The sequence below is a fragment of the Sphingomonas sp. 3-13AW genome, assembly GCF_049311085.1.
Lineage (GTDB): Bacteria > Pseudomonadota > Alphaproteobacteria > Sphingomonadales > Sphingomonadaceae > Sphingomonas.
Genome location: NZ_JASNVZ010000013.1, coordinates 54,637 through 96,484 on the forward strand (window position 1 = coordinate 54,637; position 41,848 = coordinate 96,484).

48 protein-coding genes and 1 tRNA gene (1 of these 49 cut by a window edge) are annotated in these 41,848 nt (G+C 67.3%); 20 read left to right on the plus strand and 29 right to left on the minus strand.

Annotated features, from left to right (window positions below):
• Both QP045_RS14070 and QP045_RS14075 read right to left on the minus strand, forming a co-directional pair.
• Positions 1–238 carry the 5' portion of a YcgN family cysteine cluster protein gene (locus QP045_RS14070; protein ID WP_422515625.1) on the minus strand. The gene continues 197 nt to the left of window position 1, outside the view, so the window shows 238 of its 435 coding nt (coding positions 1–238); it begins with the start codon at positions 236–238; its stop codon lies beyond the left edge, outside the window.
• The gene (locus tag QP045_RS14075) at positions 235–855 is read right to left on the minus strand and encodes an SCO family protein (protein ID WP_422515626.1); all 621 of its coding nucleotides are present in this window, start codon (positions 853–855) and stop codon (positions 235–237) included. The genes QP045_RS14070 and QP045_RS14075 overlap by 4 nt, the downstream gene beginning before the upstream one ends.
• Before the next feature lie 55 nt (positions 856–910).
• Here QP045_RS14075 and QP045_RS14080 point away from each other — a divergent pair, with 55 nt between their 5' ends.
• Positions 911–1,510 carry an ankyrin repeat domain-containing protein gene (locus QP045_RS14080; RefSeq protein WP_422515627.1) on the plus strand — a complete coding sequence of 200 codons (600 nt, stop codon included), beginning with the start codon at positions 911–913 and terminating at the stop codon, positions 1,508–1,510.
• Between the two features lie 24 nt (positions 1,511–1,534).
• Here the strand turns inward: QP045_RS14080 and QP045_RS14085 are convergent, their stop codons facing one another.
• From QP045_RS14085 to QP045_RS14135, 11 genes are all read right to left on the minus strand, one after another.
• The gene (locus QP045_RS14085) at positions 1,535–2,032 is read right to left on the minus strand and encodes an MmcB family DNA repair protein (RefSeq protein WP_422515671.1); all 498 of its coding nucleotides are present in this window, start codon (positions 2,030–2,032) and stop codon (positions 1,535–1,537) included.
• A gap of 62 nt (positions 2,033–2,094) precedes the next feature.
• The gene (locus QP045_RS14090) at positions 2,095–2,793 is read right to left on the minus strand and encodes a cell wall hydrolase (protein WP_422515628.1); all 699 of its coding nucleotides are present in this window, start codon (positions 2,791–2,793) and stop codon (positions 2,095–2,097) included.
• A gap of 152 nt (positions 2,794–2,945) precedes the next feature.
• Entirely contained in the window at positions 2,946–3,284 is a 339-nt protein-coding gene (locus tag QP045_RS14095) for a DUF1491 family protein (protein WP_422515629.1), read from the minus strand.
• Complete coding sequence (locus QP045_RS14100) at positions 3,281–3,742, minus strand: PaaI family thioesterase (RefSeq protein ID WP_422515630.1); 462 nt, start codon at positions 3,740–3,742, stop codon at positions 3,281–3,283. The genes QP045_RS14095 and QP045_RS14100 overlap by 4 nt, the downstream gene beginning before the upstream one ends.
• Positions 3,729–4,193, minus strand: coding sequence for a PTS sugar transporter subunit IIA (locus tag QP045_RS14105; RefSeq protein WP_422515631.1), 465 nt, complete (start codon positions 4,191–4,193; stop codon positions 3,729–3,731). The genes QP045_RS14100 and QP045_RS14105 overlap by 14 nt, the downstream gene beginning before the upstream one ends.
• A 21-nt stretch (positions 4,194–4,214) precedes the next feature.
• A complete protein-coding gene (gene hpf, locus QP045_RS14110) occupies positions 4,215–4,811 on the minus strand; it encodes a ribosome hibernation-promoting factor, HPF/YfiA family (RefSeq protein WP_422515632.1) in 597 nt (198 codons plus the stop codon).
• Positions 4,812–4,860: 49 nt separating this feature from the next.
• Positions 4,861–5,547, minus strand: coding sequence for a DNA polymerase III subunit epsilon (dnaQ, locus tag QP045_RS14115; RefSeq protein ID WP_422515633.1), 687 nt, complete (start codon positions 5,545–5,547; stop codon positions 4,861–4,863).
• Between the two features lie 7 nt (positions 5,548–5,554).
• Positions 5,555–6,148 (minus strand): dephospho-CoA kinase, encoded by a 594-nt coding sequence (coaE, locus tag QP045_RS14120; protein WP_422515634.1) that lies wholly within the window; start codon positions 6,146–6,148, stop codon positions 5,555–5,557.
• The gene (locus tag QP045_RS14125) at positions 6,145–6,951 is read right to left on the minus strand and encodes a shikimate dehydrogenase family protein (RefSeq protein ID WP_422515672.1); all 807 of its coding nucleotides are present in this window, start codon (positions 6,949–6,951) and stop codon (positions 6,145–6,147) included. The genes coaE and QP045_RS14125 overlap by 4 nt, the downstream gene beginning before the upstream one ends.
• A gap of 2 nt (positions 6,952–6,953) precedes the next feature.
• On the minus strand, positions 6,954–7,562 hold the full coding sequence (locus QP045_RS14130; RefSeq protein WP_422515635.1) for a Maf family protein: 609 nt from the start codon (positions 7,560–7,562) through the stop codon (positions 6,954–6,956).
• A complete protein-coding gene (locus QP045_RS14135; RefSeq protein WP_422515636.1) occupies positions 7,559–8,374 on the minus strand; it encodes a pyruvate, water dikinase regulatory protein in 816 nt (271 codons plus the stop codon). The genes QP045_RS14130 and QP045_RS14135 overlap by 4 nt, the downstream gene beginning before the upstream one ends.
• A 299-nt stretch (positions 8,375–8,673) precedes the next feature.
• Between QP045_RS14135 and hemE the strand changes: the two genes are divergently transcribed.
• The 4 genes from hemE to QP045_RS14155 all read left to right on the plus strand — a co-directional run bounded on the left by hemE (position 8,674) and on the right by QP045_RS14155 (position 12,566).
• Positions 8,674–9,720: a uroporphyrinogen decarboxylase gene (gene hemE / locus QP045_RS14140; protein ID WP_422515637.1), complete on the plus strand. Its 1,047-nt coding sequence runs from the start codon at positions 8,674–8,676 to the stop codon at positions 9,718–9,720.
• Complete coding sequence (locus QP045_RS14145) at positions 9,717–10,172, plus strand: CopD family protein (protein WP_422515638.1); 456 nt, start codon at positions 9,717–9,719, stop codon at positions 10,170–10,172. Before hemE ends, QP045_RS14145 begins: the two co-directional genes overlap by 4 nt.
• 213 nt (positions 10,173–10,385) lie before the next feature.
• Positions 10,386–11,642 carry a transcription termination factor Rho gene (gene rho / locus QP045_RS14150; RefSeq protein WP_422515639.1) on the plus strand — a complete coding sequence of 419 codons (1,257 nt, stop codon included), beginning with the start codon at positions 10,386–10,388 and terminating at the stop codon, positions 11,640–11,642.
• Positions 11,643–11,834: 192 nt separating this feature from the next.
• On the plus strand, positions 11,835–12,566 hold the full coding sequence (locus QP045_RS14155; protein WP_422515640.1) for a TerC family protein: 732 nt from the start codon (positions 11,835–11,837) through the stop codon (positions 12,564–12,566).
• Positions 12,567–12,626: 60 nt separating this feature from the next.
• Here QP045_RS14155 and QP045_RS14160 read toward each other — a convergent pair whose 3' ends face one another.
• Positions 12,627–13,322, minus strand: a complete 696-nt coding sequence (locus tag QP045_RS14160; protein WP_422515641.1) for a dienelactone hydrolase family protein — start codon at positions 13,320–13,322, stop codon at positions 12,627–12,629.
• Between the two features lie 109 nt (positions 13,323–13,431).
• On the opposite strand from QP045_RS14160, the gene QP045_RS14165 reads away from it, so the two are divergent.
• The 6 genes from QP045_RS14165 to QP045_RS14190 are packed head-to-tail and all read left to right on the plus strand — an operon-like array spanning position 13,432 to position 19,169.
• Entirely contained in the window at positions 13,432–13,662 is a 231-nt protein-coding gene (locus QP045_RS14165; protein ID WP_422515642.1) for a DUF6489 family protein, read from the plus strand.
• Between the two features lie 5 nt (positions 13,663–13,667).
• Positions 13,668–14,963: a tRNA uridine-5-carboxymethylaminomethyl(34) synthesis GTPase MnmE gene (gene mnmE, locus QP045_RS14170; protein WP_422515643.1), complete on the plus strand. Its 1,296-nt coding sequence runs from the start codon at positions 13,668–13,670 to the stop codon at positions 14,961–14,963.
• A gap of 54 nt (positions 14,964–15,017) precedes the next feature.
• Positions 15,018–16,862 carry a tRNA uridine-5-carboxymethylaminomethyl(34) synthesis enzyme MnmG gene (mnmG, locus tag QP045_RS14175; RefSeq protein WP_422515644.1) on the plus strand — a complete coding sequence of 615 codons (1,845 nt, stop codon included), beginning with the start codon at positions 15,018–15,020 and terminating at the stop codon, positions 16,860–16,862.
• Positions 16,859–17,476 carry a 16S rRNA (guanine(527)-N(7))-methyltransferase RsmG gene (gene rsmG / locus QP045_RS14180; RefSeq protein ID WP_422515645.1) on the plus strand — a complete coding sequence of 206 codons (618 nt, stop codon included), beginning with the start codon at positions 16,859–16,861 and terminating at the stop codon, positions 17,474–17,476. The genes mnmG and rsmG overlap by 4 nt, the downstream gene beginning before the upstream one ends.
• Entirely contained in the window at positions 17,473–18,252 is a 780-nt protein-coding gene (locus QP045_RS14185; RefSeq protein ID WP_422515646.1) for a ParA family protein, read from the plus strand. The genes rsmG and QP045_RS14185 overlap by 4 nt, the downstream gene beginning before the upstream one ends.
• The gene (locus QP045_RS14190) at positions 18,249–19,169 is read left to right on the plus strand and encodes a ParB/RepB/Spo0J family partition protein (RefSeq protein ID WP_422515647.1); all 921 of its coding nucleotides are present in this window, start codon (positions 18,249–18,251) and stop codon (positions 19,167–19,169) included. Before QP045_RS14185 ends, QP045_RS14190 begins: the two co-directional genes overlap by 4 nt.
• A gap of 21 nt (positions 19,170–19,190) precedes the next feature.
• On the opposite strand, the gene ribA is transcribed toward QP045_RS14190, so the two are convergent.
• The 4 genes from ribA to QP045_RS14210 all read right to left on the minus strand — a co-directional run bounded on the left by ribA (position 19,191) and on the right by QP045_RS14210 (position 24,351).
• Positions 19,191–20,255: a GTP cyclohydrolase II gene (gene ribA / locus QP045_RS14195; RefSeq protein ID WP_422515648.1), complete on the minus strand. Its 1,065-nt coding sequence runs from the start codon at positions 20,253–20,255 to the stop codon at positions 19,191–19,193.
• A complete protein-coding gene (locus tag QP045_RS14200; protein WP_422515649.1) occupies positions 20,252–21,049 on the minus strand; it encodes an exodeoxyribonuclease III in 798 nt (265 codons plus the stop codon). Before QP045_RS14200 ends, ribA begins: the two co-directional genes overlap by 4 nt.
• A gap of 234 nt (positions 21,050–21,283) precedes the next feature.
• On the minus strand, positions 21,284–21,913 hold the full coding sequence (locus tag QP045_RS14205; protein ID WP_422515650.1) for a LolA family protein: 630 nt from the start codon (positions 21,911–21,913) through the stop codon (positions 21,284–21,286).
• A gap of 86 nt (positions 21,914–21,999) precedes the next feature.
• On the minus strand, positions 22,000–24,351 hold the full coding sequence (locus tag QP045_RS14210; RefSeq protein WP_422515651.1) for a DNA translocase FtsK 4TM domain-containing protein: 2,352 nt from the start codon (positions 24,349–24,351) through the stop codon (positions 22,000–22,002).
• A 125-nt stretch (positions 24,352–24,476) separates the two neighbouring features.
• Between QP045_RS14210 and QP045_RS14215 the strand changes: the two genes are divergently transcribed.
• A complete protein-coding gene (locus QP045_RS14215; RefSeq protein WP_422515652.1) occupies positions 24,477–25,694 on the plus strand; it encodes a UbiH/UbiF/VisC/COQ6 family ubiquinone biosynthesis hydroxylase in 1,218 nt (405 codons plus the stop codon).
• 29 nt (positions 25,695–25,723) lie between these two features.
• On the opposite strand, the gene QP045_RS14220 is transcribed toward QP045_RS14215, so the two are convergent.
• The 4 genes from QP045_RS14220 to QP045_RS14235 are packed head-to-tail and all read right to left on the minus strand — an operon-like array spanning position 25,724 to position 27,799.
• Positions 25,724–26,113, minus strand: coding sequence for a hypothetical protein (locus tag QP045_RS14220; RefSeq protein WP_422515653.1), 390 nt, complete (start codon positions 26,111–26,113; stop codon positions 25,724–25,726).
• A complete protein-coding gene (locus QP045_RS14225; RefSeq protein WP_422515654.1) occupies positions 26,110–26,289 on the minus strand; it encodes a Trm112 family protein in 180 nt (59 codons plus the stop codon). The genes QP045_RS14220 and QP045_RS14225 overlap by 4 nt, the downstream gene beginning before the upstream one ends.
• Positions 26,286–26,897: an LON peptidase substrate-binding domain-containing protein gene (locus tag QP045_RS14230; protein WP_422515673.1), complete on the minus strand. Its 612-nt coding sequence runs from the start codon at positions 26,895–26,897 to the stop codon at positions 26,286–26,288. The genes QP045_RS14225 and QP045_RS14230 overlap by 4 nt, the downstream gene beginning before the upstream one ends.
• Positions 26,897–27,799 carry a tetratricopeptide repeat protein gene (locus tag QP045_RS14235; protein WP_422515674.1) on the minus strand — a complete coding sequence of 301 codons (903 nt, stop codon included), beginning with the start codon at positions 27,797–27,799 and terminating at the stop codon, positions 26,897–26,899. The genes QP045_RS14230 and QP045_RS14235 overlap by 1 nt, the downstream gene beginning before the upstream one ends.
• Positions 27,800–27,978: 179 nt before the next feature.
• Here QP045_RS14235 and QP045_RS14240 point away from each other — a divergent pair.
• The 4 genes from QP045_RS14240 (at position 27,979) to QP045_RS14255 (ending at position 31,613) form a co-directional block, all read left to right on the plus strand.
• A tRNA-Gly gene (locus QP045_RS14240) sits at positions 27,979–28,053 on the plus strand.
• Positions 28,054–28,177: 124 nt separating this feature from the next.
• Complete coding sequence (locus tag QP045_RS14245) at positions 28,178–28,981, plus strand: DUF72 domain-containing protein (RefSeq protein WP_422515655.1); 804 nt, start codon at positions 28,178–28,180, stop codon at positions 28,979–28,981.
• 5 nt (positions 28,982–28,986) lie between these two features.
• On the plus strand, positions 28,987–31,083 hold the full coding sequence (locus QP045_RS14250) for a malate synthase G (RefSeq protein ID WP_422515656.1): 2,097 nt from the start codon (positions 28,987–28,989) through the stop codon (positions 31,081–31,083).
• Complete coding sequence (locus QP045_RS14255) at positions 31,083–31,613, plus strand: gamma carbonic anhydrase family protein (protein WP_422515657.1); 531 nt, start codon at positions 31,083–31,085, stop codon at positions 31,611–31,613. The genes QP045_RS14250 and QP045_RS14255 overlap by 1 nt, the downstream gene beginning before the upstream one ends.
• A gap of 108 nt (positions 31,614–31,721) precedes the next feature.
• Here QP045_RS14255 and QP045_RS14260 read toward each other — a convergent pair whose 3' ends face one another.
• Genes QP045_RS14260 through hemC form a run of 4 tightly spaced genes read right to left on the minus strand, consistent with a single transcriptional unit; the run spans position 31,722 to position 35,525 of the window.
• A complete protein-coding gene (locus tag QP045_RS14260) occupies positions 31,722–32,906 on the minus strand; it encodes an acyl-CoA dehydrogenase (protein WP_422515658.1) in 1,185 nt (394 codons plus the stop codon).
• Positions 32,907–32,915: 9 nt separating this feature from the next.
• The gene (locus QP045_RS14265) at positions 32,916–33,896 is read right to left on the minus strand and encodes a hypothetical protein (RefSeq protein WP_422515659.1); all 981 of its coding nucleotides are present in this window, start codon (positions 33,894–33,896) and stop codon (positions 32,916–32,918) included.
• 31 nt (positions 33,897–33,927) lie between these two features.
• Positions 33,928–34,602 (minus strand): uroporphyrinogen-III synthase, encoded by a 675-nt coding sequence (locus tag QP045_RS14270; protein WP_422515660.1) that lies wholly within the window; start codon positions 34,600–34,602, stop codon positions 33,928–33,930.
• Entirely contained in the window at positions 34,599–35,525 is a 927-nt protein-coding gene (gene hemC / locus QP045_RS14275; RefSeq protein WP_422515661.1) for a hydroxymethylbilane synthase, read from the minus strand. The genes QP045_RS14270 and hemC overlap by 4 nt, the downstream gene beginning before the upstream one ends.
• Positions 35,526–35,605: 80 nt before the next feature.
• On the opposite strand from hemC, the gene tsaD reads away from it, so the two are divergent.
• Genes tsaD through QP045_RS14290 form a run of 3 tightly spaced genes read left to right on the plus strand, consistent with a single transcriptional unit; the run spans position 35,606 to position 38,059 of the window.
• The gene (tsaD, locus tag QP045_RS14280) at positions 35,606–36,646 is read left to right on the plus strand and encodes a tRNA (adenosine(37)-N6)-threonylcarbamoyltransferase complex transferase subunit TsaD (protein ID WP_422515662.1); all 1,041 of its coding nucleotides are present in this window, start codon (positions 35,606–35,608) and stop codon (positions 36,644–36,646) included.
• The gene (locus QP045_RS14285) at positions 36,643–37,623 is read left to right on the plus strand and encodes an NAD(P)H-dependent glycerol-3-phosphate dehydrogenase (RefSeq protein WP_422515663.1); all 981 of its coding nucleotides are present in this window, start codon (positions 36,643–36,645) and stop codon (positions 37,621–37,623) included. Before tsaD ends, QP045_RS14285 begins: the two co-directional genes overlap by 4 nt.
• A gap of 13 nt (positions 37,624–37,636) precedes the next feature.
• On the plus strand, positions 37,637–38,059 hold the full coding sequence (locus tag QP045_RS14290; RefSeq protein WP_422515664.1) for a VOC family protein: 423 nt from the start codon (positions 37,637–37,639) through the stop codon (positions 38,057–38,059).
• Positions 38,060–38,091: 32 nt separating this feature from the next.
• On the opposite strand, the gene QP045_RS14295 is transcribed toward QP045_RS14290, so the two are convergent.
• On the minus strand, positions 38,092–38,766 hold the full coding sequence (locus QP045_RS14295; protein ID WP_422515665.1) for a c-type cytochrome: 675 nt from the start codon (positions 38,764–38,766) through the stop codon (positions 38,092–38,094).
• 115 nt (positions 38,767–38,881) lie between these two features.
• On the opposite strand from QP045_RS14295, the gene QP045_RS14300 reads away from it, so the two are divergent.
• A complete protein-coding gene (locus QP045_RS14300) occupies positions 38,882–39,772 on the plus strand; it encodes a prephenate dehydratase (protein ID WP_422515666.1) in 891 nt (296 codons plus the stop codon).
• A 4-nt stretch (positions 39,773–39,776) separates the two neighbouring features.
• Here the strand turns inward: QP045_RS14300 and nudC are convergent, their stop codons facing one another.
• On the minus strand, positions 39,777–40,646 hold the full coding sequence (nudC, locus tag QP045_RS14305; protein WP_422515667.1) for an NAD(+) diphosphatase: 870 nt from the start codon (positions 40,644–40,646) through the stop codon (positions 39,777–39,779).
• On the minus strand, positions 40,643–41,848 hold a 1,206-nt coding region (locus QP045_RS14310; RefSeq protein WP_422515668.1), incomplete at its 5' end, for a serine hydrolase domain-containing protein. The genes QP045_RS14310 and nudC, both read right to left, overlap by 4 nt.

A 41,848-nucleotide genomic window follows, 5' to 3' on the forward strand; every position in this document is an offset into this window, starting at 1 on the left:
CCGAGCGCGCGGTCAGTCGGACACATTCGGAGACATAGGCGTGCCGATGGCGATAATCGCTGCACTGGCCGGAGCGACGGTCGAGGAGCTTGCACGCGACGTTCGTCGCGATCAGCTCGCCCGTGTCTTCATCCTCCAGCTTGTGAATGCAGCATTTGCCGCAGCCGTCGCACAGCGCCTCCCACTGCGCCCGGTCCAGCTTGGAAAGCGGTGTATCCTCCCAGAAGCGTTCGCTCATCGCACCCACCGTTCAAGTTCATGGGCGATCGCTTGCGGATCCTGGTCGGTCGGCAGCAGCGCGATCGGCTTGCCATCGGGACCCATCAGATAGGCCTGGGTCCCGTGGTCCATGAGATATTCGGTCGAGCCCGGATCCTGACGCTTGGCAAAGGGCACCGCATAGGCGCGCGCCACTTCCGCAATTGCCTGCGGGGTTCCGGTGAGGCCCACCATGCGCGGGTGAAAGGCGGTGACGTAGCGGCCGACAACCTCGGGCGTGTCCCGCTCGGGATCGACGGTCACGAAAATCGGCACCACCTTGGCAGCGAGCTCCGGATGAGTCCCCTCGAACGCCTTCAGCCCGGCAGCGATCTTCTGCAGGTCGACCGGGCAGACATCGGGACAATAGGTGTAGCCGAAATAGACCACCCGGTATTTGCCGGCGAAGTCGGTGTCGCGCACCGTGCGGCCCGCGCCATCGGTGAGCGCGAAGGCGCCGCCGATCCGCGCACCCGCCAGCGGCGGTTCCTTCCCGGCATCCTGCTGCGCGCCTCCGCATGCGGCGAGGAGGAGGGCGAGCGAGAGCATCGGGGCGGCGGCGAGACGAGCGAAGCTATGCATGGTGCGGTTAGCCATGATCCGATAGCCTTGCGCTTGCAAGCAGCCCCAGCGGACGAGTACATCCACACCCATGTCCCGCGTCCTTCATTTCTGCCTCGCCACCGCTCTGGCGGTATCCTCCACGAGCGTCGTCGCGCAGCAGCGCACGCAGAGCTATGAATTCCTGGAGGCGGTGCGCAAGGGGGACGGCGACAAGGTCACCGGCTTTCTCAACCAGCCGGGCCAGTTGCTGATCAACAGCAAGGATCGCACGACCGGCGACGGTGCGTTGCACATCGTCGCGGGGCGCAACGACGGCGTGTACCTGCGCTTCCTGCTCTCCAAGGGCGCCGACCCCAACATCCAGGACGCAAGCGGCAACACGCCGGCCATGTTGGCGGTGGAGAAGGGGTTCACCGAGGGGCTGGATTCGCTGATCCGCTACAAGGCGAACCTGAACCTGGCGAATTCGCGGGGTGAGACGCCGCTGATCCGCGCGGTCCAGCTGCGACGCGTCGACCTCGTCCGTACGCTGCTGGAGGGCGGGGCCAACCCCGATCAGACGGACGTGATCGCGGGCATGTCGGCACGGGACTATGCCCGCCGCGACACGCGCACGCCCGCGCTGCTCAAACTGATGGACGACGCACCCAAGACGAAGAAGCCGGTCGTTTCCGGCCCGCGCCTCTAGGCACATCAGCACCCTCCGCGTTTTTCACCAGCCCTGGATCGCGTCCGGGTCGGTCACCCCGATCAGGCGCCGGGCCGCGCGACGAGCAAAGGCCAGCGTACAGCGCTTGCGGGTAGCCGCGGCCAGCGGAACGGTCGACGCCTCCCGCAGCACGGCAGCATCGTATCGATCGGCCACGATTACGCCGCAGCGTTCGGGAAGAAACCCTTCACCATCGAGCACCGAGGTATCGAACCCGGCGGGGACGGCCCAGAAATAGCGATCGCAATGGCCGAGATAGTCGGTCCACTTGCCGTCGCCGAGCAGATCCGCACGCGAGACCTTGATCTCGACAATCACGATCCGCCCCCGGGCATCGAGCGCCATCAGGTCGGCGCGGCGACCGCCATCGAGCGGTACCTCGGGCATCGCGGTACAATCGTGGCGGAGCAACAGCCGTGTCACGCCACGCGCTACGTCCGCGGCAACCAGCGGATCAGAATTGATCGCCGGAAGCGCGGACGCAGCGTTTGGAACAAGCATGGAACCCATGGCCCTGCTTGTAGAACAATCCACGAACGCGGGGAAGCCCCGTGCTCGGGTGATCAGCGATAGAAGATGTGATTGCCGACCGACGCGACGCGGGCCTTGCCCCAGCGGGGCGACACGCGGCGCGCGTGGAAGAACAGCGCGCCGTCGGCCGGGCTGTCCCACAGCTCGCGCTTGGCGACATGCGCGACGGCGACGGCGGTGCGCCATGCGGTGCTGCCTTCGTTCGGCTCCGGCAGCTTGCCGCCGCGCACGAAGGAGAACTGGCCGGGCTGCTTGAGCACGCCGCAGGCCGTCGACGGGAAGCGGCCGGACTGGGTGCGGTTGAGGATCACCTCGGCAACAGCAAGCTGGCCGGATAGCGGCTCACCCTTGGCCTCGTAATAGATGCCGGTGGCGAGGCAGTTGATCTGCTCGTCCTCACCCACGTTCGAAGGCTGGGCAGCCACTGCTGCGGCGAGCGAACCGAAGCTGGTCGCGACGGCGGCCGTACCTGCGGTCTGAACCATCGGAACAGAGGCAAGGGCGGCGGTCTGCGGCTTCAGGGCGGTGGCAGTGACTGCGGTCGCGGTCGTTGCGACAGGGGCAATCTGGCTAACGGGGGCCGCGGGAACCTTCGCCGCGCTTTCCACGTTATTGGACTCGACGGATGCGCGCTCAGCTTCGAACGCGAAACCCGGAGTGGTGACCGCGCCGAGAAGCGCGACACAAAGGTAGAGGGCCGCGGTGCAGGCGGTCCGCTTCTTGGACGACATGAAACATCATTGATATGCGGTTGGTGCGCGCGCGATCGGCATGCCGATCACCCGGGCTTCCCCCCCGACTGCGTCACCGACCGGTATCGCACCCCGGCGCGGCACAACGCCACGAAACAGTGGAACTCCCATCGCTGCGATGCGGAATAGAGTCAATCTGCGAAGATTGTCTCAGCGGCGAGCCGTTGTGCATCTGCGACGTTCACCTCTACCACCCATAGGTCCGGATCGCTTCGGCGGCGTCGCTGCCAATAGTCGACGAGTTCATGGGGATCGCCGCTTTCCGGCCCGACTCGCACGACGCAACGACGACCTTCGCGGTCATAGCCGCGCTCGAACAGCAGCGAAGGCTCGCCGTGCGCTTCGACCAACAGCAGCACGATTCCGGAGTCGCGGTCGCCGCGCGCCAGCACCATCACGCTCCCGCCCGCCTGATCAATCAGCCGCACCAGCGCGTTCACCGCGACGCCGGTCGGCAGACGATCGTTCATTCCGCGCGGTAGCCGGGAAGACCGGCGAGGGCGATCCGGGAGCGCATGAAGGTTCCCGTTCCCCGTGCGGCTTCCTCGCCATCGGGGCCGATCAAGCGGGCGTCGGCAACGAACACGCGCCGCTGGCCGCTGATCCAGCGCCCCTCGGCGACCACCGGTCCCGCGCGGAGGGGGCGGGTGAGGAGCAGGTTGAAGGCTGTGGTGAGGAGGAAGCGATCCGTTACCAGGCTGTTGCAGGCATAAAAGGCCGCGTCATCGAGCATCTTGAAGTAGCTCGTCCCGTGGGCGGCGCCGGCGGCGTGGTAATGAGTCTCGGCAATCTCAAAATGGATGCGCGCGAAGCCGCTCTCCGCGATTTCGAGGCGAGATTCGAACAGGCGGTTGATCGGCGCGGCCGCATACAGCGACTCCAGCGCACGAAAATGGGCATCGGCACCGCTGGGATCAGGCAGCGTCACGTGCCTCCACGTCGGTCAGGAGCGCGAAGAGGGCATCGGACGATCCCGCGCCGCGCAGCTTTGCGCGGAAGTCGGCATCCCGCAGCGCCCTTGAAACGCGAGCCAGTGCCTTCAGATGCTCGGAGCCCTCGCTCGGAGAGAACAGCGCAAAAATGAGGTCTACGGGGAGGTCGTCGACGGCGGCGAAATCGATCGGCTTAGCCATCCGGACAAACACGCCGACGACCGACGAAAGGCCCTCAATCCGTGCATGCGGGGTCGCGGTACCGTTTCCGAATCCCGTAGAACCCAGCCGCTCACGCTGGACAAGCAGTTCGCAGGCGACGCGCGGATCCACGCCGGGCACGGTCGCGATGACCGTGCCCAGTTGCTGGAACAACGCCTTGCGGTTCGCGGCTGGCACTTCGGCCAGCACGCGATCCGGCGTCAATAGATCGCTGAAATCGATCATCAGGCGGTTGGAAATCCCACCTCAGGCCGCACGGTTGGGTTCGACCCAGCCGATCGTGCCGTCGTGGCGCCGATAGACCATGTTGAACGCGCCCGTGCCGCTGTTCTTGAATAGCAGCGCGTTGGTGTTGCGCAGATCCAGCATCATCACCGCGTCGGATACGCTTGCATCCGGCACATCGACCCGGGTCTCTGCGATGATCAGCGGTGCGTCCGCCTCGATTTCCTCTTCCGCCTCGCTGCCGCCGAAGACGGTGTACCCCGCGTTATCGAAGGCGTCATAGGCGCCGGCGTTCGCGAGCGCCGCGGCCTCGGCCGGGTTACGGTCCTTCAGACGGCGGGTGTAGCGGCGCAGCTGCTTTTCGATCTTGTCGGCCGCGCCAACAAAGGCGCCCTGTGCGTCCTGGCCGGAATTGTGCCCCTTGAGCACCAGGCCCTGGGTCACATGCGCGACGATGTCGCAGGTGAAACCGTAATCGCGCGGCCCCTTGCCGAACGTCGCGGTCGCGGAGATCGCGCGCGCGAAATATTTATCGGCAATGCCCTGAAGGCGCTCCTGGACCAGCTGCTTCAGCGCGTCGCCCGTGTCGACCTGGTGCCCTGAAACCCGGATGTCCATACTTCTCTCCACTCACATTGATGCGGCCTAGGCACAGTGCCCAGACCCGTCAACCAGCCGCTCCGGCAAGCCACAACGGCTGCTTGACCGTCTCTAGAAACGCAGCATGGGCCGCCAGTTCCTCATCACTGGCAGCGAAAACCCGCGGCGGACGCACCTTTGGCGTCGCAACGAGGATCGTCGTCTCGACCTGCGGCGCGCTTGTGGCCAACCCCAGACCTATCTGACGGCCGCCCATCAGCTCGACATAGACCTGGGACAAAAGCTGCGCGTCGAGCAGCGCGCCGTGCAACACCCGCCGGCTGCGATCGACGCCGAAGCGCGCGCACAGCGCGTCGAGCGAGTGCTTGGCACCGGGATGCCGGCTTCGGGCGATCAGGAGCGTGTCGACCATGCGGCCTATCGCGATCTTCGGCCGCTTGCAGAGCCCGAGCTCGCCATTGAGAAAGCCGAAGTCGAACGATGCGTTGTGGGCGATCAGCGGGCTGTCGCCGAGAAACTCGAGCAGTTCATCGACACCGGTGTGGAAGTCCGGCTTGTCGGCAAGAAACGCGTCCGAGAGGCCATGCACCGCTTGCGCCTCCGCCGGCATCGGCCGTCGCGGATTGAAATAGGCGTGGAAGACCCGGCCGGTCTCAACCCGGTTGAACAACTCCACGCAGCCGATCTCCACCATCCGGTCGCCCCCGGGGAAGCTGAGGCCAGTGGTTTCGGTATCGAAGACAATCTCACGCATCGCGTCGCTATCCGCGCTCGCAAGGCGACAAGCAAGCGATGACGCGCCCAACCGCAGCGCGTGTTTCGGCGAGCGGAACGTCGGTCGGAATCACGAAATCGGCGCGAGCACGCTTTTCCGCGTCCGGCAGCTGGCGGGCCAGGATCGCGTCGAGGCGTGCCGGGGTCATTCCCGGCCGCGCCAGTACACGCTCACGTTGCACCTCCGGAGTCGCGCTCACCACTGCCACCTTGTCGACATAGGACTCGCCTCCGGTCTCATACAGGAGGGGAACGTCGAACAGAAGCAGCGGCGCGCCATCATGCGCGCGAACAAAGGCTGCGCGCTCTTCCGCCACTGCAGGATGGACGATCGCCTCCAGCCGTCGGAGCGCAGCGGGATCGGCGAGTACCGCCTCTGCCAATGCGGTGCGATTGACTCCCTCGGCGCCGGTCGTGTCCGGAAACGCGGCTTCGATCTCGGCGACCAGCCGTCCGGTCGGCCCCTGCAGCCGGTGCACCGTGGCATCGGCGTCGAACACGGGCACCCCGGCCTCCGCAAACATCGCGGCCACGGTCGACTTTCCCATGCCGATCGACCCTGTGAGGCCGAGGCGAATCATCCGAGCAGCAGCGCGCGCAGTTCCTCGTCACGATCTCGCGGAGGTTGCGCGTCGAATAGGATCTCGAATGCAAGCGCGGCCTGGCCCACCAGCATCTCCAGCCCGTCCACCGTCTCCAGCCCGCGCGCATGCGCGGCGGTGAGCAGCGGCGTCTCAAGCGGCGCATAGACGATGTCGTACACCACCGCGTCCTCGGGCAGCGGCGCAAGGTCGAGATCGAGCAGCGGCTGGCCCGTCATGCCGAGCGGGCTGCAATTCACCAGCAGCCGCGCAGCGGGCACGGGAGCGGACAGGGGAAGCGCATCTCCCTTCAACCCGAAGCCGGCGAGCAGCGCGGCCCCCTTCAGCGGATTGCGGTTGAGCAGCGTCACCCGGCCGACGTTCAGCTTCGAGAGCGCGAACAGCACCGCCCGGGCGGCACCCCCCGCACCGATGACGCAGACGGTCTCGCGCTCCAGATCCAGGCCGGCGATCGGCGCATAAAAACCACCCGCGTCCGTATTGGTGCCCACCAGAGTCCCGTCGCCATCGCGGAACACCGTGTTGATTGCGCCGATTGACTGACGGACGCCGCCGCGGTCCTCGACATGATCCAGGGCGGCGGTCTTGTGCGGGATCGTGATGTTGCACCCGCGCCAGGCCAAATCGGCGCGCCGCTCTGAAAAATACGCCTCCAGCCCATCCGGTGCGACACGGGTCGCGCGATAATCCCCCTCCATGCCCAGTGCTTCGAGCCAGAAGCGATGAATCATCGGCGACTTGGAGTGGGCGATCGGATCGCCGATTACCTCGGCATAGGGCACGGTCACGACAACAAAACTCCCCGGTCACGCAGATAGGCGGCAAGTGGCAGCAGTGGGAGGCCGAGGATCGTCCAATGATCCCCCTCGATGCGATGGAACAGCTGCGCGCCCATAGCCTCGACACGGTAGCAGCCCACGCAACCCGAAATGGCGGGCCATTCGGCATCGAGATAGGCCTCGATAAAGGCTTCGGACAAAGGCCGGACGTGCAGGCGGGCATGGCCGATGTGGCGCCAGACCGGGCGACCGCCCTCGACGATCACCGCCGCACTATAGAGATCATGGCGTGCCCCCGACAGGCGCCGCAGCTGCGCAGCCGCGTCGGCGCGGTCCGCGGGCTTGTCGAGCAGGGCACCGTCGGGCGCAGCGACGACCGAGTCCGCACCGAGCACCAGACCGCCCGCCACCCGGGTCGCCGCACGCACGGCCTTTAGTTCCGCAAGGGCATCCGCAAAATCCCGCGCACCCAGGCCCTCGGCCGCAAGTGCTGCCTTCGCGGCTTCCTCGTCGAGGCCATTGGCGACCGCATCGTGGGCGATGCCGGCGGCGGTGAGCATGGCGCGCCGCGAACTGCTTTGCGAGGCCAGCACCAGCCGCAGATTGCCCGTCATTGTCGATCCGCCTTGCGTTCCTGATAGAGCGTAATGATCGCCGCAGCGGTCTCCTCGATCGATCGCCGGGTAACGTCGATCACGGGCCAGCCGTTATCGGCGAACATTCGGCGGGCGAATGCGATCTCGCGCGCGACTGAATCCTGCTCGACATAATCGGTGTCCGGCGCCTGGTTGAGCGACAGCAGCCGGTTGCGCCGAATCTGAATCAACCGATCCGCACTGGTGGTCAGCCCCACGATCATCGGATTCTTGAGGTTATACAGCAGCGGCGGCGGCGGGGATTCGACGACGATGGGAATGTTCGCGGTCTTGTAACCGCGGTTCGCTAGATAGATGGACGTCGGCGTCTTCGAGGATCGCGAGACTCCAGCCAGCAGGATTTCCGCCTCTTCCCATTCTTCCCACAACACGCCGTCGTCGTGGGCGATGGTGAACTGAATCGCGTCCACACGTGCGAAATAGGCCGCATCCAGCATGTGCTGACGCCCCGGCCGCGCTTTCGCCTCTTGGCCGAGCAGGCTGGAGAGCGCGTGGCTCACCCCATCGAGGGGCGCCACCGCCGGCAACCCCATCGCGCGACAGCGTGCCTCCAGAGTCTTGCGGATTTCCGCGTTCACCAGGGTGAACAGCACGATTCCGGGGTTGTGGGCGATCTCTTGCAGGATCCGCTCGAGATGCGTCTGGCTGCGCACCATCGGCCAGAAGTGCCGTAGCGTTTCCACCCCGTCGAACTGCGCCAGAGCCGCCTTGGCGATGTTCTCCAGCGTTTCCCCGGTCGAGTCCGAGAGGAGGTGCAGGTGCAGCCGCATGGCCTAGCGGAACAAGTCTGTGGAAAACATGGGGACAACCGCTAGCGCAACCTGCACACGCGGCCAAGCGGGGCGATTCGTCCACATTCCCCCAGTTTCGTCCACAGACGCATCGACAGCGGCCGGTTCCGTCCCCAGCCTGTGGATAACGTGGATAGGTGAATCCGAATCTGAGGGCCTGCGTGAGTCTGCCCACGTCAAGCTGTTGGCAATTTGGGGATGGAGGCATAAACCCCGGCATCCCCACGCCAACAACCTCATCATCCATTAGATTCCTGAATCTTCTTTTCTGTAGAGGCATGACGCTGAATCACGCTCCGCCCGCCAAACCGCTGCTCGAGACCCTTCGCGGCACCCGTCAGGACATCCCCCCGCTGTGGCTCATGCGCCAGGCCGGGCGGTACCTGCCGGAGTACCGCGCGCTGCGGGCCGAGAAGGGCGGATTCCTCGATCTGGTGAACGACAGCGAGGCAGCAGCGGAGGTGACTCTGCAGCCGCTGCGGCGGTTCGGATTCGATGGGTCGATCCTGTTCTCCGACATCCTGGTCGTCCCCAATGCGCTGGGGCAGGATCTGTGGTTCGAGACGGGCGAAGGCCCGCGGCTGGCGCCCAAGGTCAATCGGGATACCATCGACACGCTGGTACCTGCCCTGGAGCGGCTTGAGCCGGTCTATGGGACGGTGCGACGCGTAAAGGCGGCTCTGGACCCAGCGGTGACTTTCCTGGGCTTTGCAGGGTCTCCCTGGACCGTCGCGACCTATATGATCGCGGGCCAGGGCAGTCGCGAGCAGGCCGAAGCCCGGCGAATGGCCTATTCCGATCCGGAGCTCATGACCGCGATCCTGGATCGAATCTCAACCCTGACGATCGACTATCTCTCCGCGCAGATCGATGCCGGGGTGGACGCGGTGCAACTGTTCGACAGCTGGGCGGGGAGCCTTTCGCCCGAGCAGTTCGAGCGCTGGGTGATCGCCCCGACGAAGCGCATTGTTCAGGCGCTGAAGGAATGGCATCCCGACACTCCGATCATCGGCTTTCCGAAGGGCGCCGGTGGCAAGCTCGTCGCCTATGTCGAAGCGACCGGGATCGATGCGGTGGGACTGGACGAAACCGTCGATCCGGAATGGGCGAACAACGTGCTTCCAAAGGGTCTGCCGGTGCAGGGCAATCTCGATCCGCTGGCGCTGATCGCTGGCGGCGCCACGCTTGACCGGGCAGTCGACCGGATCCTTGCCGCATTTGCCGATCGTCCGCATATCTTCAACCTGGGCCACGGCATCCAGCAGGACACCCCGATCGCCCATGTCGAGCACCTCGTCGCCCGCGTCCGCAGGAGCCACGCATGACCAATTTCCTTGGGTCTGCCTATCTTTGGGTGAAGGCTGCGCACGTCATCTTCATGGTGTTCTGGATGGCCGGGCTGTTCATCCTGCCGCGCTATCTGGTCCATCACCAGGATGGTCTGGAGGACCCCGCCGAGGGGCCCCGGTGGACCGCTCGTGAAGCGAAGCTGCGCAGCATGATCCTGACGCCGTCGCTGGTGGCGGTATGGGTATTGGGTCTGGCGCTGGCGGCCAATGCAGGGCTCTTCGACGGGCAGCCGGGACTTGGCTGGCTCCACGCCAAGCTGCTCTTCGTGGTGCTGCTTACCGGCTATCACGGCTGGGCCGTTGGCTATGCGAATAAGCTCGCCGCAGGTCGTCCGACCATCGCCGCGTCACGGCTGCGCATGTTCAACGAGGTTCCCGCGCTGCTGTTGACCCTGATCGTCATGCTGGCGGTGGTGAAGCCCTTCTGACGTTGCAAACGACATCATTTCGGCGCTGCAAAGGACGCTGTCGGTCGCAGCAGCTTCGGTCCTTGCTTGACTTGGGATAGCCGCGAATCTAACTCGCGATAACGAACGGTTGCCGCCCGGCGACCGTGCCGTCCCTCCTCAAGCATCGTTTCGCGCCCGTTCTTTCCGCCGATCGACGCTCTTCCCTTATCCGCATCAATTCGGATCACATCCATGCACCTTAAGGACCTCAAGAAGCACGCGCCCGCAGACCTCGTCACCATGGCTGAGGAACTGGGCGTCGAAGGCGCGTCGACCATGCGTAAGCAGGATCTGATGTTCGCGATCCTGAAGGCGCAGGCCGAAAATGGTGAGCAGATCATGGGGCTGGGCACGATCGAGGTGCTGCCGGACGGCTTCGGCTTCCTGCGCTCGCCCGAAGCGAATTATCTCGCTGGTCCGGACGACATTTATGTGTCGCCCAACCAGGTGCGCAAGTTCGGCCTTCGTACCGGTGATACCGTGGAAGGCGAAATTCGCGCGCCCAAGGATGGCGAGCGCTATTTCGCGCTGACCAAGCTGATTTCCGTCAATTTCGATGATCCCGACGCGGTACGCCATCGCGTCAACTTCGATAACCTGACGCCACTCTATCCCGAGCAGAAGCTGACGCTCGACCAGCTCGACCCGACGCAGAAGGACAAGTCCGCCCGCGTCATCGATATCGTCAGCCCGCAGGGCAAGGGCCAGCGCACGCTGATCGTGGCACCGCCGCGCGTCGGTAAGACGGTGATGCTCCAGAACATCGCCAAGGCGATCACGGACAACCATCCCGAAGTCTTCCTGATCGTGCTCCTGATCGACGAGCGGCCCGAGGAAGTGACCGACATGCAGCGCTCCGTGCGCGGCGAGGTCGTCTCCTCGACCTTCGACGAGCCGGCAACGCGCCACGTGCAGGTCGCCGAGATGGTGATCGAGAAGGCCAAGCGCCTGGTCGAGCATAAGAAGGACGTGGTGATCCTGCTCGACTCGATCACGCGTCTTGGCCGGGCCTACAACACCGTCGTTCCTTCGTCGGGCAAGGTACTGACCGGCGGCGTCGATGCGAACGCCCTGCAGCGTCCCAAGCGTTTCTTCGGTGCAGCGCGCAACATCGAGGAGGGCGGCTCGCTCTCCATCATCGCCACTGCGCTGATCGACACCGGCAGCCGCATGGACGAGGTGATCTTCGAAGAGTTCAAGGGCACCGGCAACTCCGAGATCGTGCTGGACCGGAAGGTCGCCGACAAGCGCATCTTCCCGGCGCTGGACGTGGGCAAGTCGGGCACCCGCAAGGAAGAGCTGCTGGTCGACAAGGCCAAGCTGTCGAAGATGTGGGTGCTGCGCCGCATCCTCATGCAGATGGGCACCATCGATGCGATGGAGTTCCTGCTCGACAAGATGAAGGATTCGAAGACCAACGAGGATTTCTTCGACTCGATGAACCAGTAAACTCGGTTTCACGTGAAACGGGTCGGCCCGCCGGCCGGTCGGCGGCCTGCGGGACGCCGCCGGTCGGTGGGCCGATCCTGTTTTGGGCCGGGCCTTCCCTTTCAACCCCACCCGATTTCGAAGTGCTGCTGCAAAAACGCACTTCAGGCGTTCGGGCTATGCGCTACCCAAGCCGCAGACTAGGATTTGCCGATGCTTGACCTTCTATCCTACCTGAGTGTTGCAGCGGCCGGAGTTCCGGCGGGGCCCGGATCCCCGCTCGACATCTGGAACCACATCGTCGCCGATTTCTCCAACATCGGTTCGCCGGCGGCGCTGTCTGCGTTCCTGCAGGTCCTGATGATCGACGTCGTCCTGGCCGGCGATAATGCGATCGTGGTGGGCGCGCTTGCCGCGGGTCTCCCGGCTGAGCAGCGTAAGAAGGTCATCCTGATCGGCATCATCGCGGCGCTGGTGCTGCGGATCTGCTTCGCGCTCGTGGTAAGCTGGCTGCTCGGCATCATCGGACTGATCTTTGCCGGTGGTGTCCTGCTGCTCTGGGTAGCCTGGAAGATGTACCGCGAATTGCGACCGGCGGGCGGGCCGGGATCGCCGGAAATCGAAGGCGACGAACACCAGGCAATTCGACCCGCGAAGAGTTTCGCAGCGGCCGCCTGGGCGGTCGCGATTGCCGACGTGTCGATGAGCCTGGACAATGTGCTCGCTGTGGCCGGGGCGGCCCGCGATCACCCGGGCATCCTGATCATCGGCCTGCTGCTATCGGTGGCGCTGATGGGGATCGCGGCTAACCTGATCGCGAAATATATCGAGCGGTACCGCTGGATCGCCTACGTCGGCTTGCTCGTGATCCTCTATGTCGCCGTGAAGATGATCTACGAGGGGGTGACCGACCAGCATGTCGGCCTGCTCCAGCTGTTCACCTGAGCCGGGCAGGGATCTGAAAAACGCTAGAGGGGCGGCCTGAACGGGCCGCCCCTTTTCGCTTCAGGCGAGGGTAGATGCCAGGAACGCGTCGGTCCGCGAGTCTGCCAGGCGGGCGGCGGCATCCGATCGGCGCTTGCCGAGCTCGGTCGCAAAGCCATGATCCTCACCGGGATAGTCGTGCAGCGTGACCCGCGGATGGTCGTCGAGCCCGGCGTGCATCGCCGCCTGGACCTCGGCCGGAACGAAGCCGTCCGCGCCAGCGATGTGGAGCATCAGCGGACGGGCGATTGCATGCTTCTCGCCGAGCAGCCCATCGATACCGACGGGATAATAGCCGACGCTGGCATCCACGTCGGTGCGCGCTGCCGTCATATAGGCGAGCCGCCCGCCAAGGCAGAATCCGATCGCGCCAACCTTGCCGCCGGGCACCGCTGCCCGCGCCGCTCGGATCGTCGCTTCGATGTCGGCGATGGCGAGATTCTGATCGAACCGGCCCATCAGATCGAGCGCGCGTTCCATCTCCTCGGGCACATCCGGGTTGAGGTCGATACCCGGTTCGATCCGCCAGAACAGGTCTGGTGCGATCGCAAGATATCCTTGTTCCGCCAACCGATCGCACTTGGCGCGGATGCCGGCATTCACGCCAAAGATTTCCTGGATCACGATGACGGCCGCACGGGGCGGAGCCGCCGGATCGGCGCGATAGGCGCTGAACTGCTTGTCGCCGCCAAGCGTATCGATGGTGAGCGTTGCCATGGGGATCCTTGTAGCTGGAGAGATGCGCATTTGCAGGGAAGCCCGCGTCCGGCGCATAGCATCCGAACGCTAGGCAATGGAGCCGGAGCCCTCAAGCGGAGACAGGCCGATGAAGATCAATGTCGAGGTGGACTGCACGCCGGAAGAGGCGCGGCGGGCAATGGGCCTGCCGGATTTCACGCCCGTCCATGAGCGGTATGTCGCGATGTTGAGCGAGACGATCGAGAAGGGCGCGAGCCCGGAACTGATGGACGCCCTCATGCGCAACTGGGCGCCGATGGGGGAAGCGGGAATGAGCTTCTGGCGCAAGATGTTCGAAACGGCGGGTCGTTCCGGCTGATCCCGATGGACACGATCTTTGCCGTCTCCAGCGGTCAGCCGCCGGCCGCGATCGCTGTCTTGCGGCTGAGCGGTCCTGGCGCGGTTGCCGCCGCCGAGGCGCTTGCCGGCAGTCTGCCGCCGCCCAGAAAAGCGGGCCTGCGCGCGCTTCGCGATCCTGCAGACGGCGCGCTCCTGGACCGTGCCTTGCTGCTGTGGTTCGCAGCGCCGCGAACCGCAACCGGTGAGGATCTGGTGGAACTCCACCTTCACGGTGGCCGAGCCGTAGTGCAGGCGGTCGAAGCCTGCCTCGCGCGCCAGCCCGGGTTGCGCCGGGCGGAGGCGGGGGAGTTCACGCGGCGGGCATTGGCGAACGGCCGCCTCGACCTGAGCGAAGCGGAAGGGCTCGGCGACCTTCTGTTGGCGGAGACTGAGGCGCAACGCCGTGCTGCCCTTGCGAACGCCCAGGGCGCAGTGCGTCGCAAGACAGAGGCATGGCAGGATCGGCTGCTGATGCTGGCGGCCCGCGTCGAAGCGATGCTGGACCACGCCGATGAGGATGATGTTGTCGACGATGCCGCCACGCTGGATGCGGTGCGTGCGGAAAGTGCCGAGCTGGGCGAAGAACTGGCCGCCGTCCTGAAATCACCGCCGATTGAGCGTCTGCGCGATGGGATTCGCGTCGTCCTGGCGGGCCCGCCGAACAGCGGCAAGTCGACCCTGCTCAACGCGCTAGTGGATCGTGACGCGGCCATCGTGTCGCCGATCGCCGGGACCACCCGAGATCGCATCGAGGCATCGATCGTGCGCAACGGCATCGCCTGGTCGCTGACCGACACCGCTGGACTGGCGGACGAGACCGACGATCCGATCGAGCGCATTGGTATCGCTCGGGCGGAGGAGGCGATGCGGGGTGCCGACCTGCTGCTGTGGTTGGCCGATGCGGCGCCTCCAGAGCTCGCGGGGGTGACGATCTTGACGCTGTATCCCAGGGCCGACCTGCCTGGGCGGGAGCATCCGCCATCGGATCGGATCGCAGTATCGGCCGCGGAAGGTCGCGGCATGGAAGAGCTTTGGTCAGCGATGGAGCAGGCGGCGCAGTCGCTCCTCCCGCGCGAGGATGCGCTCGCGCTCAACCGTCGGCAAGGCGATTTGCTGCGAGAGGCAGCGTCCGCTCTCGCGGATGTTGCGGCGCACCATGATCCGTTGCTGGTGGCTGAAGACCTGAGGCGGGCACGCCGCTCCTTCGACCGGATCACGGGTAGGGCGGATGTGGAGGGTGTTCTGGACGCTCTGTTCGGGCGGTTCTGCATCGGCAAGTGAGTGTTCCACGTGGAACGCTTTGACGCCGAACGGGTCAAGCAGTAGCGCTGGTGAATGTCTCCATTCGATGTGATCGTGGTGGGCGGCGGCCACGCCGGCACGGAAGCCGCGGCCGCCGCCGCCCGTAGAGGTGCGCGTACGGCGTTGTTGAGCTTCGATCTGACGAAGCTCGGCGCCATGTCATGTAACCCGGCAATCGGCGGGCTTGGCAAAGGCCATATCGTCCGCGAGGTCGACGCCTTTGATGGTCTGATTGCCCGGGCCGCCGATCAGGCCGCAATCCATTACCGCATGCTCAACCGTAGCAAGGGCGCAGCGGTTCAGGGGCCTCGCGTCCAGGCTGATCGCGTTCGTTACGCCGCCGCCATTCAGGCGATGCTGCGCGCGCAGGCCAACCTGACTCTGGTCGAGGGCGAGGCCGAGCAGCTTCTGGTCGAACAGGGACGCGTCGCAGGAGTCCTGCTGGCAGACGGAACCCGGATCGACGCCCGAGCGGTGGTTCTCGCGACCGGTACGTTTCTGGGCGGGCGCATCTTCCGCGGAGAGGATCGCGAAGAGGGTGGGCGGGTCGGTGAGCGCGCGGCGACTGCGATGGGTATCCAGCTCCGGGCACTAGGTCTGCCGATGGCGCGCCTCAAGACCGGCACACCGCCGCGCCTGGACGGACGGACCATCGACTGGGCCGCGCTTGAGGAACAGCCTTCCGACGTGGCCCCCTGGACCATGTCTCCGATGAGCCCGGGACGCGTGCTCCCTCAATTGTTCTGCGCGGTCAGCCGTACGACCGAGGAAACGCACGCCATCATCCGGAGCGGCCTGGACCGGTCACCTTTGTTCAGCGGTGCGATCGGCGCACCCGGTCCACGCTATTGTCCGTCGATCGAAGACAAGGTGCACCGCTTCGCCGACCGCGACGGGCATCAGATTTTTCTGGAGCCTGAAGGCCTCGATACATCGTTGGTCTACCCGAACGGAATCTCCACTTCCCTGCCGGTGGATATCCAGCAGGCGATGATCCGGAGCATCCCGGGTCTCTCCCATACGCGCATCGTCACGCCCGGCTATGCCGTGGAATATGATCACGTGGATCCCCGCGCGCTCGATCCGCGGCTCGCGTTGGGCGACTTGCCCGGCGTGTTCTGCGCGGGTCAGATCAACGGCACCACCGGCTATGAAGAGGCAGCGGGGCAGGGGCTGGTCGCAGGAGCGAATGCCGCCGCCTTCGCGTGCGCGCTAGAGCCGCTGCTGCTCGACCGCGCGTCGAGCTACCTGGGGGTGATGGTCGATGACCTGATCCTGCAAGGGGTGAGCGAGCCCTATCGGATGCTGACAGCCCGAGCCGAGTACCGGCTGACGCTGCGCGCGGACAATGCACCGACCCGTCTGTCCGGGATCGCGGAGGCGGCAGGTCTGTTGGGATCCGACCGTCTGGCGTGGGTGCGCAAGCGCGCGGCGGCTCGCGCGGAGCTGGAACAGCGTTTCGACGCCAAGCTTTCCGCCTCGACCGTGGCCGGGCGGGGAGGGCAGGTCAGTCAGGACGGGGTGGTCCGTAGCGTTCGCGAATGGCTGCGCTTTCCCGGTGTGTCCGTCGAGCAACTGCTCCCCGAGGCTTCCTCAGAGGTGTCGCCGCAGATCCTCACGGAGGCGATCGAGGACGCGCGCTATGCGCCCTATCTCGAACGACAGCAGATCGAACTCGCCGAGATGCGCGCGAACGATCACATCCGGCTCCCGGATACCTTTCCCTATAACGCGGTTCCGGGGCTCTCCGCAGAGATGGTCCAGCGGCTCACGACGGCACGGCCGACCACGCTGGGTGCAGCCTCGCGTGTTCGCGGGGTGACACCGGCGGCGCTTGCGGCAGTGCTGGTTCATGCCCGAAAGATGGTTTCACAATGACGGAAGAAGAGACCCGCGCCTGGTTTGAAAGCCGTTACGCGCCGGCACGAGTGGAGAAGGTTGCGCGCTTTCTCGACATGGTTCGGAAGGAAAGTGGGAACCAGAACCTCGTCGCAGCCTCGACCTTGCCGAACCTGTGGTTCCGGCATGGCCTGGATTCGGCGCAGCTGGTGGAACTCTCGGAAGGCCGCGAAGGCTCGTGGATCGACATCGGCACCGGCGGGGGCTTCCCCGGGATGGTCGTCGCAATCCTTCGCGACGGACCCACGCTCCTCGTCGAGCCGCGACAGAAGCGCGCCAGCTTTCTCCGCGATGCGGCTGAGGCAATCGGCCTCAAGAATGTTCAGGTCGAGCAGAGACGGGCCGAGACGGTCAAAGTCTCCAAGCCTGCGGCGATCGTCAGCGCTCGGGCAGTGGCGGCGTTGCCGGCCCTGTTCGCAGGAGCATCGCATCTCGTTTCCCGCGACACACTATGGTTGCTCCCAAAGGGCCGTTCCGCGAGATCCGAGGTGGAAGCCTTAACCGGTTCATGGCAAGGTCTGTTTCACGTGGAACACAGCCTCACCGATCCGGAATCGCTCATTGTGATCGCTCGCGGGATAGCCCCAGCATGATCTGCATCACCATCGCCAACCAGAAGGGCGGCGTCGGCAAAACGACGACGGCGATCAATGTCGGGACAGCGCTGGCCGCCACCGGACTGCGCGTCTTGCTGCTCGACCTCGATCCGCAGGGCAATGCATCGACCGGGCTTGGCATCGGTCGCAACAACCGCGCACGGTCGACCTATGACCTGCTGATCGGCGACACGACGCTTCAGGAAGCGACGATCCCGACGCAGGTTCCGCTCCTCGATATCGTGCCGGCGACGGTCGACCTCTCGGGTGCTGAGATCGAGCTGATCGAGTTCGATGCCCGGACGCACCGGCTTGATCGCGCGCTCCAGCGCGGGGGTGAGCGCTGGGACGTGATCCTGGTCGACTGTCCCCCGTCGCTCGGCCTGCTCACCGTCAATGCGATGGTGGCAGCGCACGCATTGCTGGTACCGCTGCAATGTGAGTTCTTCGCGCTGGAAGGGCTCAGCCAGCTCCTCACGACCGTCGAGCAAATCCGCGGCCGTTTCAATCCTGGGCTGTCGATCCTGGGCGTCGTGCTGACCATGTACGATCGGCGTAACCGCCTGACCGACCAGGTCTCCGACGACGTTCGTTCGGTGCTCGGCCGGGTCGTGTTCGACACCGTGATCCCGCGAAACGTTCGCCTGTCCGAAGCACCCAGCCATGGCATGCCGGCGCTGATCTACGATCATCGCTGCGCGGGCTCCGAAGCCTATATCGCCCTGGCTCGCGAAGTGATCGGGCGCCTGCCCCAGATAGCGGAGGCCGCATGACCGACAACACCGCACCTGCGCGCAAGCCACGTCCCGGCCTTGGCCGCGGGCTGAGCTCGCTCCTCGGGGACAGCTCACGCGAGGCGCCGGTCTCCGGCACGGAGCATCAGCCGAGTGGCGTGCGGCTTTTGTCCGTAACTGCGATGGCTCCGCATCCGGGGCAGCCGCGGCGCCACTTCGACGAGGGGGCGCTCGATGACCTCGCCGCGTCGATCGCGGCGCGCGGCCTGATCCAGCCCATCGTCGTGCGACCGCACGGCAAGGAATACCAGATCGTCGCCGGTGAGCGCCGCTGGCGTGCTGCCCAGCGGGCGCGCCTGCACGAGGTTCCGGTCATTGTCCGCGAACTCGACGATGCCGAGACGATGGAAATCGCGCTCGTCGAGAACATCCAGCGGCAGGACCTCAATGCGATCGAAGAAGCGGACGCCTATCGTAAGCTGATCGACGAGTTCGGACATACGCAGGAGGTGCTGGCCAAGCTCGTGCACAAGTCGCGCAGCCACATCGCTAATCTGCTGCGCCTGCTGGACCTGCCTGCGCCGGTGCAGCAGCTGGTCGTGACGCAGCAGCTCAGCATGGGCCATGCGCGCGCGATGATCGGGGCTCCCGATCCCGAAGCGCTTGCAGACCGCGTGATCTCCAAGGGGCTGTCCGTTCGTGAGACCGAGCGTCTGGCGCGAGAGGCGAAGCCGCAGCTCGTCGGCGCCGGCGCGCAGCCGCGCAGCGGGCGGGGTACCGGCGACCCGCAGAGCGGCGACGCCGACCTGCTGGCACTTGAGCAGCAGCTGGGCGATGCCCTGGGCCTCAACGTTCGGATCGCGCATGGCGAAAAGGGCGGGACGCTGACGATCAGCTACTCGACCCTCGACCAGCTCGACATGGTTTGCCAGCGACTGAGCGGCGATCTTATCTGACGGACGCTGGCCGGCCCGCCATCAGAGCTGGTGGCCGGTCCGATCCCGCTTCGTCGCGAGGTAGCGTTCGTTGTGCGGATTCGCCGGCAGCGCGTGGGGGACGCGCTCTGCAACCGTGACGCCGGTTGCCTCCAGCGCCGCAACCTTTGCCGGGTTGTTGGTCAGCAGCCGGATCTCGCGCTGGCCGAGCAGCTCGAGCATGCGCCCGGCGGTCCGGAAATCGCGGGCATCGACCGCGAAGCCGAGCCGGGTATTTGCGTCGACCGTGTCGAACCCCTGATCCTGCAGGGCGTAGGCGCGCAGCTTGTTGACCAGCCCGATGCCGCGACCTTCCTGGCGGAGGTACAGCAGGATTCCCCATCCGGTCGTGGCGATCGCGGCGATTGCGGCATCCAGCTGAGGGCCACAGTCGCATTTGAGACTGCCGAGCGCGTCGCCGGTCAGGCACTCGCTGTGCAGCCGCACGAGGGGCAGCGCCCCGTTGGGCGCGCCGATGAGCAAGGCGATGTGCTCACCAGGGCTCTCGGGAGTTCGAAACGCCACGATCTCGGCCGTTTCCGCGCCCGCGACCGGAAGCCGCGCTCGCGTGGCGATGGCGAGCCGGGCAGGGTCTTCATGAGCCTCCACATCGGCAGGCGTGATACTGTCCGTCCCGGCCTGTTCGCCAGTTCGGACGAAGAAGGCTGGAAGCACTCCGGCAAGCCGCGCGAGGCGCAATGCCGTTGCAGCAGCATCGGGGGTCGCGAGCGGTACCGCGTGGAAGGGCCCCTTGAAGGGTGTCGCGAGGTCGAGCTGCGGGTCGGCCAAGGCGGTGGCGGTCGCAAAGTCCAGCCACGGCGCGCGCTCGATCAGGACCGGCGCATCTGGAGCTGCCGCGTCGCGCTGGTTCGCGAGCTTCAGCGTTGCCGCACGGCCAGCGGAGAGCAGCACTCCCGCTGTTGCGTCGGGGTCAAATGCCGTCAGCCGCAGGGGATCGGCCGTCTCGATCGCGAGCAGCGTGATGGCTCCTTCTGCACCATGAATGGTGATGGGCCAGCCACGGCGTAGGGCGTCGATGGCGCGGGCAACGGCGCGCGGTTGCGTCAAAACGCAAACTCGGTGACGATCGGGATGTGGTCGCTCGGCTTCAGCCAGCTGCGGCAGTGCTCGTACACCTTGTGACCGGTCGCCTTGGCAGCGACATCACGGCTCGCCCACATATGGTCGAGCCGGCGTCCGCGATCGGATGCCGCCCAGTCTTTCGCCCTATAGCTCCACCAGGTGAACAGCCGCTCCGGCGCCGGAGCGAAGTGGCGGCCCAGGTCGACCCAGTCGTTTGCGGCCTGCAGCCGTGCCAGCGCCTCGACCTCGATCGGGGTGTGACTGACGACGTCGAGCAGTGCCTTGTGGCTCCAGACGTCGCTTTCGAGCGGCGCGACATTGAAGTCGCCGGTGAGGACGGTGGGAACGCCCGAAAGCCCTTCGGACCAGCGTGTCATCCGTTCCAGAAAGTCGAGCTTCTGGCCGAACTTGGGATTCACCTCCCGATCGGGAACATCACCGCCGGCAGGGACATAGACGTTCTCCAGCCGGAGGCCGTTCTCCAGCCGCACACCGATGTGCCGTGCTTCGCCGTTCGCCTGCCAGTCCAGCCGGTCGTCTTCGTACAAAGGCACGCGACTGAGAACCGCGACGCCGTGGTGCATCCGCTGGCCGTTGATGGCGATGTGGGTGTAGCCGAGCGCACGGAACGGCGCATGCGGGAAGTCCTCGTTCACCACCTTCGTCTCCTGCAGGCACAGGACGTCGGGCGAGATTTCGCGAAGAAATCGCTCGACGATCTCCATGCGAAACCGGACCGAGTTGATGTTCCACGAGGCGATCGAAAGCGTTGAAGTCATCGCTGGCGATGTAGCGATGGCGGGGGGGCGGCGCCAGAGCCAGCACGTCCGCGGCAGATATGGAAAGGCCCTCGTTCCGGGGGCATGGAACGAGGGCCGACCTAGCGTTCGTCACGCAGGCAGGAACTGAGAACCCGGGCAACAGGGGGGAAAATCCCGGACGCGCCTCAACTCCGCAATACGGTCTCTAGCCCATCGATTCTGTCGCCAGAATGAATGGATTTAAGAAATCGTTCAGCGACGATTTTGCGCGCGCCGTGGTTCGTTGAACCGGAAACTGCTGTCGGCGACCGGCACGTTGAAGCGCTGGTTCGACAGCCGGATCGTCGTCCGGTTGTTCTGCGCGTCCAGCGTCACCCAGCCCTGCAGCATCAACCCGGCGGGGACCGAGGCATTGCGCGCGAAAATCAGCGTGATTCGGCCATATTCCGGATGCTTGGGATCATAGGCTTCCACACTGACCACCCGGGGATCACCCTCCGGCAGCACCCGTGCGTAGCGCGACGCATCCTTGGAAGGATCGAGCAGGATGCCGAGCGGTGAATTGCCAATCGGCCAGCGCTGCTTCTGGCCGACCTGATAATCCAGGAAGTACAAGGACTTGCCGTCCGACACAACGAGGATGGGCACGCCCTTTTCGTACTGGAAGCGGATCTTGCCCGGCTTCTTGAGCGTCAGCGTACCTGCCAGCACCTTGCCGTTGCGGTCGGTCTGGGTGAAGTCGGCCGTCATCGAATTGGTCTGCGCCAGATGCTGCTGCACCGTGGCCAGGGTGACCGGTGCCTGCGCATGAACGGCAGCAGGAGCCAGAAGCGCAATCGCTGCGGCGGGGGCGAGAAAGCGAATGGGTCGTCTCCAGATCATCTGTCGAGCATAGGCGTGGCGGCTTGAACGCGTCGTGAACTCGGCGGTTTCCCCGCGTTCAGCTGCACGGTGGTCGCGGCAGCGCGTCAGGTGAGGGGCCGCCCGTCCGGATCCATCTGCACTTCCCGCCGGCCGACATGGTCGGGCCGCGACACCAGTCCTTCCTTTTCCATCCGCTCGATCAAGCGCGCGGCCGAGTTGTAGCCCACGCGCAGCTGGCGCTGGAGCCAGGAAGTCGACGCCTTCTGGCTCTCGGCAACCAGCTGGCATGCCTTGCGGTAGAGCTGGTCCTCGGGGCTGTCCTCTCCGGTCGGGGCGCCGTCCAGGCTGAACCCGCCGTCCTCGCCGGGATCGTTGGTGACGGCATCGATATAGTCCGGCTCGCCCTGCGACCGCCAGAATTCGGCAACCGCCTGTACTTCGTCGTCGGACACGAACGGGCCGTGCACGCGCGCGAGCTGCTTGCCACCCGGCATGTACAGCATGTCGCCGCGGCCCAGCAGCTGCTCGGCGCCCTGCTCGCCCAAAATAGTGCGCGAATCGATCTTGGACGTGACGTGGAAGGAGATGCGCGTCGGCAGGTTGGCCTTGATGACGCCGGTGATGACGTCGACCGACGGACGCTGCGTCGCCATGATCAGGTGAATGCCGGCCGCGCGCGCCTTTTGCGCGAGCCGCTGGATCAGGAACTCCACTTCCTTGCCCGCCGTCATCATCAGGTCGGCGAGCTCGTCGACGATCACGACGATTTGCGGCAGCGGCTGCAGATCGAGCGTCTCTTCCTCGTACATGGGCTGGCCGGTCTCCGGGTGGTAGCCGGTCTGGACCTTGCGGCCGAGCTTCTGGCCCTTGGCCTTGGCAGCGCGAACCTTTTCATTGAAGCTCGCGAGCGACCGGACGTTGACCGACGCCATCATCCGATAGCGATCCTCCATCGTCTCCACCGCCCATTTGAGCGCGCGCACCGCCTTGGGCGGATCGGTCACCACGTCCGCGAGCAGGTGGGGGATGCCCTTGTACATGCTGAGTTCCAGCATCTTCGGATCGATCATGATCATGCGGCACTGGTTCGGCGTCAGCCGATAGAGCAGCGACAGGATCATGCAGTTGAGCCCGACCGACTTGCCCGAACCGGTGGTACCGGCGACGAGCAGGTGCGGCATCGGAGCGAGATCCGCGACGACGGGGTCGCCGGCGATGTTCTTGCCCAGCACGATCGGCAGCTGTGCGTTCTGATCGGCAAAGCTCTGGCTGGCCATCAGCTCGTGCAGGCTCACCATTTCGCGGCGCGCGTTCGGCAGCTCGATGCCGATCACGGTGCGGCCGGGGATGGTCGCGACGCGTGCCGAGATTGCGGACATGTTGCGGGCGATGTCATCGGCAAGCTGGATCACCCGGCTTGCCTTGATGCCGGGAGCCGGCTCCAGCTCGTACATGGTGACGACCGGGCCGGGCGAGACCTTCACGATCGCGCCCTTGACGTTGAAGTCGTCGAGTACGCTTTCGAGCAGGCGGGCGTTGCGCTCCAGCGCCGCCTTGTCGACCGAAGGGCCGCTGTTGGGCGGAGGCGGCGCCAGGAGGTCGATCGACGGCAGCTCGAAATTGTCCGGCAGGTCCAGCGACTGCTGCGTAGCCTTCGGCTTGGCTGCGGGCGAAGGCGCGGCGCTGCGATCCTCGATGGTCGGCGGTGGCCGCCGCTCGGGCTCGGCCAGCTTGCGCGGCTTGGGGTCGAAGGGCAGATCGTCCGCGCCGACGGTGTCCGCGGCGATGCGGCGGCCGCTGACCAGCGGCATCGCGTCCTCATCCGCATCCTCCAGGTCGCCGTCGAAGGCAGCGCTGCGACGCGGGAGACGCAGCGCGCCGGCGGGCAGCTCGATCGTCATGCCGCGGCCCCAGAGCACCACGCCTGCAACGCCGATCAGGAAGCCGACCACGCGCTGGGTCCACAGCACTGCGGTGGCATCGGGGATCATGCCGATCAGTGCCTGGCAGAGCGACGCGATCGACCAGCCGACCACACCACCCCAGCCGCCGGGAAGCGTCGTGACGGCTTCATGCGAGACAAAGGAGAGGGCGGTGCCCATCAGCGCTACGCCCAGAACGCAGTCGCGCAGCATCGCCCCCCACCGACCGACCGGCACGTCCCGCCACAGCCGTACCGCGATGACGATGCCGAGCGGGAGCAACAGGCCGACGGCCACGCCGAACACCGTCAGCAGCAAGTCCGCGACATAGGCGCCGGGCAGCCCCAGTCGGTTGCCGATCGTGTTGCCGGCGGCGGTGTTCAGCGATGGATCGCCGGAGTGATAGGTGACCAGCGCCACCCCTACGAGCAGCATCAGCAGGAACAGCAGCGCGGCCGCGATCATCGCGCCGCTGCGAACGGCCCCCGCACGCACCGCGTCGCGCCACACCATCGGTTGCGCCTGGCTCGCCATGACCCTCTTCCCGCTCAAATGTCCGAAATTCCAACCGAACGCATCGCGCGCGCCGAGTCCGGCGTCAAGGCGGGGCGGTCGCCGCCCCTTTGCGCGGGCCGGCTTTAGGCTCTACACCGCCCTCTATGCAGCAAGCGGACGTCCTCATCCTCGGCGGCGGACTGGTGGGCAGCACGCTCGCGGTCGCACTCGCCGCCCATGGCCTCACCGCGATCGTGATCGATCCCGCCGACCCCGAGGTGATCCTCGCGCCGGGCTTCGACGGTCGCGCCTCGGCCATCGCCAGCGCCAGCCACCGCATGTTCGAGGCGCTGGGCATCGCGGCGAAGGTGGCGGGGCAGGGCTGCCCGATCCGCGCGATCCGCGCCACCGACGGCCTCGCGCCGGGTGCGCTGGACTTCGTGCCGGATGCGGACGCGCCCCCGCTGGGGGTGATGTATGAGAACAAGGTGATCCGTCGCGCGCTGCTGGAAGCAGCGGGGGCGGCGCCGGAGGTGGACCTGCGGATGCGCACCCGCGCCGTCTCGGTAGACCGCGGCCCACATGGGGTGACGGTGGTGACCGACCGGGGGGATACCCTCACCGCGCCGCTGCTGATCGCGGCGGAGGGGCGCAATTCGCCGACGCGGGAGGCTGCCCGCATCCGGGTCGCGCGCTGGAGCTATGAGCATGTCGCCATGATCGCGACGCTCAACCACGAACATTCCCACGAGAACGTCGCCTACGAGATCTTTTACCCGGCGGGCCCGTTCGCGATCCTGCCGATGAACGATGATGCCAACGGCCATCGGTCGGCGATCGTCTGGACCGTCGATGCCAAGGACGCGCCGGGGTTGCTCAAGCTTTCGGACCGCGGCTGGCTGGCAGAGGCGTCCAAGCGGATGGGCGGATTCCTGGGCCACCTTGGACCGCTCTCGCCTCGCTCAAGCTATCCGCTGGGCTTCCACCACGCGGCTACCATCACCGCCGACCGGCTGGCGCTGGTGGGCGATGCGGCGCACGGCATCCATCCGATCGCGGGGCAGGGCCTGAACCTCGGACTGCGCGACGTGGCAGCGCTGGTCGAAGTGCTGGTCGAGGGGAAGCGGCTGGGCATGGATCTGGGCGATCCGCATCTGCTCAAGCGCTATGGCCGCTGGCGCGGCTTGGACACGCTTGCCGTGGCGACGGCGACCGATGGCCTCACCCGCTTGTTCGGCATTCCCGGCAAGACCGCGAGCGCCGTTCGCCGCTTCGGTCTTTCCGCGGTCGATCGCATCCCGCCGTTGAAGGCGCGCTTCATGGCCGAGGCTCGTGGAGAGACCGGGCAGCTTCCCAAGCTGCTGCAGGGCGAACTGGCCTAGCCCGTTCAGCCCCGCATGGGGGGAAGCTGCTAGCGCTCCGCGGCGTCGTGCTGCTCGGCTTCGATGCCGGGCGCCGAGGGGCGGGTCATGATGAAGCTCCCGCTCCAGGCGTCCCGTACCTCCCACCGGCCGGTGATCTCGTCGCCGTCGGCATTCACGGTCCCGTGATATTCGACGACGTCATAGGCGTCGCTGGGTGTCGCGTAGAATTTCGTGAAACGCACGGCGTTCCCGGTGCGGGTGCCGTCGATCCCCGCAGTCAGGCGGCGGCCCACCATGACGAGGGCGTCGATTTCGTCGATGGTGCCGCCCAACCGGCCGCCGGTATCGGTCAGCGTCGCGCGATAGCTTGTTGCGGGCAGATCCTCGGGATAGTTGAAAATGCCGAGCCAGACGCCGCTCAGGTCGGGTTCGCTCATGCGTCCAGCTGGCGCGCTTCCTCGACCAGCATCACTGGAACCCCGTCCCGCACGGGGTAGGCGAGGCCAGCGGCCTCCGACACCAGTTCCTGCGCCGCCTCGTCCCAGCGCAGTTTCGTGCGCGTGAGGGGGCAGACCAGGATCGAGAGCAGCCATGGATCGAGCGTCCTGGTCATTGCAGCGTCCTGCCTTCCTCGTCGCCGTGGCGGCCGAAGAACTGCATCAGCTGCACGATCAGTTCGGCGCGATCCGACAGGCTATCCGCCTCCAGCAGCGCCTGTTTGGAGGCCGGGTCGAACGGCGCGATCTGGGCGATGCCGTTCACCAGCGTCTCGTCGTCGAGCCGCGCCACTGATTCCCAGTCCACGGCATAGCCCTGCACCTCTGCGAACCGTCGCGATTCGAGTTCGAGCGACGCGCGCTCCGCAAGCGCGAGGGTCCCGGCCGGTGCGTTGGCCAGAAGCTCTGCCTCGACCTGTCGGAATGGGGTCGCGACATCGAGTTCCCGCACCACGCGGAAGCGCGCCAGACCTTCGAGCACGATATCGAACCGGCCGTCCGGCAACGCCTCCACCTCAACGATCTGGCCGATGCACCCCAGGTCGAACAAAGCGGGGCGATCCCCTTCGCCACGGGGCTGGATCATCCCGATCCGCCGGTCGCGCGCGAGCGCGTCGGACACCATCGCCCGATACCGCGGCTCGAAGACGTGCAGCGGCAGGTGCATGCCCGGAAACAGCAGCGCGCCCGAGAGCGGAAAGATCGAGACGCGGCTCGCCACGATCAGCCGAACAGGACGGCGGACAGCTTGCGACGCTGCGCGGAGACCCAGGGATCCTCAAGGCCGACTGCCTCGAACAGCTTGAGCAGCTGCTGGCGCGCGGCGCCCTCGTTCCATTCGCGATCGGCAGCAATGATCGACAGCAGCGTGGCCGCCGCCGCATCACGATCGCCAGCTGCCATCTGCCCGCCGGCAAGGCGGAAGCGGGCGTCGAGGTCGTCGGGGTTCGCGGCAACCTCTGCGGCCAGACCGGCAAGGTCGTCCACCGGCTGAGCCTCCCGCGCGAGCGCCAGGGATGCGCGTGCGCGCTCGATCTCGGGGTTCTTGGCCGCATCCGCCGGGAGCGCCGCAATCGCGGCTTCTGCCTCGTCGGCGCGTCCGAGCGCCATCAATGCGCGGACCCGGCCGATGGCGACCCCGGTATGATCGGGCGCCATCTCGGCGATCTGGTCAAAGATCGAGAGCGCGCGTTCCGCGTCGCCGCCGGCGAGCACTTCCTCGCCCATCTGCACGAGCGGTTCGATGTCCTGGCCGGCATCTGCACCGACGGCGCCCGGTTCGACCGGAAGCTGGGCGAGGATCTGGTCGAGCATCGCCTTGAGCTGGCTCTCGGTGCGCGCCTGGGTGAGGTCCGCGACCAGCTGGCCCTGGAACATCGCATAGACGGTCGGGATCGACCGCACCTGGAATTGCGAGGCGATGAACTGGTTCTTGTCGGTGTCGATCTTGGCCAGCACCACGCCCTTTTCGGCATATTGGTCGGCCACCTTTTCGAGCACGGGGCCGAGCGCCTTGCACGGCCCGCACCATTCGGCCCAGAAATCGATGATAACCAGCTTGGTCATCGACGGTTCGACGACGTCGCGGCGGAAGGCTTCCACGGCCTCCTTCTCGGCGGCGGACAGTCCAAGCGTGGCCAAGGCGTGCTCCTGTTGCGATTGCGGTCTGCGTTGGGCGCCTATGTGGGCGTTGGGATGCGGCAGGCCAAGTCTTTTCGAAAAACTGCAACAAGGCGCTTGCCGGGTCCGAAAGTCGCTGCTAATGCCCGCCACCTCGCCGGGACACACCGGCGGAACGCCAGAGAGCGGGCGTAGCTCAGGGGTAGAGCACAACCTTGCCAAGGTTGGGGTCGAGGGTTCGAATCCCTTCGCCCGCTCCAGTCGTCCACCACGGGGTGGACCACTTCACCAGCATCGATCGGGACTATCGGCTTCGGCCGCAACGGCTTGCGCCGGCCCCTTGCTGCGTCCTAGCTGCACGCTCGAACGGTGCAGGAGAGCGGCATGACGGACGGCAGCGCCCCGGTGCGGGTCGGAATCGGCGGGTGGAGCTTTCCGCCCTGGCGCGGCACCTTCTATCCCGAAGGGCTGACGCAGAAGCGCGAACTGGAGTTCGCATCGCGCGCGCTGACCGCGATCGAGATCAACGCGACCTATCACGGCAGCCAGAAGCCGGCGAGTTTCGCCAATTGGGCAAAGACGGCGCCAGATGGCTTCGTGTTCGCGGTGAAGGGTTCCCGCTACGTCACCAACCGCAAGCTGCTGGCCGAGGCGGGCGAATCGGTGGAGCGCTTCCTGAACCAGGGAATCGTCGAGCTTGGCGACAAGCTCGGGCCGATCCTGTGGCAGTTCATGGCGACCAAGAAGTTCGAACCGGACGATTTCGCCGCCTTCCTGCGGCTGCTGCCGGCTCGGCACGAGGGTCTGGCACTGCGCCATGCCGTGCAGGTGCGACATGAAAGCTTTGCGGTGCCCGAGTTCGTGAAGCTGGCACGGGACGCCGGTGTCGCGATCGTCTTTGCCGATTCGGCCAGCTATCCCGCGATTGCCGATGTGACGGCCGATTTCGTCTATGCACGGCTGGAGGCGGCCGAGGAGTCGGAGCCGGAGGGCTATGCGCCGGCCGCGCTCGATCGCTGGAGCGAGGCCGCGCGGACCTGGGCCAAGGGCGGCGTTCCTGCGGGCCTTCCGTACGTGGATCCGACGCCGCCGCCGGTGACGCCCCGCGAAACCTTCGTCTTCTGCATCAACGGCGCAAAGGTGCGGGCGCCTGCGGCTGCGCAGGCTCTCATCGCGCGCATCGGCTGAGGACTATGGAACACCGGATCGACCGCGCAGGCATGCGAATTGCTGCGCCCTTGGCGACGCTTCTGGAAGCGCGGGTGCTGCCGGGCACGGGCCTCGACCGCGACTCCTTCTGGCAGGGGATGGCCGCGATCTTTGCGCGCTTCGCGCCGGAGAATCGCGCGTTGCTCGCCCGCCGCGATGCGCTCCAGCGGGCGATCGACGCGTGGCACGATGCCCGCCCCGGGATTCCCGACGCGGAGGACTATCGCCGCTTCCTCGAAACGACCGGCTACCTCGCCCTTGCGCCGCCGCCCTTCACCATCGATCCGGGTGTCGTGGATGACGAGGTGGCGCGCGTTGCCGGGCCGCAGCTGGTCGTGCCGGTGCTGAATGCGCGGTACCTGCTCAACGCCGCCAATGCGCGCTGGGGGAGCCTGTACGACGCGCTCTACGGGACTGACGCGCTACCTGGGGAGCCGGCGGCCGGCGGGTATGATCCGGTGCGCGGCGCGGCCGTGATTGAATGGGGCCGCGACTTTCTCGACCGGGCGGTGCCGCTCGCCGAGGGCAGCTGGCACGATGCGCGCTGGCCGGTGCGGCTTGCCGATCCGGAGCAATGGGTCGGGACGCGCGGAGCATCGCAGCTGTATCGGCACCACGGCCTGCACATCGAACTGGTGGTCGATCCCGAGCACCGCATCGGGCGCGACGATCCGCTGCACCTGGCCGATATCCTGCTTGAATCGGCGCTCACGACCATCGTCGACCTGGAGGATTCGGTCGCGGCGTTCGATGCCGAGGACAAGGTGGCGGCCTATGCCAATTGGCTCGGGCTGCTGCAGGGCACGCTGGAAGCGCAGTTCGAAAAGGGCGGCAAAACGGTCGTGCGCCGGCTGGCGGAGGATCGCCGCTACTGCGGACCCGGGGGCGAGACGATCGTGCTACCCGGGCGGGCGCTGCTGTTCGTCCGCAACGTCGGCCATCTGATGACGACGCCCGCGGTGCTGCTGCCGGATGGCAACGAGGCGCCCGAAGGGATCCTCGATGCGATCGTCACCAGCCTGATCGCGCTCCACGACGGCAAAGGGCCGGCGGGGATTCGCAACAGCCGGGTGGGCGCGATCTATATCGTGAAGCCCAAGATGCACGGCCCGGAGGAAGTCGCCTTTACCGACCGGTTGTTTGCTGCCGTCGAGGATCTGCTGGGGCTGGCACGCAACACGATCAAGCTGGGCGTGATGGACGAGGAGCGGCGGACGTCCGCCAACCTTGCCGCCTGCATCCATGGGGTGCGGGACCGGATCATGTTCATCAACACCGGATTCCTCGATCGCACCGGCGACGAACTGCACACGTCGATGCGGGCGGGGCCGATGTTGCGTAAGGGCGACATGAAGGCGGAGCCGTGGATCGGTGCCTATGAGGATCGCAACGTCCAGATCGGCCTCGCCTGCGGTTTCTCGGGCCGTGCGCAGATCGGCAAGGGCATGTGGGCGGCACCCGATCGCATGGCCGAGATGCTGGCGCAGAAGATCGCCCATCCGATGAGCGGCGCCACCACCGCCTGGGTACCCTCGCCGACGGCGGCGACGCTGCACGCGACCCATTATCATCAGGTCGATGTGTCCGCCCGGCAGCAGGCGCGCGCGGCGGAGCCGGTGGCATCGTTGGAGGCGCTGCTCACCATTCCGCTCGCAAAGGGCCCCTGGACCGCGGAGGCGGTGCAGGCGGAGCTCGATAACAATGCGCAGGGGATTCTGGGCTATGTCGTGCGCTGGATCGACCAGGGGGTCGGCTGTTCCAAGGTGCCGGACCTGCACGACGTTGGACTTATGGAGGATCGGGCGACGTTGCGGATCTCGTCGCAGCACATCGCCAACTGGCTGCTCCACGGCGTGGTCACGGTGGATCAGGTCGAGGCAGCGCTGCGGCGGATGGCGGCGAAGGTGGACGCGCAGAATGCGGGCGATCCATGGTACCGGCCGATGGCGGGGCGGGAGGCGGAGAGCCTGGCGTTCCAGGCGGCACGCGCCCTCGTGTTGGAGGGCCTGGACCAGCCCAACGGCTATACCGAGCCGCTGCTCCACGCCTATCGCGCCCGTGCGAAGCAGGAGATGCGCTGATGCCCTTGTACGCGATCGACGGCCTGTCGCCGCAGCTGCCGGCGGACGGATCGAGCTGGGTCGCGCCCTCTGCCGACGTGATCGGCGACGCGCGGCTGGGGCGTGAGGTGGGGGTGTGGTTCGGTGCCGTGATCCGCGCCGACAACACGCCGATTCACATCGGCGACCGCACCAACATCCAGGAAGGCGCGATGCTTCATTCCGATGCCGGCAGCCCGCTGACGATCGGGGCGGGGGTGACGGTCGGTCATCACGCGGTGCTCCACGGCTGCACGATCGAGGACGATGTCCTGATCGGCATGGGGGCGATCGTGCTCAACCGCGCGGTGATCGGCGCGGGATCGCTGGTCGGCGCGGGGGCGCTGGTGACGGAGGACAAGCAGTTCGCGCCCGGGAGCCTGATCGTGGGCAGCCCCGCCCGGGCCGTGCGCAGCCTGGACGAAGCGGCGATCGCCGCCTTGCGCCGATCCGCGGACGGCTATGCCGAGCGGCTGCGCCGCTACGCCAGCGGCCTCACCCGGATCGACTGAGCGTCCCTGCATGGGACGAAGTTGAGGAAGTTGAGGCGAGAACGCAGCTTTGTCGTACCCCCGAATCGGCCGCGATCCGGTGTGCGTTCGATCTGGCCGTTGGACAGCCTAGAAGGCGGCGATCCCGGTGATGGCGCGGCCAAGGATCAGGCCATGGACGTCGTGCGTGCCTTCATAGGTGTTCACGGTTTCCAGGTTGATCGCGTGGCGCATCACGTGGAGTTCGGCCGAGATGCCGTTGCCGCCGTGCAGGTCGCGCGCGACCCGGGCGATCGCCAGCGCCTTGCCGCAATTGTTGCGCTTGATGATCGAGATCGCCTCCGGCGACAGCGTGCCGTCGTCGAACATGCGGCCGCAGCGCAGTGCCGCCTGAAGGCCGAGCGCGATTTCGGTTTCCATGTCGGCGAGCTTGATCTGCACCAGCTGCTTGGAGGCGAGGGGCACGCCGAACTGGTGCCGGTCGAGCGTGTAGCTGCGCGCAGCGTGGAAGCACGCCTCGGCGGCACCCATCGTGCCCCAGGCGATGCCGTAGCGCGCGCTGTTGAGGCAGCCGAACGGCCCCTTGAGCCCCTCTGCGTCGGGAAGCAGCGCAACTTCGCCGACCTCGACGCCATCCATCACGATTTCGCCGGTGATCGATGCGCGCAGCGACAGCTTTCCCTCGATCTTTGGCGCGGAGAGGCCCTTTGTGCCCTTGTCGAGGACGAAGCCGCGGATGCGGCCGCCGTGCGCGTCGGACTTGGCCCAGACCACGAACACGTCGGCAATCGGTGCGTTGGTGATCCAGGTCTTGGTGCCCGACAGGCGATAGCCGCCGTCGATCGCCTCCGCGCGAGTGCGCATCCCGCCCGGGTCGGAGCCGGCATCGGGCTCCGTCAGGCCGAAGCAGCCGACCCACTCGCCACTCGCGAGCTTCGGCAGGTATTTCCGCCGCTGCGCCTCCGAGCCATAGGCGTGGATGGGGTGCATCACGAGGCTCGACTGCACGCTCATCGCCGAGCGATAGCCAGAGTCCACCGCCTCCACCGCGCGCGCGACCAGGCCGTAGGAAACATAGCCGAGGCCCGCGCCGCCATATTCGGACGGGATCGTCGCGCCGAGCAGCCCGAGCGCGCCCATTTCGTGGAGGATGTCGCGGTCGAAATCTTCGTCGAGATAGGCGCGGGTGACGCGCGGCAGCAGCTTTTCCCGGGCATAGGCCTGGGCCGTGTCGCGGACGAGGCGTTCTTCGGCCGTCAGCTGTGCGTTGAGGCCGAAGGGGTCTGCCCAGTCGAACCGGCCCATGTCGGCCATCTGCGGCTCCTAGGCGCCTGTAGCCTGATTGGCGGTGGCTTCACCGCTTGCGCCTGCGCTAGCGTCCGCATCCGGTGCGTTGGGCGACACGGCGGAGGTGTCGGCTTCCGGCAGCGGCCGGGGAGCGGGCGGCACCGGCAGCGCCGTGGGTGCGGGCATCGTACCGGCGCCCTGGATGGCGACTGTCTCGATGGCATTCAGCGCCTGCCGGGCGGCGATGTAGCGGCGCGCCGCAGCCATCCAGCTTTCCGCATTGGCGGCGCCCGGCATCCGCTGGATTTCCGCCAGCGCGCCTTCGACCTGGCCTGCGTCCAGGCGGCGACGGGCACGTGCGAGCCGGTCGGCGGGGAGCATGCTGGGGCTGGCATCCTGGCGGATGATGATCATCTGCGACATTTCGCGGCGAATGCCTTCCCACCAGCTCTCGTCCGGTGCTCCGCCCGACAGCTTGGGTGCGATCGTGTCGAGGGCGAGGCGCAGGTCCTCCTGCGTCACGGGCTGGCGGGACGCAGCAATCACGGTGGCGACTGCCTGCGGCTCTGCCGCGGAGAAGCGCTGGCGGAGCTGATCCTCGATATAGCCAAGCGACAGGCCGCGATCGAGCGCGCGACGCGCTGCGAAGGCGACCATCAACCCTTCGGCACGGGTCGCGAAGCCGGACGCGACGCGCGAGCTGGTGTCGAGATTGGCGAGCCGCGCCTCAAGCTCGGCGATATGGGCCGACAGCGCGGCTTCCCGTTCGGAGAGGGCGGCTACGTCCTGCGGGCGCATCACAGGCGTCGTCGTCGCCGTGGCCGACGGCGAAGCGGCCTGAACGGTTACCGGGGGGGGTGTCTTTGGCCCGAGGTCGATCCAGTCGCCAAACCGGTGCACCAGCACTGCCATAGCCGCCAGTCCGAGCAGAAAGGCGAGGAGCGTGATCCACAGCATGGTGTTCCCGCGCGGCTTGCGGGGAGCCCCCGTGGCGGAGGACGCCGTTTCCATCGTCATGCGGCCCTTATCCTCGCGGTGGCGCGCGGGGTCAATCGGCCAGGCGGGTTGCAGCCGCAACCAGCGCGGCATCGCTGGGAGCATCCGCAATGGCGGTCGCGTCCCAGCCGCTGCCGGCCGCGTCTGCCGCCGCAGCGCTGATGGCGGCGAGCCGAAGCCGAGCGGGCGCGACATCCGCTGCCTCGATCAGCCGGCGCAGTTCCTCCGCAGCGCGGGGGGAGTGAACCAGAGCTACGCTGCCGGCGAGGCCCCGGACCGCGGCCGCGTCCGGCGTGGTCGCGACGCTGGCATAGACGGGGAGGATGCGTGCCACCGCAGGGTGGGCGTCGAGCCGGAGCGACTCCCCGCCCAGCCACAAGGCGCGACGCACGCCCGCTGCCCACGCCCGATCGAGAAGCGTCTGCGCGCCCTCGGTCCCGACCTCTGCTACGGTGAGACCGGCAGCAGTGGCGGCCGTTGCTGTGGCGGTGCCAACGGCCCAGACCGGGAGGAAGGCGAGAGCGCCGAGTTTGATCCCGGCGTGACGGACGGCGTTGGCGCTGGTGAGTACGAGCGCGTCATGGTCCGAAACCGAAACTTCGGGCCACGGGCGTTGCTCCACGTGAAACAACGGCAGCCGCAGCGGCTGGTATCCGGCCGCGACGATCCACTCGACGGTCGCGGTCGCTCCCGGCTCGGGACGCAGCACCGCGAGCGGGCGGCTCATTCGCCGGCGAACAGTTGCCGCACGCTGTCCGGCGCGCGGGCGAGCAGGTCCTGTGCCAGCGCCGGGGCCAGCGCGATGTCGCCGACGGAGCCCTCCGCCGATCCGGCGACATGCGCGCTGCCATCCTGCGCGTAGAGTTCGGCACGCAACGTCAGGCGGCTACCGTCGATGGTGGCGAGGGCGGCGACCGGCGAATGGCAGTCGGCGCCGAGTGCCTCCAGCAGCGCGCGCTCTGCCGCGAGTGCGGCGCGGGTATCCGCGTGCGAGATTGCGCCGACGAGGTCGCGAGCGCGGCTATCGTCGGCGCGGACTTCGATGCCGACCGCCCCCTGCGAGGGGGCCGGCAACATGACGTCGAGCGGGATCGGCGTGCCGACGTCGTCGCGGCCGAGCCGCAGCAGCCCGGCCGAGGCGAGCAGCGTCGCATCCACTTCGCCGGCCGCGAGCTTTGCGAGACGGGTGTCGATGTTGCCTCGGAACAGCACGATCCGGGCGTCCGGGCGGTGCCGCAGCACCTGGGCCGCGCGACGCGGCGAACTGGTGCCGACCACGCCGCCCTGCGGCAGCTCTGCGAGGGTCGCGACCCCCAGAATCCGATCCCGGACATCGGCGCGCGGCAGCATCGCGGCGATGGCGATGCGGGTCGGGCGGATGGTCTCGACATCCTTCATCGAGTGGACGGCGGCATCGATTTCCCTGTCGAGCAGCGCGCGATCGAGCTCCTTGGTCCACAGCGCCTTGCCGCCGATTTCGGCGAGAGCGCGATCCTGCACGCGATCGCCGGTGGTGCGAATCGGCACGATGGCGACCTGATCCGAGGTCCAGTCGTGCGCGGCGACAAGCGCATCGCGAGTCATGTGCGCCTGCGCCATCGCGAGCGGCGATCCGCGCGTGCCGAGCTTGAAGAGGGGGGCAGTGTCCATGGTTGCGGGGTAGGCAAGCCGCCGCGCTTCGACAAGTCGCCCCTTCGACAACCGGCGCCTGACCCGGTAGAAGCGCCGCCATGTCCGCCCCCCTGATCCTCGGGCTCGAATCGAGCTGCGACGAGACCGCTGCCGCGTTGGTTCGCGGCGATCGCACCATTTTGTCGCACAAGCTGGCCGGCCAGGAGACGCAGCATGCGCCGTTCGGCGGCGTCGTGCCGGAAATCGCCGCCCGCGCCCATGTCGAGGTGCTGGGGCCGCTGGTGGAAGCCGCGCTCGCCGATGCGGGCGTGAAGCTGAGCGATGTCGACGCCATCGCCGCGACCGCAGGGCCGGGGCTGATCGGCGGGGTGATGGTCGGGCTGGTGACCGGCAAGGCGCTGGCGCTTTCGGCGGGCAAGCCGCTGGTCGCGGTCAACCATCTGGAGGGCCATGCGCTGAGCCCGCGGCTCGCCGACCCCGACCTCGCCTTTCCCTATCTGCTGCTGCTCGTGTCGGGCGGCCATTGCCAGCTGCTGCTGGTGGAAGGTGTCGGCGCCTATCGCCGGCTGGCGACGACGATCGACGATGCGGCGGGCGAGGCATTCGACAAGACGGCCAAGCTGCTGGGGCTGGGCTTTCCCGGCGGCCCGGCGGTCGAGCGCGCCGCCGCCGATGGCGATCCCAAGGCGGTGCCGCTGCCGCGGCCGCTGGTCGGATCGGGCGAGCCGCATTTCTCGTTCGCCGGCCTGAAGAGCGCGGTGCTGCGGGCGCGGGATGCGGGCATCCATGCGACGCCGGATATCGCCGCCTCGTTCCAGCAGGCGGTGGTCGACTGCCTCGTCGATCGCACGCGTCGGGCGCTGGGCCGGATCGCCCCGCCGACGGCGCTGGTGGTGGCGGGCGGCGTTGCCGCCAATCGGGCGGTGCGCGGCGCCCTGGAGCAGGTCGCAGCCGAGCATGGCCTGCGCTTCGTCGCGCCGCCGCTGTGGCTGTGCACCGACAATGCCGCGATGATCGCCTGGGCGGGGGCCGAGCGTTTCGAAGCGGGGCTCACCGATGCGCTCGACGTGCCGGCGCGGGCGCGCTGGCCCCTGGATCCGGAAGGCGAGCGCGTACGCGGCGCGGGAGTGAAGGCATGAGCGTTCTGGGCGTCCTGGGCGGCGGAGCATGGGGCACGGCGCTAGCGCAGGTGCTGGCGAGCGGCGGCCATGAGGTGCGGCTGTGGGTGCGCGAGCCCGAGGTGGCGGACGCGATCAACACCCTGCGCGAGAATCCGCTGTTCCTCCCCGGCCGGCGTCTGTCGGACGCGATCCGGGCAACCGGCAATCTCGGCTGGGTCGCGGAGGCGGCGGCGGTGCTGGTGGTGACGCCGGCGCAGCACATGCGCGCGGTGGTCGCCGGCCTTCCGCGCAACGGGCGACCGCTGATCCTGTGTTCCAAGGGGATCGAGGCGGGTAGCCTGAAGTTCCTGCACGAAGTCGCGCATGAGGTGACCGACGGTTCGCCGGTCGCGGTGCTGTCCGGCCCGACCTTCGCGCATGAGGTGGCGGCGGGGCTTCCGACCGCCGTGACGCTTGCGGCCGAGGAACCGGCGCTGGCGCATCGGCTGGCGGCGACGATCGCCCAGCCGACGCTGCGGCCCTATGTGTCGACCGACGTGGTCGGCGCGGAGGTGGGCGGCGCCGTCAAGAACGTGCTCGCGATCGCCTGCGGTGTCGTCGAGGGAGCGGGGCTCGGCCAGAACGCCCGGGCCGCGGTGATCGCGCGCGGCTTTGCCGAAATGACCCGCTTCGGCCTGGCGCGCGGCGCACGCGCGGAAACGCTCTCGGGCCTGTCGGGGCTCGGCGACCTGGTGCTGACCTGCTCGTCGACGAGTTCGCGCAATTTTTCGCTGGGTGTGGGGCTGGGGCAGGGCCAGCCGGCGGAGGAACTGCTCGCCGACCGCCGCACCGTGGCCGAAGGCGCGCATACCGCGCCGGTGCTCGCACAGGCTGCCGTCGCCGTGGGCGTGGACATGCCGGTGACGACCGCCGTCTGCCAGCTGCTGGAAGGCGCCGACGTCGGCCGCGTGGTCGAGGCGCTGCTGACCCGGCCGCTGCGCGAAGAAGGTTTCTGAGAGCGGAGGCCGGATGACGCAGCCGCCGCCCGTCTCCGGTCTTCTCGAAACCGCGCTCTATGTCGCCGACATGCCGCGGGCGGTCGGTTTCTTCCGCGACGTGCTGGGGTTGCGGCCGATGCTGGAGGGCGATCGCCTGACGGCATTCGACGCCGGCCGCTCCGGCGTGCTGCTGCTGTTCCTGGCCGGTGCCTCGCTGGAGGATATGTCGAGCCCGGGCGGGATGGTGCCCGGCCATGACGGCAGCGGCCCGGTTCATATGGCGTTTGCGATCCCGGCGGGCAGCGCAGAGGCGTGGCGCACGCACCTGGCCGCGCAGGGCGTCATGCTGCGCAGCGAAGTGGCATGGCCCCGGGGCGGGCAGAGCCTCTATTTCGAGGATCCCGACGGGCACGTCCTGGAACTCGCCACGCCGGGTCTCTGGCCCAATTATTGAAAGCGGCTCCGGCGCGAGGCCGGAGCGTGCGTTCAGTCGCCCTTCTTGGCAGCCTGGACCGCTGCGGCCGGATCGACCGATGGCGCGCCCGAAGCCGGGGTGGCGGCGTTTTCGAGGTCGGCGGTGGGTGCACCTTCGGCCACGTTGGTTTCCGCCTGGGTGGCGGGAGCCTCGGCGCCGGCGGCGGGTGCGGCCGGCAGCGGCAGGTTGGAACCCTGCGCATTCAGATAGGCGACGACATCCGCGCGATCCTGCGCATTGCCGAGGCCCGCAAAGGTCATCTTGGTACCGGGCGCATATTTACGCGGCGACGTCAGCCAGGCGTCCATCGCGTCGAAGTCCCAGTTGCCGGGAACCCCCTTCAGCGCAGACGAATAGGCGAAGTTGCCGAGATGGCCGTGCGGCTTGCCGATGATGCCGTACAGGTTCGGACCGATGCCGTTGGCGCCGCCCTGGTTGACGGTGTGGCAGGCGGTGCACTTCTTGAACACCTCCGCCCCCTTGGCCGGATCGGCCGAGGCGAGCAGGGTCGCGAACGGCACGGCAGCAGCGCCACCGGCACCTTCGCCCTCTACGCCTTCGATCGGGTAGCCCATCTTTTCGGGCCGCCCGCCTTCAAAAATCATCTCGCTGGCGACGGTCAGGCCTAATGCAGCGGCCAGACCAGCCAAAGTCCAGCCAGCGATCGTATTCATCCGATTGTCCATGCCGCCGCCGATTTCTCGCTAAACAAGGGAAGGTTGTTACGCTGTACGTCGGTCGGGGCATGTGTCGCAAGCAGCCCTTGCGTCGTTGACACCGCGCAACTAATCGCCTGCCCCCATGCAAAGCTATGCCGCACCGGCGCGGGCACTGGTCGCGCGCATGACCGAAGCGGCGCGCGCTGCCCCGGAAAAAGCCGTCGCCTATCAAGGCGCTCCCGGCGCAAATTCGCATGTCGCGGCCAATCAGGCGCTCCCCGATGGACTGCCGCTGCCGTGCTTCAGCTTTGCCGATGCGGTGGAAGCGGTGGTCACGGGGGCTGCCGGCTGCGGCATTATTCCGATCGAAAATTCGCTGCACGGCCGCGTCGCGGACATGCATTTCCTGCTGCCCGAATCGGGCCTGGTGATCGTCGGCGAGTATTTTCTGCCGATTCGCCACACGCTGATGGGCACCGGCACCCTGGAGCAGGTGACCCAAGCGACCAGCCACGAACAGGCGCTGGGCCAGTGCCGCCGCTGGCTGGCCGAGCGCGGAATCGCGCCGGTCGCCTATGCCGACACCGCCGGTGCTGCCGCTCTGGTCGCCGAAACCGGTGACCCGACGCTGGCCGCGCTCGCGCCACCCGGCGCAGCGGCGCTGTACGGGCTGAATATCCTGGCGAGCGACATCGCCGATGCTGCGCACAATATGACCCGCTTCGTGATCCTTGCGCGCGAGGCGAACAGCGGGCGCATCGAAGGGCCGGCGATGACCAGCCTAGTGTTCGAGGTGAAGAACGTACCGGCAGCGCTGTTCAAGGCGCTGGGCGGCTTTGCCACCAACGGCGTCAACATGACGAAGCTGGAAAGCTATCAGCGCGGCGCGAGCTTCACCGCGTCGGAGTTCTTCGCCGATATCGAGGGCCAGCCCGGCGACCTCGCCGTCGACCGCGCGCTCGACGAACTCCGCTATCACAGCAAATGGGTCCGCCTGCTCGGCAGCTACCCCCGGGCCCGCGAGCGCGGCTGAGCGCTCAACCCTGCGCGTCCAGCCAATGGGCGAGCAGGCTGTAGGCGATGGCATAGTCCGGCGGCGCGTCGAAGCGGGCGCCCTCCACCCGGGTCAGCGCGCCCGCCACCTCATCGCGGGTGGCCCAGAAGGCGTCCTCCAGTTCGAGCGTATCGAGCGAGATGCGATCGTCGGTCGCCTCTGCAACACAGGCGAGCATCAGCTGCGAGGGGAAGGGCCAGGGCTGGCTGGCGACGTAGCGCACGGCGCCGACCGGCACGCCGGCCTCTTCCAGCACTTCGCGGCGGACCGCTTCCTCCAGCGATTCGCCGACCTCTACGAATCCGGCGAGCGCGGAATAGCGGCCCGGTGCCCAGGACGCCTGCCGGCCCAGCAGGACGCGGCCGTCATGTTCGGCCAGCATGATGACGACGGGGTCCGTTCGCGGAAAATGCTGCGCAGCACAGGCGGGGCAGCGACGCGCCCAGCCGGCGCGAAACGGCGCGGTGGCGGTGCCGCAATTGGCGCAGAAGCCGTGCCGGCGATGCCAGTCGATGAGGCTACGCGCGGCCGCATAGGTCGCCGCATCGCCCGCCGGCATTGCCGCAAGCACGGTCATCAGGTTCGGCGAGCGGCTGGTGGGCGAGCCCTCGCCATCGAGCGCGACGACAAAACGGGGGACGCCCGCGTCATAGCCCAGGAACAAGGGCGTCGCGTCGGTCGGAAGCGTTTCGAGCAGATCCCAGACCATCAGGCCGGCGGCATCCACTTCCGGCTCCAGCGCGCGCAGGCGCAGCAACCGGGCGGCCGGGTCGGCAAGCGCGGCGGCCAGCGCCTCCGGATCGTCGCGCTCGCGGTCGGCGCGGTCGAGGGTGCCGCGGGTAAAGCCGATCATCGCTTAAGATCCGCGACCAGCGCGCGGGTGAGGTCGGCGCGCAGCGGCCAGCGGTCGGCGGGGAAATAGTTGACCATCACCGTGCCGCGCAGCCGGCGGGCGGGGTCGACGAACGCGATGGTGCCGGCAGCGCCGCCCCAGCCATAGGTGCCCTTGCCCATGCCGCCGGGCACGTCCTCCAGATAGACCGAGCCGCCGGCGCCATATCCCATCTTCGGCGCATTGGTGCCGCCCGTGCTGCCGTCGACGCCGGAAAAGACGACGCCGGGGGGCAGCAGGTTCGACATGGCGAGGGCGACCGTCCCCGGCTTCATCACGCGCTTGCCGTCCAGCGTGCCGCCGTTCTGGAGCATGTGAAGGAAGCGGTCATAGTCGCGTGCCGACGTGACGAGGCCGGCACCGCCATAGGGAAAGCTGGGAGCCTTGAGGAAAATCGAGGTGGCGGCGGGATCGAACGGGACCGCGCGATCGCCGACGAACACATAGTTGGTGGCAAGCCGCGCCGCCTGGTCGGCGGGCACCTGCCAATAGGTGGAGGTCATGCCGAGCGGGCCGAACATCCGCGTCTGCAGGAAGCGTTCGAACGGCATACCGCTCGCCACCTCGATCACCCGGCCCATCAGGTCGAGGCTGACGGAATAGCTCCATGTCGTGCCGGGATCGGCGATCAGCGGCAGGGTGGCGAGCCGGTCGGCGAACTCCGCCAGCGACTTCGGCCGCACCCGGGCCATCTCCGCCTCGACCTTTGGATTGACGGCGCCGGGAAGGATGCCGAGGCGCTCATATTCGTGGAGCAGCGGGCCCTTGGTGACGATCGAATAGCCGAGACCCGCGGTGTGGGTGAGCAGGTGACGGATCGTGATGGGCCGGGCGGCGGGTCGGCTGGCGAGGCTGTTCTCCGGATCGGTCAGCACCCGCATCCTGGCAAAGGCGGGGAGGAAGTCCGACACCGGCTGGTCGAGCTGCATCTTGCCGTCCTCGATCAGCATCATCGCGGCCATCGCCGTGACCGGCTTGGTCATCGAATAGACCCGCCACAGCGAATCCGGGGTCACCGCCGCGCCCCCGCCCGAAAGCGTGCCGTCGGCAACGAAGCGGGTGTCGCCGGGACCGCCGAGGGCGATGGCGATACCGGGTGCACGGCCGCTTTTGACGTACTGCCTGGCCATCGCCTCGACGCTGGGGAGTGCAGGGGCCGGGGG

Bases quoted from the DNA above. Each gene is read 5' to 3' on its own strand.
- QP045_RS14075 (WP_422515626.1), bottom strand. From the start codon at position 855: ATGGCTAACCGCACCATGCATAGCTTCGCTCGTCTCGCCGCCGCCCCG.
- QP045_RS14080 (WP_422515627.1), top strand. From the start codon at position 911: ATGTCCCGCGTCCTTCATTTCTGCCTCGCCACCGCTCTGGCGGTATCC.
- QP045_RS14085 (WP_422515671.1), bottom strand. From the start codon at position 2,032: ATGCTTGTTCCAAACGCTGCGTCCGCGCTTCCGGCGATCAATTCTGAT.
- QP045_RS14090 (WP_422515628.1), bottom strand. From the start codon at position 2,793: ATGTCGTCCAAGAAGCGGACCGCCTGCACCGCGGCCCTCTACCTTTGT.
- QP045_RS14095 (WP_422515629.1), bottom strand. From the start codon at position 3,284: ATGAACGATCGTCTGCCGACCGGCGTCGCGGTGAACGCGCTGGTGCGG.
- QP045_RS14105 (WP_422515631.1), bottom strand. From the start codon at position 4,193: ATGATCGATTTCAGCGATCTATTGACGCCGGATCGCGTGCTGGCCGAA.
- hpf (WP_422515632.1), bottom strand. From the start codon at position 4,811: ATGGACATCCGGGTTTCAGGGCACCAGGTCGACACGGGCGACGCGCTG.
- dnaQ (WP_422515633.1), bottom strand. From the start codon at position 5,547: ATGCGTGAGATTGTCTTCGATACCGAAACCACTGGCCTCAGCTTCCCC.
- coaE (WP_422515634.1), bottom strand. From the start codon at position 6,148: ATGATTCGCCTCGGCCTCACAGGGTCGATCGGCATGGGAAAGTCGACC.
- QP045_RS14130 (WP_422515635.1), bottom strand. From the start codon at position 7,562: ATGACGGGCAATCTGCGGCTGGTGCTGGCCTCGCAAAGCAGTTCGCGG.
- QP045_RS14135 (WP_422515636.1), bottom strand. From the start codon at position 8,374: ATGCGGCTGCACCTGCACCTCCTCTCGGACTCGACCGGGGAAACGCTG.
- hemE (WP_422515637.1), top strand. From the start codon at position 8,674: ATGACGCTGAATCACGCTCCGCCCGCCAAACCGCTGCTCGAGACCCTT.
- QP045_RS14145 (WP_422515638.1), top strand. From the start codon at position 9,717: ATGACCAATTTCCTTGGGTCTGCCTATCTTTGGGTGAAGGCTGCGCAC.
- rho (WP_422515639.1), top strand. From the start codon at position 10,386: ATGCACCTTAAGGACCTCAAGAAGCACGCGCCCGCAGACCTCGTCACC.
- QP045_RS14155 (WP_422515640.1), top strand. From the start codon at position 11,835: ATGCTTGACCTTCTATCCTACCTGAGTGTTGCAGCGGCCGGAGTTCCG.
- QP045_RS14160 (WP_422515641.1), bottom strand. From the start codon at position 13,322: ATGGCAACGCTCACCATCGATACGCTTGGCGGCGACAAGCAGTTCAGC.
- QP045_RS14165 (WP_422515642.1), top strand. From the start codon at position 13,432: ATGAAGATCAATGTCGAGGTGGACTGCACGCCGGAAGAGGCGCGGCGG.
- mnmE (WP_422515643.1), top strand. From the start codon at position 13,668: ATGGACACGATCTTTGCCGTCTCCAGCGGTCAGCCGCCGGCCGCGATC.
- mnmG (WP_422515644.1), top strand. From the start codon at position 15,018: ATGTCTCCATTCGATGTGATCGTGGTGGGCGGCGGCCACGCCGGCACG.
- rsmG (WP_422515645.1), top strand. From the start codon at position 16,859: ATGACGGAAGAAGAGACCCGCGCCTGGTTTGAAAGCCGTTACGCGCCG.
- QP045_RS14185 (WP_422515646.1), top strand. From the start codon at position 17,473: ATGATCTGCATCACCATCGCCAACCAGAAGGGCGGCGTCGGCAAAACG.
- QP045_RS14190 (WP_422515647.1), top strand. From the start codon at position 18,249: ATGACCGACAACACCGCACCTGCGCGCAAGCCACGTCCCGGCCTTGGC.
- QP045_RS14200 (WP_422515649.1), bottom strand. From the start codon at position 21,049: ATGACTTCAACGCTTTCGATCGCCTCGTGGAACATCAACTCGGTCCGG.
- QP045_RS14205 (WP_422515650.1), bottom strand. From the start codon at position 21,913: ATGATCTGGAGACGACCCATTCGCTTTCTCGCCCCCGCCGCAGCGATT.
- QP045_RS14210 (WP_422515651.1), bottom strand. From the start codon at position 24,351: ATGGCGAGCCAGGCGCAACCGATGGTGTGGCGCGACGCGGTGCGTGCG.
- QP045_RS14215 (WP_422515652.1), top strand. From the start codon at position 24,477: ATGCAGCAAGCGGACGTCCTCATCCTCGGCGGCGGACTGGTGGGCAGC.
- QP045_RS14220 (WP_422515653.1), bottom strand. From the start codon at position 26,113: ATGAGCGAACCCGACCTGAGCGGCGTCTGGCTCGGCATTTTCAACTAT.
- QP045_RS14225 (WP_422515654.1), bottom strand. From the start codon at position 26,289: ATGACCAGGACGCTCGATCCATGGCTGCTCTCGATCCTGGTCTGCCCC.
- QP045_RS14245 (WP_422515655.1), top strand. From the start codon at position 28,178: ATGACGGACGGCAGCGCCCCGGTGCGGGTCGGAATCGGCGGGTGGAGC.
- QP045_RS14250 (WP_422515656.1), top strand. From the start codon at position 28,987: ATGGAACACCGGATCGACCGCGCAGGCATGCGAATTGCTGCGCCCTTG.
- QP045_RS14255 (WP_422515657.1), top strand. From the start codon at position 31,083: ATGCCCTTGTACGCGATCGACGGCCTGTCGCCGCAGCTGCCGGCGGAC.
- QP045_RS14260 (WP_422515658.1), bottom strand. From the start codon at position 32,906: ATGGCCGACATGGGCCGGTTCGACTGGGCAGACCCCTTCGGCCTCAAC.
- QP045_RS14265 (WP_422515659.1), bottom strand. From the start codon at position 33,896: ATGACGATGGAAACGGCGTCCTCCGCCACGGGGGCTCCCCGCAAGCCG.
- QP045_RS14270 (WP_422515660.1), bottom strand. From the start codon at position 34,602: ATGAGCCGCCCGCTCGCGGTGCTGCGTCCCGAGCCGGGAGCGACCGCG.
- hemC (WP_422515661.1), bottom strand. From the start codon at position 35,525: ATGGACACTGCCCCCCTCTTCAAGCTCGGCACGCGCGGATCGCCGCTC.
- tsaD (WP_422515662.1), top strand. From the start codon at position 35,606: ATGTCCGCCCCCCTGATCCTCGGGCTCGAATCGAGCTGCGACGAGACC.
- QP045_RS14285 (WP_422515663.1), top strand. From the start codon at position 36,643: ATGAGCGTTCTGGGCGTCCTGGGCGGCGGAGCATGGGGCACGGCGCTA.
- QP045_RS14290 (WP_422515664.1), top strand. From the start codon at position 37,637: ATGACGCAGCCGCCGCCCGTCTCCGGTCTTCTCGAAACCGCGCTCTAT.
- QP045_RS14295 (WP_422515665.1), bottom strand. From the start codon at position 38,766: ATGGACAATCGGATGAATACGATCGCTGGCTGGACTTTGGCTGGTCTG.
- QP045_RS14300 (WP_422515666.1), top strand. From the start codon at position 38,882: ATGCAAAGCTATGCCGCACCGGCGCGGGCACTGGTCGCGCGCATGACC.
- nudC (WP_422515667.1), bottom strand. From the start codon at position 40,646: ATGATCGGCTTTACCCGCGGCACCCTCGACCGCGCCGACCGCGAGCGC.